The 48,376-nt window shown below is 69.8% G+C and carries 51 protein-coding genes and 10 pseudogenes; 23 read left to right on the forward strand and 38 right to left on the reverse strand.

Annotation, left to right across the window (positions count from 1 at the left end; all coding sequences use genetic code 11):
• The 5 genes from TN53_RS36450 to TN53_RS36470 all read right to left on the reverse strand — a co-directional run.
• Positions 1-962: LLM class flavin-dependent oxidoreductase (locus tag TN53_RS36450; protein ID WP_046263111.1), on the reverse strand; the 962-nt coding region annotated here is incomplete at its 3' end.
• Between the two features lie 17 nt (positions 963-979).
• Complete coding sequence (locus TN53_RS36455) at positions 980-1,618, reverse strand: NAD(P)-dependent oxidoreductase (protein ID WP_046263112.1); 639 nt, start codon at positions 1,616-1,618, stop codon at positions 980-982.
• Between the two features lie 51 nt (positions 1,619-1,669).
• Positions 1,670-2,041, reverse strand: coding sequence for a DoxX family protein (locus tag TN53_RS36460; protein ID WP_046263113.1), 372 nt, complete (start codon positions 2,039-2,041; stop codon positions 1,670-1,672).
• Between the two features lie 78 nt (positions 2,042-2,119).
• The gene (locus TN53_RS36465; RefSeq protein ID WP_046263114.1) at positions 2,120-2,800 is read right to left on the reverse strand and encodes an SDR family NAD(P)-dependent oxidoreductase; all 681 of its coding nucleotides are present in this window, start codon (positions 2,798-2,800) and stop codon (positions 2,120-2,122) included.
• A 27-nt stretch (positions 2,801-2,827) separates the two neighbouring features.
• Positions 2,828-3,766, reverse strand: coding sequence for an NADP-dependent oxidoreductase (locus tag TN53_RS36470; RefSeq protein WP_046263115.1), 939 nt, complete (start codon positions 3,764-3,766; stop codon positions 2,828-2,830).
• Between the two features lie 103 nt (positions 3,767-3,869).
• On the opposite strand from TN53_RS36470, the gene TN53_RS36475 reads away from it, so the two are divergent.
• The 3 genes and pseudogenes from TN53_RS36475 to TN53_RS36480 all read left to right on the forward strand — a co-directional run bounded on the left by TN53_RS36475 (position 3,870) and on the right by TN53_RS36480 (position 6,193).
• Entirely contained in the window at positions 3,870-4,562 is a 693-nt protein-coding gene (locus tag TN53_RS36475) for a TetR/AcrR family transcriptional regulator (protein WP_046263116.1), read from the forward strand.
• A gap of 276 nt (positions 4,563-4,838) precedes the next feature.
• Positions 4,839-4,988: pseudogene (locus TN53_RS48655) on the forward strand (NUDIX domain-containing protein); the annotation flags it as partial.
• A gap of 116 nt (positions 4,989-5,104) precedes the next feature.
• A complete protein-coding gene (locus tag TN53_RS36480) occupies positions 5,105-6,193 on the forward strand; it encodes an SEC-C metal-binding domain-containing protein (protein ID WP_052745375.1) in 1,089 nt (362 codons plus the stop codon).
• A gap of 432 nt (positions 6,194-6,625) precedes the next feature.
• Here the strand turns inward: TN53_RS36480 and TN53_RS47580 are convergent, their stop codons facing one another.
• The 3 genes from TN53_RS47580 to TN53_RS36495 form a co-directional block, all read right to left on the reverse strand.
• The gene (locus TN53_RS47580; protein ID WP_046263117.1) at positions 6,626-7,204 is read right to left on the reverse strand and encodes a hypothetical protein; all 579 of its coding nucleotides are present in this window, start codon (positions 7,202-7,204) and stop codon (positions 6,626-6,628) included.
• 168 nt (positions 7,205-7,372) lie between these two features.
• On the reverse strand, positions 7,373-8,485 hold the full coding sequence (locus tag TN53_RS36490) for a sensor histidine kinase (RefSeq protein ID WP_046263118.1): 1,113 nt from the start codon (positions 8,483-8,485) through the stop codon (positions 7,373-7,375).
• On the reverse strand, positions 8,482-9,237 hold the full coding sequence (locus TN53_RS36495; protein WP_046263119.1) for a response regulator transcription factor: 756 nt from the start codon (positions 9,235-9,237) through the stop codon (positions 8,482-8,484). The genes TN53_RS36490 and TN53_RS36495 overlap by 4 nt, the downstream gene beginning before the upstream one ends.
• Positions 9,238-9,617: 380 nt before the next feature.
• Here TN53_RS36495 and TN53_RS36500 point away from each other — a divergent pair, with 380 nt between their 5' ends.
• Complete coding sequence (locus TN53_RS36500) at positions 9,618-9,818, forward strand: hypothetical protein (RefSeq protein ID WP_046263120.1); 201 nt, start codon at positions 9,618-9,620, stop codon at positions 9,816-9,818.
• A gap of 315 nt (positions 9,819-10,133) precedes the next feature.
• Here the strand turns inward: TN53_RS36500 and TN53_RS36505 are convergent, their stop codons facing one another.
• Positions 10,134-11,480 carry a hypothetical protein gene (locus TN53_RS36505; RefSeq protein WP_046263121.1) on the reverse strand — a complete coding sequence of 449 codons (1,347 nt, stop codon included), beginning with the start codon at positions 11,478-11,480 and terminating at the stop codon, positions 10,134-10,136.
• Between the two features lie 65 nt (positions 11,481-11,545).
• On the opposite strand from TN53_RS36505, the pseudogene TN53_RS36510 reads away from it, so the two are divergent.
• Positions 11,546-12,560: pseudogene (locus TN53_RS36510) on the forward strand (molybdopterin-dependent oxidoreductase).
• A 337-nt stretch (positions 12,561-12,897) separates the two neighbouring features.
• Here the strand turns inward: TN53_RS36510 and TN53_RS36515 are convergent.
• From TN53_RS36515 to TN53_RS36530, 4 genes are all read right to left on the reverse strand, one after another.
• Complete coding sequence (locus tag TN53_RS36515) at positions 12,898-13,731, reverse strand: class I SAM-dependent methyltransferase (protein WP_046263122.1); 834 nt, start codon at positions 13,729-13,731, stop codon at positions 12,898-12,900.
• Positions 13,728-14,345 (reverse strand): TIGR04282 family arsenosugar biosynthesis glycosyltransferase, encoded by a 618-nt coding sequence (locus TN53_RS36520; protein ID WP_046263123.1) that lies wholly within the window; start codon positions 14,343-14,345, stop codon positions 13,728-13,730. The genes TN53_RS36515 and TN53_RS36520 overlap by 4 nt, the downstream gene beginning before the upstream one ends.
• Entirely contained in the window at positions 14,342-15,067 is a 726-nt protein-coding gene (locus tag TN53_RS36525; RefSeq protein WP_095046921.1) for a glycosyltransferase family 2 protein, read from the reverse strand. The genes TN53_RS36520 and TN53_RS36525 overlap by 4 nt, the downstream gene beginning before the upstream one ends.
• Before the next feature lie 462 nt (positions 15,068-15,529).
• Positions 15,530-16,525: an NAD-dependent epimerase/dehydratase family protein gene (locus TN53_RS36530; RefSeq protein ID WP_046263125.1), complete on the reverse strand. Its 996-nt coding sequence runs from the start codon at positions 16,523-16,525 to the stop codon at positions 15,530-15,532.
• A gap of 377 nt (positions 16,526-16,902) precedes the next feature.
• Here TN53_RS36530 and TN53_RS47015 point away from each other — a divergent pair, with 377 nt between their 5' ends.
• The gene (locus TN53_RS47015) at positions 16,903-17,061 is read left to right on the forward strand and encodes a hypothetical protein (RefSeq protein ID WP_234441785.1); all 159 of its coding nucleotides are present in this window, start codon (positions 16,903-16,905) and stop codon (positions 17,059-17,061) included.
• Positions 17,062-17,476: 415 nt separating this feature from the next.
• Here the strand turns inward: TN53_RS47015 and TN53_RS47020 are convergent, their stop codons facing one another.
• Positions 17,477-17,725: a substrate-binding domain-containing protein gene (locus TN53_RS47020; RefSeq protein ID WP_234441788.1), complete on the reverse strand. Its 249-nt coding sequence runs from the start codon at positions 17,723-17,725 to the stop codon at positions 17,477-17,479.
• Between TN53_RS47020 and TN53_RS36540 the strand changes: the two genes are divergently transcribed.
• Both TN53_RS36540 and TN53_RS36545 read left to right on the forward strand, forming a co-directional pair.
• The gene (locus tag TN53_RS36540; protein ID WP_046263127.1) at positions 17,703-17,927 is read left to right on the forward strand and encodes a hypothetical protein; all 225 of its coding nucleotides are present in this window, start codon (positions 17,703-17,705) and stop codon (positions 17,925-17,927) included. The genes TN53_RS47020 and TN53_RS36540 overlap by 23 nt on opposite strands.
• A 239-nt stretch (positions 17,928-18,166) precedes the next feature.
• Positions 18,167-18,775: a hypothetical protein gene (locus TN53_RS36545; RefSeq protein ID WP_046263128.1), complete on the forward strand. Its 609-nt coding sequence runs from the start codon at positions 18,167-18,169 to the stop codon at positions 18,773-18,775.
• Between the two features lie 446 nt (positions 18,776-19,221).
• On the opposite strand, the pseudogene TN53_RS48660 reads toward TN53_RS36545, so the two are convergent.
• Positions 19,222-19,430, reverse strand: a pseudogene (locus tag TN53_RS48660) (SPFH/Band 7/PHB domain protein); the annotation flags it as partial.
• Between the two features lie 5 nt (positions 19,431-19,435).
• On the opposite strand from TN53_RS48660, the gene TN53_RS49230 reads away from it, so the two are divergent.
• Positions 19,436-19,570: a hypothetical protein gene (locus tag TN53_RS49230; protein WP_267886595.1), complete on the forward strand. Its 135-nt coding sequence runs from the start codon at positions 19,436-19,438 to the stop codon at positions 19,568-19,570.
• Between the two features lie 92 nt (positions 19,571-19,662).
• Here the strand turns inward: TN53_RS49230 and TN53_RS36550 are convergent, their stop codons facing one another.
• From TN53_RS36550 to TN53_RS36565, 4 genes and pseudogenes are all read right to left on the reverse strand, one after another.
• Entirely contained in the window at positions 19,663-19,992 is a 330-nt protein-coding gene (locus TN53_RS36550; protein ID WP_046263129.1) for a TfoX/Sxy family protein, read from the reverse strand.
• Positions 19,993-20,028: 36 nt separating this feature from the next.
• Positions 20,029-20,510, reverse strand: a pseudogene (locus tag TN53_RS36555) (hypothetical protein).
• 11 nt (positions 20,511-20,521) lie between these two features.
• Positions 20,522-20,944, reverse strand: a complete 423-nt coding sequence (locus TN53_RS36560; RefSeq protein WP_046263130.1) for an SRPBCC family protein — start codon at positions 20,942-20,944, stop codon at positions 20,522-20,524.
• Positions 20,945-20,974: 30 nt separating this feature from the next.
• On the reverse strand, positions 20,975-21,403 hold the full coding sequence (locus TN53_RS36565; RefSeq protein ID WP_046263131.1) for an SRPBCC family protein: 429 nt from the start codon (positions 21,401-21,403) through the stop codon (positions 20,975-20,977).
• 113 nt (positions 21,404-21,516) lie between these two features.
• Here TN53_RS36565 and TN53_RS36570 point away from each other — a divergent pair, with 113 nt between their 5' ends.
• The 3 genes from TN53_RS36570 (at position 21,517) to TN53_RS36580 (ending at position 22,718) form a co-directional block, all read left to right on the forward strand.
• Positions 21,517-21,831, forward strand: a complete 315-nt coding sequence (locus TN53_RS36570) for an ArsR/SmtB family transcription factor (RefSeq protein ID WP_095046922.1) — start codon at positions 21,517-21,519, stop codon at positions 21,829-21,831.
• 2 nt (positions 21,832-21,833) lie between these two features.
• Positions 21,834-22,283, forward strand: a complete 450-nt coding sequence (locus TN53_RS36575; protein WP_234441786.1) for an SRPBCC family protein — start codon at positions 21,834-21,836, stop codon at positions 22,281-22,283.
• Between the two features lie 213 nt (positions 22,284-22,496).
• Positions 22,497-22,718, forward strand: a complete 222-nt coding sequence (locus tag TN53_RS36580; protein ID WP_159038238.1) for a hypothetical protein — start codon at positions 22,497-22,499, stop codon at positions 22,716-22,718.
• Between the two features lie 96 nt (positions 22,719-22,814).
• Here the strand turns inward: TN53_RS36580 and TN53_RS36585 are convergent.
• The 3 genes and pseudogenes from TN53_RS36585 to TN53_RS36595 form a co-directional block, all read right to left on the reverse strand.
• Positions 22,815-23,060: pseudogene (locus TN53_RS36585) on the reverse strand (MerR family DNA-binding protein); the annotation flags it as partial.
• Between the two features lie 141 nt (positions 23,061-23,201).
• A complete protein-coding gene (locus TN53_RS36590) occupies positions 23,202-23,660 on the reverse strand; it encodes a hypothetical protein (RefSeq protein ID WP_046263134.1) in 459 nt (152 codons plus the stop codon).
• A pseudogene (locus TN53_RS36595) lies at positions 23,660-24,876 on the reverse strand (molybdopterin-dependent oxidoreductase). Before TN53_RS36595 ends, TN53_RS36590 begins: the two are co-directional and overlap by 1 nt.
• 114 nt (positions 24,877-24,990) lie before the next feature.
• On the opposite strand from TN53_RS36595, the gene TN53_RS36600 reads away from it, so the two are divergent.
• Complete coding sequence (locus TN53_RS36600) at positions 24,991-25,659, forward strand: glycoside hydrolase family 27 protein (RefSeq protein ID WP_324609643.1); 669 nt, start codon at positions 24,991-24,993, stop codon at positions 25,657-25,659.
• Positions 25,660-25,672: 13 nt separating this feature from the next.
• Here TN53_RS36600 and TN53_RS48665 read toward each other — a convergent pair.
• A pseudogene (locus tag TN53_RS48665) lies at positions 25,673-25,954 on the reverse strand (DUF3732 domain-containing protein); the annotation flags it as partial.
• 444 nt (positions 25,955-26,398) lie between these two features.
• Entirely contained in the window at positions 26,399-27,016 is a 618-nt protein-coding gene (locus TN53_RS36605; protein ID WP_234441787.1) for a hypothetical protein, read from the reverse strand.
• Between the two features lie 335 nt (positions 27,017-27,351).
• Here TN53_RS36605 and TN53_RS36610 point away from each other — a divergent pair, with 335 nt between their 5' ends.
• The 6 genes from TN53_RS36610 (at position 27,352) to TN53_RS36630 (ending at position 32,744) form a co-directional block, all read left to right on the forward strand.
• A complete protein-coding gene (locus tag TN53_RS36610) occupies positions 27,352-28,602 on the forward strand; it encodes a lactonase family protein (RefSeq protein ID WP_095046926.1) in 1,251 nt (416 codons plus the stop codon).
• A gap of 222 nt (positions 28,603-28,824) precedes the next feature.
• On the forward strand, positions 28,825-30,234 hold the full coding sequence (locus tag TN53_RS36615; RefSeq protein WP_046263135.1) for a DUF1996 domain-containing protein: 1,410 nt from the start codon (positions 28,825-28,827) through the stop codon (positions 30,232-30,234).
• Between the two features lie 498 nt (positions 30,235-30,732).
• Entirely contained in the window at positions 30,733-30,939 is a 207-nt protein-coding gene (locus tag TN53_RS47585; RefSeq protein WP_267886596.1) for a winged helix-turn-helix domain-containing protein, read from the forward strand.
• Positions 30,903-31,097 carry a transposase gene (locus TN53_RS36620; protein WP_052745377.1) on the forward strand — a complete coding sequence of 65 codons (195 nt, stop codon included), beginning with the start codon at positions 30,903-30,905 and terminating at the stop codon, positions 31,095-31,097. The genes TN53_RS47585 and TN53_RS36620 overlap by 37 nt, the downstream gene beginning before the upstream one ends.
• 30 nt (positions 31,098-31,127) lie before the next feature.
• Positions 31,128-31,526 carry a transposase gene (locus TN53_RS36625; RefSeq protein ID WP_052745378.1) on the forward strand — a complete coding sequence of 133 codons (399 nt, stop codon included), beginning with the start codon at positions 31,128-31,130 and terminating at the stop codon, positions 31,524-31,526.
• A gap of 561 nt (positions 31,527-32,087) precedes the next feature.
• Positions 32,088-32,744, forward strand: a complete 657-nt coding sequence (locus tag TN53_RS36630) for a DUF1326 domain-containing protein (RefSeq protein WP_046263136.1) — start codon at positions 32,088-32,090, stop codon at positions 32,742-32,744.
• A 100-nt stretch (positions 32,745-32,844) separates the two neighbouring features.
• Here TN53_RS36630 and TN53_RS36635 read toward each other — a convergent pair whose 3' ends face one another.
• Positions 32,845-34,029: a permease gene (locus TN53_RS36635; protein WP_046263137.1), complete on the reverse strand. Its 1,185-nt coding sequence runs from the start codon at positions 34,027-34,029 to the stop codon at positions 32,845-32,847.
• Positions 34,030-34,242: 213 nt separating this feature from the next.
• Between TN53_RS36635 and TN53_RS36640 the strand changes: the two genes are divergently transcribed.
• Positions 34,243-34,866 (forward strand): DUF1326 domain-containing protein, encoded by a 624-nt coding sequence (locus TN53_RS36640; RefSeq protein ID WP_046263138.1) that lies wholly within the window; start codon positions 34,243-34,245, stop codon positions 34,864-34,866.
• 263 nt (positions 34,867-35,129) lie between these two features.
• Here the strand turns inward: TN53_RS36640 and TN53_RS36645 are convergent, their stop codons facing one another.
• Entirely contained in the window at positions 35,130-35,966 is an 837-nt protein-coding gene (locus TN53_RS36645) for a DUF2182 domain-containing protein (protein ID WP_046263139.1), read from the reverse strand.
• Between the two features lie 135 nt (positions 35,967-36,101).
• On the opposite strand from TN53_RS36645, the gene TN53_RS36650 reads away from it, so the two are divergent.
• On the forward strand, positions 36,102-36,599 hold the full coding sequence (locus tag TN53_RS36650; protein WP_046263140.1) for a MaoC family dehydratase: 498 nt from the start codon (positions 36,102-36,104) through the stop codon (positions 36,597-36,599).
• A 67-nt stretch (positions 36,600-36,666) separates the two neighbouring features.
• On the forward strand, positions 36,667-37,026 hold the full coding sequence (locus tag TN53_RS36655; protein ID WP_046263141.1) for a hypothetical protein: 360 nt from the start codon (positions 36,667-36,669) through the stop codon (positions 37,024-37,026).
• Between the two features lie 58 nt (positions 37,027-37,084).
• On the opposite strand, the gene TN53_RS36660 is transcribed toward TN53_RS36655, so the two are convergent.
• The 11 genes and pseudogenes from TN53_RS36660 to TN53_RS36705 form a co-directional block, all read right to left on the reverse strand.
• Positions 37,085-37,693: an alpha/beta hydrolase gene (locus TN53_RS36660; RefSeq protein WP_052745379.1), complete on the reverse strand. Its 609-nt coding sequence runs from the start codon at positions 37,691-37,693 to the stop codon at positions 37,085-37,087.
• Between the two features lie 46 nt (positions 37,694-37,739).
• The gene (locus tag TN53_RS36665) at positions 37,740-38,507 is read right to left on the reverse strand and encodes an ABC transporter permease subunit (RefSeq protein ID WP_046263142.1); all 768 of its coding nucleotides are present in this window, start codon (positions 38,505-38,507) and stop codon (positions 37,740-37,742) included.
• Positions 38,504-39,421: an ABC transporter ATP-binding protein gene (locus TN53_RS36670; protein WP_046263143.1), complete on the reverse strand. Its 918-nt coding sequence runs from the start codon at positions 39,419-39,421 to the stop codon at positions 38,504-38,506. Before TN53_RS36670 ends, TN53_RS36665 begins: the two co-directional genes overlap by 4 nt.
• A gap of 88 nt (positions 39,422-39,509) precedes the next feature.
• Positions 39,510-40,178 (reverse strand): response regulator, encoded by a 669-nt coding sequence (locus TN53_RS36675; RefSeq protein ID WP_046263144.1) that lies wholly within the window; start codon positions 40,176-40,178, stop codon positions 39,510-39,512.
• The gene (locus TN53_RS36680; protein ID WP_046263145.1) at positions 40,175-41,356 is read right to left on the reverse strand and encodes a sensor histidine kinase; all 1,182 of its coding nucleotides are present in this window, start codon (positions 41,354-41,356) and stop codon (positions 40,175-40,177) included. The genes TN53_RS36675 and TN53_RS36680 overlap by 4 nt, the downstream gene beginning before the upstream one ends.
• 74 nt (positions 41,357-41,430) lie before the next feature.
• Positions 41,431-41,643 (reverse strand): annotated as a pseudogene (locus tag TN53_RS45980) (CBS domain-containing protein); the annotation flags it as partial.
• Positions 41,634-41,906: pseudogene (locus TN53_RS36685) on the reverse strand (hypothetical protein); the annotation flags it as partial. The pseudogenes TN53_RS36685 and TN53_RS45980, both read right to left, overlap by 10 nt.
• 160 nt (positions 41,907-42,066) lie before the next feature.
• The gene (locus TN53_RS36690; protein ID WP_046263147.1) at positions 42,067-43,029 is read right to left on the reverse strand and encodes a sugar phosphate isomerase/epimerase family protein; all 963 of its coding nucleotides are present in this window, start codon (positions 43,027-43,029) and stop codon (positions 42,067-42,069) included.
• Positions 43,030-43,103: 74 nt separating this feature from the next.
• Positions 43,104-44,123 carry a Gfo/Idh/MocA family protein gene (locus tag TN53_RS36695; RefSeq protein WP_046263148.1) on the reverse strand — a complete coding sequence of 340 codons (1,020 nt, stop codon included), beginning with the start codon at positions 44,121-44,123 and terminating at the stop codon, positions 43,104-43,106.
• A gap of 95 nt (positions 44,124-44,218) precedes the next feature.
• Positions 44,219-45,238, reverse strand: a complete 1,020-nt coding sequence (locus TN53_RS36700) for a sugar ABC transporter substrate-binding protein (RefSeq protein WP_046263149.1) — start codon at positions 45,236-45,238, stop codon at positions 44,219-44,221.
• A 120-nt stretch (positions 45,239-45,358) separates the two neighbouring features.
• Positions 45,359-46,141, reverse strand: coding sequence for a TIM barrel protein (locus tag TN53_RS36705; protein ID WP_046263150.1), 783 nt, complete (start codon positions 46,139-46,141; stop codon positions 45,359-45,361).
• A 181-nt stretch (positions 46,142-46,322) separates the two neighbouring features.
• Between TN53_RS36705 and TN53_RS36710 the strand changes: the two genes are divergently transcribed.
• Entirely contained in the window at positions 46,323-47,357 is a 1,035-nt protein-coding gene (locus tag TN53_RS36710) for a LacI family DNA-binding transcriptional regulator (protein WP_046263151.1), read from the forward strand.
• Positions 47,358-47,594: 237 nt separating this feature from the next.
• On the opposite strand, the pseudogene TN53_RS36715 reads toward TN53_RS36710, so the two are convergent.
• Positions 47,595-48,194 (reverse strand): annotated as a pseudogene (locus TN53_RS36715) (transposase); the annotation flags it as partial.
• Positions 48,195-48,376 lie beyond the last annotated feature (182 nt).

A 48,376-nucleotide genomic window follows, 5' to 3' on the forward strand; every position in this document is an offset into this window, starting at 1 on the left:
TGGGGCATGCCGCCGACGTCCATCTGAAGGATCTGGCGGGTGTGGCCGAGCAGTCCGTGCAGGTGGAGGATGCGGTCGGCGATCTCGTCGGGGCTGCCGACGAAGACCATGCCGCCGGGTTCAAGGGCCGCGGCGCGGCCGGCGCGTGAGGGGGCGGGGCGGCCCAGTTCGGCGCTGCCCTCGGCCATCATGCGGTGCTCGTACTCCAGGTAGGTCGACCGGGCCTGGCTGTCGGACTCGGCGACGAATCCGTGTACGGCGACCGCGATGTCGGCCTGCTCGGCGGGGTGGCCGGCCTGGGCCCAGGCGGCGCGGTAGGCGTGCCCGTAGCGCGCCCAGTGTTCGGGGGTGCCGCCGAGGATGCCGAGGAACATCGGCAGTCCCAACTCGACGGCTCGGCCCACCGAGTTGGGGCTGCCGCCGGTGCCCAGCCAGATCTTCAGCGGCTCCTCGGGGCGGGGGAAGGCGGTGACGTTCCGCAGCGGCCGCTTGCGGTGGGGGCCGTGCCAGGTGACGTTCTCGCCGGCGTTGACGGCCATCAGCAGGTCGAGTTTGGAGGCGTACAGCATGTCGTAGTCGTGCTCGTCGTGGTCGAACAGCGGGAACGTGATCGTGGACGATCCGCGTCCGGCGACCAGTTCGATGCGTCCGGGAGCGAGCGAGGCGGCGGTGGCGAGCTGCTGGAAGACCCGGATCGGGTCGTCGGTCGACAGGACGGTGACCGCGGTGCTGAGCTTGATCCGGTGGGTGGAGGCCGCGGCGGCGTTGACCACGGAGGTGGGTGAGGACAGCGGCATCGCCCGCATGTGGTGCTCGCCGACCCCGAAGAAGTCCAGTCCCACCTCGTCGGCGAGCTTGATGGCCTCCAGCACGTCGCGCAGGGCCTGGGCGGTGGGGCCGCGGCTGCCGTCGGGCAGGCGCGGGGTGTTGCCGAAGGAGTAGACGCCGAGTTCGAAGGTCATGGCGGGCCGGTCCTGAGTCAGTTGCTGATGGCGGGCATGGCCCGCCGGTAGCGGGTGTCGGTGAGCTGGGAGACGAGGAACGCGGCGATGTCGGCGCGGCTCATGGCGGAACCGACCTTGTCGTGGCCGAGGAACCCGGAGCGGATGCGGCCGCTGGCAGGCTTGTTGGTCGGGTTGGTGATGCGGGCAATGGTGTAGTCGAGATCCGAGCCGGTGACGGCCTCGGTCATGCCCTTCAGCTCGGCCAGCGCGTTGGGGAACATCAGCCCGGCCATGACGGGCAGCACCTTGTGCTTCCAGTGGGGCTTGTCCTGCGGGTCGGCCAAGGACGGGGTGGCCAGGGCGATGAAGCGAGCCACCTTCTGCGCCTCCATGGCCCGCACGATGGTGCGGGTCCCGTCGGTCACCTGGGTGCCGGTCGTGGACCGCTTCAGGGACGGGCCGAGCGCACTGATCACCGCGTCCGCGCCACTGACGGCCTGCTCGACGGCATCACGGTCGGACAACTGCCCGGTGACGACCGTGAGGTGGGAGTGGGTGCGGGCGAGCTTGGCCGGGGATCGGACCAGGGCGGTGACCTCATGGCCGTCGTCCAGCAGTTGCTGGACGACCAGTCGGCCGATGGCGCCGCTCGCGCCGAAGACAGTGACACGCATCAGGGTGGTTCCTCGCTGTGGCGGTCAGAAGGTGGGGTCAAGAAGGAGGAGTCAGAAGCTGTGGGGGCCGAAGCGTCCCCAGACCACCAGGGCGGCCAGGATCAGCAGGACAGCGTTGAAGGCGATCGCAGAGGGTTCCTTGCGGCGGGCGTGGGTGATCGCGGCCAGCACCATCACCACGACCAGGCCGGTCGCGGCCAGCGGGGTCAGCACGGGGGCGATGTCGGTGGCCGCGGGCAGGATCAGCCCCAGGGCCGCGGCGAACTCCACGATGCCGATGAAGCGGACGGTGCCCTGCGAGAAGTCGGCCGTCCAGGGCAGCTGGCCGGCCAGCTTCTCCTTGGGCTGGGTGGACTTCATGACGCCCGCCATGGCGAACATGGCGGCCAGCACGGCCTGGACTATCCACAAGAAGACGTTCACGTACGGATTCCTTGCCAGAGGGGGACGGGGTGGGGAGGGCGCGGATGCCCCCTCCCGGGAGCGGAGTGAGCCGGCCGTTCAGGCGTTGAAGACAGCCTCGGAGCGGTCACGGTTTTCGTGCAGGTCCCAGTACAGGGGAGCGATCTCTTCGGACGTGGCCGTCGGGAAGCCCTCCGGGCCGCCGTCGCCGATCCACACGTTGATGGCCACGTGGGCGGCGTGCACACCGCTGCCGGCCAGTTCCTTGTTCAGGTTGATGACCCAGTTGCGCAGGGCCGCGCCGGCCGCGTTGACGTTGCCGAGCATGGGGATGGGATCCACCGAACCGCCGCCGGTGGTGAACAGCAGGGTGCCGACACCTGCCTCACGCATCGTGGGCAGCACCGTACGGGCGGCGGCGACGGCGCCGTAGAAGATGTACTCCATCTGGGGCTGCAGATTGTCCACGGTGGCCTCGGAGGGGGCGGCCAGGGTGACGCCGGGCACCGGAGAGTGCGGGGCCGGTGAGTACTCCAGTACGTCGATGCCGCCGAAGCGTGCCTTTGCGGCGTCCAGGGCATCCGTCAGTGAGGCGCGGTCCAGCACGTCGGCGGGGAACGCGGCGGCCGTGATGTCCTCCTGGCCGAGCTGGTCGACCAGCGTCTGAAGCATCTCCTTGGTGCGGGAGATCAGGGCGACGTCGAAGCCGCGGCTGCCGAAGGTGCGGGCGATGGCCAGGCCCATACCGGGGCCGGCGCCGATGATGGCGATAGTGGGCACGGTGGTTTCTCTTCCCTTGGACGTGTGTCAGGAGCAGGAGACGGCGATCTTGCCCGGGGTGCTCGCGGCGAAGGCGGCGAACGCCTCCGTGGCCTGTTCCAGCGGGAAGGTGGCCGTGACCGGCACCCGCAGTGCGCCGGAGGCGACCTGCTCGGCCAGTGAGGTCAGGGTCTTCGGACCGGGGGTGGCCATGATCGTGTGGACGGTGACGTCCTGCCCCTTGACGTCGTCCTGGGTCAGACCGGTGGCGGAGGCGAGCTGTCCGCCCGGCCGCAGCAGAGCGGCCAGCGCCGCGCCGTCGCCCGCCAGGTGCAGCACCGCGTCCACACCGTCAGGGGCGATCGCGCGGACCTGCCCCTCCACGTCACCGGTGAAGTCGACCACGTGCACCTCCGTGCCGGTCAGGCCGGTGACGAAGTCGGTCTGCGCGCCGGGGCGGGCGGTCGCGATCACCTTCGCGCCACGGGCTGCGGCGAGCTGCACCGCCAGCGCACCCACCCCGCCGGAGGCCCCGGAGATCAGCACCGTCTCGCCCTCGGCCAGGGCCACCGCGTCCAGGCTCACCAGGGCAGTGGCCCCGGCCACGCCCAGCGCACCCGCGTCCCCCACCGTCAGGCCCGCGGGGATGCGGGCGACTCCATGTCCGGCGGGCACGGTGACGTACTGGGCCAGCGAACCGGCGCCCAGGTACGGCTTCCCCACGACACCGAAGACCGCGTCGCCGACCGCGAAGCCCTCCGCGCCCTCACCGAGCGCCTCGACCGTGCCCGCGAAGTCCTGGCCGAGGACCAGCGGGAACCGGTGCTCCATAAACGCCTGCGTGTAGCCGGCGGCGGTGGCGAGGTCGATGCCGTTCAACGAGGCGGCGGCCACCTTGACCAGCAGTTCGCCGGCCGCCGGGCGAGGAGTGTCCACCTCGGTCACGGCCGGGGCCGAGGGGACGGATTCGAGCGCGACAGCACGCATGACAACACCCTTTCCAAAGCAAGTGGGCCAGACGTCCCACTTCCACTGCCACCCACCGTACAACAGAAACGGCCCGCCCGTTCCACTTGGGTAGAGTGGGGGCATGACCTCCCCACCTTCCGACCAGACACCGTGCCCGCAGCCCGGCACGGGACTGCGCGCCGACGCCGAACGCAACCGCGACCGCATCCTGGCCGCCGCCCGCCGCCTCTACGCCACCGAAGGACTCGGCGTCTCCATGGCCTCCGTCGCCCGCGAGGCAGGCGTCGGCAAGGCCACGCTCGGCCGGCGCTTCGCGACCCGGGAGGAGCTCATCAACGCGGTCTTCGCCGACCGCATGGACGCCTACGCCGACGCCGTCGCCGAGGCGCTCGGCGACCCCGACCCCTGGCGCGGCTTCACCGGCTACCTCCACGCCGTCTGCGCCATGCAGGCCGCCGACCGCGGCTTCGCCGACGTCCTGACCATGACCTTCCCCACAGCCAAGGCACTGGAAGCCCGCCGCGCCGAGTCGTACAACGCGTTCCTCGAACTCATCACGCGCGCCAAGAACACCGGGCACCTGCGCGAGGACTTCACCCACCAGGACGTCGTCATCCTGCAAATGGCCAACGCCGGCGTCATCGCCGCCACCGGCGACGCCGCCCCCGACACCTGGCGCCGCCTCGTCGGCCACATGCTCCGCTCCTACGCCGCACCCGGCGCACCGATCCCCCCGCTGCCCGAAGCACCGGCGCCCAGGGCTCTCTACCGCGCCATGGTCCGCCTCTCACAAGCGGGCCCGGGCACCACCTAGTGCTGGGTTCCTCTTTCGCTGGGTATATGTCTTGGTGGCGGGGTAGTGGATGGTGCTCGGGGGCGGGTGCTGGGCGATGGTGTTACGGGCACGATCGGGGCGTGACGAGGACGAACGGGCCGTCGTTCGCCGGTTGTCGCGGGCACGGAAGGCTCCGCGCGATGTAGTGATGCGGGCCCGGATGATCGAGCTGAGCTCATCCACCTCACGGCCGCCACGCAGTGGATCTCCAGCGGAGCCCCGCTCTACCGGCTGCGCAAGCCGGATGTTCCGGCGATGCACCTGGTCAGCTACTTCGTCGTCCTCGACGACGTCCGCGGGCAGTTGCTGCTCGTCGCGCACCGCAAGGCGGGCCTGTGGCTACCGGCCGGCGGACACGTCAAGCCAGGCGAGGAAGCATGGACCACGGTGGTCCGCGAATGCCGTGAGGAACTGGGCAGCGGCCACCGCGGCGGCACCGGCTCAGGGGCGCGATCCCTACCCCTTCTGAGGCATCGGTCGACCCGCCACGCCGGCTCCGCCCGCGCCGATAGTGTGGCCGTATGTCCCGCAAGCGCCGCCCCGCACGCCGTCAGCCCGCCCCCATCCAGCGGGCCGACGCCCAGCAGGCCGAAGAACTGGAAGCCCTGGCCCGCAAGTACCCCCAGGACCAGGAAGAACTCCTCACCGAGGCCGCGGAGTTCTACAGCCGCGCGGGCCAGCACGAGAAGGCGCTCGCGCTCTACCAGCAGGTCCTGGACGCCGACTGCGAAGAACCCCATCTCGTCCAGGCGTTCCGCGTCAGCGCCCTGTGGGATGCCGCACGCACTGACGAGGCCCGTGCCGCAGCCACGGACCTGCGTCGCCGGCACCCCGCCGATACCGGCCCCTGGAACATCGTCGCGGAGATGTTCGAGGCCGCGGACGAACTCCACGACGCCGCCGACTGGTTCACCGCGGCAGTGACCCATCTTCTCGGCCCCACCACTCCCCTCACCGTCGACGCCGTCCGCGAGGCGATGGACGCCACCGGCATCGAGATGCTCGTCATCGGCCGCCACCGGGTACGGCGTCGCCTCGGCCAGCCGCACGACGACCTCGACCAACTCGCTCACGCCCTCTACGACGACCGCCCCGCCCGGCTCCGCGCGACCAGCACCCTGGATGACCTTCACAACCCAGAGCTAGGGGCCGCCGCGGACAGTGACCCCCAGGCCCTGATCGCCTCGATCGAGAAACTCTCCCAGGAAGTCGAAGCCCGCCGGGCCGCCTTGTCCCGGCCCCGCATGACCTGCGCACTCTTCTGGAACCCTGACGAGTTCGCCCAGCTGCTGGACGCCTGGCCCGAGCTGGCCGACCATTACGGCACCGAGTACGGCGAACACGTCCGCCACATCGAGCAGATGCTGCAACGGCTATCTAGCGAAGGCGAAGTACACCTCGGCATCGCACACGGCACCATCACCGACTTCGAATCCTTCACCCGCCAGGAGAAGCTGCCTCCGCAGGACGGGGACACCCGGGCGCACTATGCCGCCGACCTCGCAGCCCGGGGCCAGGCCACCCCGTGGCCTCCGCCCCGCAACTCCCCCTGCTGGTGCGGCTCCACACGCAAGTACAAGAAATGCTGTGGCAACCCCGCCCTCACCTGACCAAGATCCACACGGGGTCATTCACCAAACTCGCGACAGAACCAGCGTGGCATGGCCGCCGTCATTCCTCCCCCTGTGCCGCGGGCCGGTGCTTGGCGCGTGCTCCACGCAGTGTTCGGATTCGATCCCCTCGAGCTGGGTTTCCCGAGGCGCCCGTCTTGGTACCGCCGCTACCAGGCCGAGGGCGTCGAAGGCCTGCGCACTCGCTCCAAGGCGCCCAAACACTGCCCCAACAACGCAGACGAGCGCACGGCGTTCTGGGACACCTACGGGCCCCGCGCGGCCACGTCCGCCGACATGTGGAGAGCCCTCGTCTACGAGGCATGGCATCTGGGAGCGATCCGGTTGGAGCGGCACAGCCTCCACAACTCCTCTGGTGTCGACACGTACACCTCCATGGCCGCCGTTCTGGTCCACCCGGCCGTGGCCACGTCACGGATGGTAGATGTCCCATATCTTCGACCTGGTGGGCGAAGGGCTCCGGCCCGCTTCGCACTGCGCGGGATCCTGCGGCGGGAGCAGCCGGTACGCGCCGATCTGCTCCGTCCCGAACTGCACGTCCGCCTTCCCGGCGGTGGCCAGGTCCCGTGTCTTGCGCGGCTGTTCCCGGTCGCTCAGTGGTGCGCCCTCGTACGCCGCCACGAGGACCCGGGTGCAGGCCCCGTCCTGTCCGGTGGGAAGAGCGGCGGGGAAACCGACCGTACGGGTCCTGCTGCCGTCCGCTGACAATCGGTAGCGCATGACGGACGCCGTCCCCGTCCCCGTCGCGGTGGCCGTGAGGGTCCAGAACTCGACCTGCACGGCGAGCGGTCGGCACAGCGGCCGTTCATCGCCCGCGTGCTGGGCGCGGACGACGACCGACGCGCCCTCGTACGACGGGCCGACCCCCTCGGTCGTCCCGTGGAAGGCGACCGCTTTCCGCAGCCAGGCCGCCTGTTCCCGTCCCGACCAGTCACCGTCGTCGCGGCAGCCGCCGGTCTGCGCGCCGACGGACGCTTTCGAGGAGCACACTCCCGGAGTGCGACCGCCTGAACGACGACCGGGCCGACTACCCCGCCAAGCACCGCCTAATGGCGTGAACGTGAAGTTGCTGACCGATCCGGATGGCCGACCGCCATGGATCTCAGCCCGGATGCCCTTCCGGTAGTCGGCGGATTCGCTTGGCTCCGGAGCCCTCGATCACGCCTCGGCCAGGGGAAGTGTCACTTCGAAGCGGCAGCCGCCGGGAACGTTGCGCACGGCGGCCTGGCCCCGATGAGCCTCCACGATGCCCCGGACGATGGCCAGGCCGAGGCCCGCACCGGCGGGAGGAGTACGGGCATGGGTACCGCGCCACCCAGTGTCGAAGACACGCGGCAGATCCTCCTCGGGGATGCCGCCGCAGCCGTCCGTGACGGACAGGACGACCCCCTCGGCGCGATGCTCGGCGGTCACCGCGACCGTCCCGTCGGCGGGTGTCCGGCGGATCGCGTTGACCAGCAGATTGCCCAGCACGCGGCTCATCTCCTTGCCGTCCACCTCGACCGGCACCGGCTCGACGCGGTCGCCGACCAGCCACACCCCGTGCTCGCGGGCGAGGGCGTCCGCTCCCGCGAGGGCGTCGCCGACGAGGTCGTACACCGACATGCGGGACGGAGACAGGGCGAGCGCCCCGGCGTGGATGCGGGAGAGCTCGAACAGGTCCCCGACCATGTCGTTGAGGCGTTCGACCTCGGTGCGCATCTGGCGGAGGTAGCGGTGGGGGTCGGCGGCGACGCCGTCCTCCAGGGCCTCGGACATCGCGCGCAGGCCGGCCAGCGGGGTGCGCAGGTCGTGCGAGATCCAGGCGACGAGTTCGCGTCTCGATGTCTCCAGGGCGCGCTCGCGGTCGCGGGACTCGGCCAGCTTCGCACTGGTGGCGGCCAACTCACGGCTGAGTGCGGCCAGTTCCGCGGTCGCCGGGCCGTCGGGAGCCGCGAAATGGCCACCGTCACCGAAGGAACGGGCGGCCGCGGTGAGCGCCCGGCTGCGGGCGACGACCCATCGGCCGAGCAGCAGCGCGGTGGCCAGGGAAACGACGGCCGCCATCGCCACGACGGTGGTGACGACAGACAGGTCGTGCGTGGACAGGAACATCGCCTGCGCCACGGCCAGCGTGCCCGCGAGCATGGCGGTCACGGCCACGGCGGCTACTACGGTGAGGGACGCGGTCAGCGAGCGTCGCCGGATCAGCCACAGCACACACGCCCCGAGCAGCCCGGCCGCGACGGCGCCGAGGAAGGCGAAGAGGGCGATGAGGAGGGTATCGCTCACGGTCGGACCGCCTCCTCGCAGGGCGTGGCATCGAAGCGGTAGCCCACTCCCCACACCGTCTGGATCAGCCGGGGCCGGGCCGGGTCGTCCTCCACCTTGCCCCGCAGCCGGCGGACGTGGACGGTGACGGTGGACAGGTCGCCGAAGTCCCAGCCCCACACCTCGCGCATCAGCTCTTCGCGGCTGTAGGCGCGGCCGTGGTTGCGCAGGAGGAAGGCGAGGAGGTCGAACTCGCGGAGTGTGAGGCTGAGCTCGATGCCGTTCTTGGTGGCGCGGCGGGCTGCCGGCTCGACTGTGACGCCTGCCGCGTGCACAGGGTGAGCCTCGACGGCCGGCCGGGTCCGGCGCAGTACCGATTCGACCCGCAGGACCAGCTCACGGGGGCTGAAAGGCTTCGTGACGTAGTCGTCGGCGCCCACTTCCAGGCCCAGGATCCGGTCGCTCTCATCGCCGCGGGCGGTGAGCATGATGACCGGCACGGGGCCGCGGGCACGTATCCGGCGGCACACCTCCAAGCCGTCCATGCCGGGCAGCATCAGGTCGAGCACCACCAGATCCGGCCAGTGCGCGGCGGCCCGGACGAGCGCGAAGTGCCCGTCCCCGGCCACGTCTACTTGGAACCCGGCGCGGTCCAGATAGCCGGAGACGACCTCGGCGACAGTGGGGTCGTCGTCCACGACGAGGACACGGGTCTTACCTCCCTGCCCACGGGGAGCATGTCCGGAGTCTGGGAATTCGTGCGGCTGCTGCATGCCCGCCAGCTTCCCACCGGCTTCATTGCCGTGCGGCAGGGCCGCCCCGACGTCCGCGTTTCGTAAGACCTTGACGCCCGTTTCGCCCTTTCTTGAGTCTGGCCATTCTCGCGACCAACGCTCCCGCCGTATGGCGTGGCCGTGTACCTCGGCGGCGCCTCAGCTCGGAAGGCGCCGGCGTCGCGAGCGCCCCTCCGTGGCTCCAGTCGCACGTTCTGGCAGGCCCCTGGCGTCGCCGACGGCAAGAGGAGCGTGGGCCGGAATTCTTACCAGACCCTGACGCAACGGCCGACCAGCTGCCTGGCCCACGCTTCACCACCGACCCTGGTCCTGTCGCCACCGATCCGCAGTGGCGGTCGCAGACCCGCGAGGAGCCAGACATGAGCAGGCCCAAGCCGCGCACCAACCAGATGGCGAAGCCAAGCAGCCCTCTGCAGGTCATAGGCGCCGGATTCCTCGCGACCACGGCGGGTGGAACGACGGTGGCCGTCGCCTCGGTCGATCACTCCGTCGTCATGCCGGGCAAGACGCCAACCGATGCGCTCGCTTCTCAGGGCTCTGTCGCCCATGACGACCGGTGAGGGGCTGACAGCGCACAACACGGGCAACGGGACGGCGACGTCCCCGAACGCTGACCAAAGAAGCCGACACCCGAGCTTCATGATCACCCAGGCTGCCGCTTGCAGACGGACGATGCATAGGCCGCTGCGACGGCGGGGTGGTGGTGGTGGTCGGGTGCGCATCCGCCCCGATCCCGCCCTCTGCAGGATGTCGTACCGGTGCGGCACCCTGGGTGCGGGTAGGGGTGGCGCTGACGGCGAGCGCCGGGAAGGTCCCTCCGGAGAAGCGGTGACCGGTGACGCTCCTCCGCGGAGGCTTGAGCCGGGTCTCCATGGTCACCATCCCGTCAGCAGCAGGTGGTTGAGGAGCAGGGCGAGGGCGGCCTGTGCGGTGAGCCAGGCGCGGGGTCGGGTCAGGAACGCGCAGGCCGGGAGCAGCCACATCGCGAACGGCAGCCAGATGCGTTCTGTTTCCGCTTTGCTCATGCCGGAGAGGTCGGCGGCGAGGAGCGCGAGCAGGGCGGCGAGGACGAGCAGAGCGAGGCGGGGTTCGGCCGTGGTGCGGCGCAGGCACGTGCGAATGCCCTGGCGTATGGGAGTCGCGCCGGCTCGTCGCAGTCCGGCCACCGTCGCCGGGCCCACGACGAGCACCGTGCACGCGAGGTTCGCCCACACCCAGTAGCCGTAAGGGCGGATACCGCCGGCACCTTGGTAGTAGCGGGTGACCAGCAGGTGGTACGCCTCCCACCAGTTGAAGCCCGCGAACGTGAAGACGGCCGGGACGACGACGAATCCGGCGAGGACGTACGGGAGCGGGAGCAGTCGTCGGGAGCCGAGCAGCAGGACGCCGGCGGCGATCACCGCGAACAGTGTCAGCCCGTACGAGAGATACACGGTAAGGCCGAAGAGGAACCCGGAGGCGAGACCTGCCGAACGTGGCCGGTGTCCCGTTACGGCCAGGGCGAGGAAGGCAACGGCCCAGGCGGCGACCGCCGCGAAGTACCCGTCCGCTGAGGTGCCCATCCACACGGCGGCCGGGGCCAGGACCAGAAAGGGCGCGGCCCGGCGGGCGAGCGCCTCCCCGGACAGCACTCGTACGGTGACGAGGACCGCCACCGCCGCTGTCGCCCCTACGGTGATGCACCAGACACCCGCCCAGGCCCCGCCGCCCAACCCGAACCGGTCAAGGAGGACGAAGGTGAGGGTGGCCGCGGGGGGATGCCCGGCGACGTGCGCGGGCCAGGCGTCGGGTGAGTGGATCAGGATGTGGTGAGTGAAGTCCCGCAGGGCGGCCGGGATGTCGTGGAAGCGGTTGACGGGGTCGATGACCTGCAGGTACTCGTACTTGGTCGTCAGCCGCCGGGCGATTCCGCGCTGCCACCCGTCGACCAGGGCGAGCGAGAACGTCCACGCCATGGCGGTGCCCCAGGCAGTGCACAGCAGCGCGCGCCAGGGCAGCCGGGCGGCGAGAAACGGCCCGCACCCGACCACAGCGAGGGCCACCATGATCGCGGCGGGGGTACCGGGGCCGAAATGCGGCTCCCAATGCCCGTACAGCGGCGGCCAGCTGACATGAAGACTTCCGTAACGGTGTTCCAGGACGGTGCCGATCACAGCCGCCGTCGTGACGAGCAGCGCTGCGGCCAGGGCCGCGGACAGGTCGCGCAGAAGATCGCGGTTCACACCGGCACGCTAGGCCGGGGAGGGCCGGATGAGACTCCGGTGAGCCTGGACGTCAGCATTTCGTCATGAGTTGCGGGCCCCGTCCTCGGCCCGTACCGGCCTACGGTCGGGACAGCGCGACCATCGACTCCCCGATTCTCCCGGTTTCTCCCGGTTTCTGGCGCAGCCCGCTGCGCAGCCCCTGGTTCACTTCCGTGCTCGGTATCGTGCTGCTCGTCGGGCTCATGGTGCTCTTCACCTCTGCTGGTCGGGGGCGAGCTGTTCGAGTTCACCACGGGCGTGCTGAACGTCCAGCTCGACCACCTCTTCCCCGGCTCCTTCTATCCGCTGCCCTTCTACGGGCCTGGGTGTTCTTCACGGTGTTCGTGACACACGCGGCACTGCGGGTGCCGGCGGCGACACGCAATCTGCGCCACCTGCGCGACGAGGAGAACCAGCTCGTCTCCCCGAACCCCGCCCCGTCCACCGTCTCGCGCCGCGGCGCCTTCGTCAGCGGCGGCTCCCTGCTCTTGGTGGCCACGACGGCGGGTCGGAGCTTCGACGGACCGCTGTGGGCAACGGCTCTGCTCGCGCCGCACGGCGGCCCTGAACCGGGTTCGGGACCCGGCGGCTTCCAGATCAACAAGACGGCCGCCTCGCGTGGGATCAGCATGACGGAGACGAGTGACGAGGCGTGGCGGCTGGTCATCGAGGGGCAGGGACGGACGGTCCGGCTGAGCGGGCAGAGCTGCTGCAACTCCCGCTGTTCAGTGCCGCGTTGCCCATCGCGTGCGTGCAAGGCTGGTCGACCTCCGACCAGTTGTGGCGGAGCGTACGCCTGCGGGACCTGACGGCGCTCGTCGGGTACGAGACCGGCACGGCGCCCGACGTACCTGGTGGAGTCGCTCCAGCGGCAGGGGCGTTCCGCCGGGCCGCCTTGCGCGACAACCAGGTGCGCGACCCGCGTTCCCTGCTCGCCCTGTTCGTCAACGGCGAGCCCCTGACCCCGGACCACGGCTACCCGGCGCGGATCATGTTCCTGCGGCGCCCGGCGTGCTCGACACCAAGTGGGTGGCACGGATGACGCTCGGAGAACTGTGACACGACGACGTGTGACACGACGGCTCGTGGTGCGCCCGCGTGTGGGCAGCCCGCTTCAACTCCTGCTTCTCGCCTATTCGTTCGCGCTGGCAGGGTATGCGGGTGTGCGACTGCTCGCGGACGACTGGCCCTCGGTCGTGCTGTGGTTCGTGGGCGCGGCGCTGGTGCACGACCTGGTGCTCTCGCCCCTGTGCGCAGGAGCGGACCGGATCGTCGCGCGGGGGCTGGGCGTGGTCGGCCGCCGGGAGTGGACAGTCTTCGTGCGCGTCCCGGCGGCGTTCTCCGGCCCTCTGCTGCTGATCTGGTTTCCGCTGATCAGCGGGCAGGTGGCGGACCATTACAGCTCCGCCACCACCTTGTCCGGCGACGGATTCCTGTCCCGCTGGCTTTTGATCACCGCGGTGCTGTTCGGCGGCTCGGCGGTGATGTTCCTGCTGCGGTCACCGCGGTTGCGCAGGGCGACGAAGGAGCGGCCGCCGGTCGTCCACTGACGCTCCGGGCGCCAGCCGGCGTGTGTCGCGAGCCGGAGCAGGGCCGGTGTGCCGAGGCGTGCCCACGGGAAGGGCGGGCCGGCCGTGCCGTGAGCGCTGGCGGTGATGCTCACGACGTGGACGGTGACGCGTTCGTCGACCTCACTGTCCGGGACCGCCTCGGCGATCAACAGGCCGTTTTGGCCGAGGAGTTGGGACATCCGCCGGAGGAGGGCGGTCGGGTCGCCTCCGATGCCGATGTTGCCGTCGATGAGGAGGATCGTGTCCCAGCGCCCTTCGGCCGGGAGCGGCTCGAAGACGGAGCGTTGCAGAGCCTGACCGCCGAGCCGCACGGTGCGGGCGACGGCGGCTTCGCTCACGTCGACGCCGAGCGCCGGCCGGCCCCGGGCCGCGAGTTCGGCGACAAGCCGCCCCGGACCGCACCCCACATCGAGTACAGCGCCTTCACAGTGCTCCAGAACACTCATGTCCGCCGCGTCGGCCCCGGCACACCAGCGTTCCACCTCCAGCGGCAGCAGCCAGCCGTCGGCGCGACGAAGGAAGAGCGGACCACGGCCGGTGACCAGGGCCTCGGAGTAGGGATCGGCAGCCCAGGGGCGCGGGGCGCTGACGGATGCGACAGGCGCGAGGCGATCCACGGCGACCGCCCTCGGCGCCGTGATCTCATGTGCGGTGCTCATCGACCGACAGCCGCCCCGAGACGCTCCAGTTCAGCGGCGAAGCGGCTCCCTGGCGCAGCCGCGGCGACCGCCTCCGCGTCGCCGACGGTGTCCACGTCTCGCAGGCGGGGCAGCTCGCATACGCGTAGGCCCGCGACGGCGAGCCGTTCACGCTGCACCGCACCCGTCGTGGGAGTCGACATCGGCACACCCAACAGCAGCTCGGGGTCCGGGCGGGCGAGGCCCAACGCCCAGAAGCCGCCGTCCTCGGCCGGCCCGAAATACGCGTCGCAGTCGGCGAAGTCGACGGTGAGCAGCGCGGGCGTCACCTGGGGGGTGTCCATGCCGATGAGCAGCGCGGGTCCGTCGCAGCCGGCGAAGGCGGCGGCCAGCCGCTCGTCCAGGCCTCCGGCGCACTGCGGGACGACGTCGAAGCCGGGCGGCAGCCAGGGGCCCGGAGCGCCGTCGAGTACCAGCACACGGCGCCGGGCGCGTGTGGCCGCCACCGTACGCAGGGTGTCCACGAGCGCCGCCTCGGCGAGCGTCGCCGCCTCCCCAGGCGTGAACGGCGGCGTGAGTCGTGTCTTGACCCGTCCTGGCCGCGGTTCCTTGGCGATGACGAGGAGAGTGGTCACTGAGCGGTTCCTCCTGGGAGTACGGCGAATGAGTCGGCATCTGCCCCGTCCGGGGGCACCGGTGGTTCGGCCAGGACCGTGCTCATGTCCTGTACCGCTTGCCAGGTTCCGCGCCAGGTACCGGTGACCTTGGAGACACCGGTGCGCGGCAGGTAGGGCACGTCGTGCTCGACCACACGCCAGCCGGCGTCGGCCGCGTGCACGACCATTTGCAGTGGGTAGCCGCTGCGGCGGTCCGTGAGTTCCAGGGCGAGCAACTGTTCCCGGCGGCCGGCGCGGAGTGGGCCGAGGTCGTGCAGGCGCAGCCCCGTGCGGCGACGCAGCATCCGTGCCACCACGAGGTTGCCCAACCGGGCGTGCGCGGGCCAGGCACCCCGGCCCTGCGGACGGCGTCGCCCGAGCACCAGGTCGGCCTCACCGTCGCGCACCTCGCGTACGAAGGGCACGAGCAGGGACGGGTCGAGGGAGGCGTCGCAGTCACAGAAGCACACGATGTCCGCGGTGGCCGCGGTCAGCCCGGCGTGACAGGCGGCGCCGAAGCCGCGGCGCGTTTCTCGGACGACGGTCGCGCCGAGGTCGTGGGCCAGTTCCGGCGAGCCGTCCGTGGATCCGTTGTCCACCACCAGCGCGCGCCAGGTGGGCGGGATACGGGCGAGGACCCAGGGCAGGGCCTCGGCCTCGTTCAGACAAGGGAGCACCACGTCGACAGTCGCCGCGGTCATCTCCGCTTCCGATTGCGTTGCGGGAGAAGTCGTCACGGCTTTCACCCTACGAAGACCAAAGGCATGCAAGGGACTTCGACTCCTTACGAAACGCGGACGTCGAGGGAGGGAGCAGAGCACCGAAGTGCGCTCGGCAGGAGTCCGGTTGCGTGCGTGAGCGACACGCACCTCCGATGCCGAACCGGCTCTGTCGCACGCGGTGTCACCGGGATACCCGACACAAAGACCTGACGTGCGAATGCTGCTCGTCTCCCTCATTCGTCGGCGCTGTCGCGGTCATCGCGATGCTCGCGGGGCGGCGGCCGTGGTGCAGGCGACGACCTTGTCGGCCCACACCGTGTTGACTCCAGCCGTCGCGACGGCAGCCGGTAATTCCCCGGCGACCGCGCTTTTGCTCGACCGCCGGGCCGTCGGCGGGGCACCGTCCGCCTCCCACTCCGCCGCGACAGGACCGGTCGAGTGCTACTCCTCGCGCAGCCCCGCTCTCGCGAACTCCCGCATACCCTCCTCGAAGCCGACCTCGGCCTTCCAACCCAGCTCGGCCCGCAACCGCGACGAGTCCGCCGTGATGTGCCGTACGTCCCCGAGGCGGTACTCCCCCGTCACCACGGGTTCGGGTCCGCCGTACGCGGACGCCAGCGCCCGCGCCATCTCGCCGACCGTGTGGGGCTCCCCGCTGCCGGTGTTGTACGGCGCCAGCGCTCCGGGCGGGGACTCGGCCTCCAGCGCCGCCACATTGGCCGCCGCCACATCCCGTACGTGGACGAAGTCCCGCCGCTGCCCGCCGTCCTCGAAGACACGCGGTGCTTCACCCCGGGCGAGCGCGGACCGGAAGAAGGACGCGACTCCCGCGTACGGGGTGTCGCGTGGCATGCCCGGCCCGTACACGTTGTGGTAGCGCAGCGAAATCGCCGAGCCGCCCGTCGACCGGGCCCAGGCCGCAGCCAGATGCTCCTGGGCGAGCTTGGTCGTCGCGTACACGTTCCGGGGATCGACCGGAGCGTCCTCGCCGACCAGCCCCGGCGTCAGCGCCTCCTCGCACATCGGGCACCGGGGCTCGAAACGCCTTGCGTCCAGATCGGCCACGGCCCGAGGGCCCGGTCGTACCGCCCCGTGCCGCTCACACCCGTACGAACCCTCGCCGTACACGACCATCGACCCGGCCAGCACGAGCCGCCCCACCCCCGCGTCCGCCATGGCGGACAGCAGCACCGCGGTACCGAGGTCGTTGCGCGACACGTACTCGACCGCGTCGGCGAACCCCTTCCCGAGCCCCACCATCGCCGCCTGATGGCACACGGCGTCCACACCCGGCAGAGCGGCCGCGACCGCCTGCGCGTCGCGTACGTCCAGGCCGTCACGCAGGTCGAACACGACCGCCTCGTGCCCCCGTGCGGCCAGCGCTTCGACGACATGACACCCGATGAACCCGGCTCCGCCGGTGACCAGTACTCGCATACGCGAACGCTAGGAGCACGAGCACCCCGCACGGCAGCGCCGCGCCCATCACGTCACGGGTCCGTAAGACCTCGCCAGATGCAGCAGCCCACGGCACGTCATTTCGGGGCCAACTCAGTCGGGAAGGCACCTCCGCCGTCCTGCTCATGATGTCTGCGATGAAGTGCCGCGGGGTGAAGGGCGCGAGTCACCGCTCCGGGCCCCCCCACGGCGAACTTGGCCGGCTCGTAGGCGCTCTGGTCGAAGCCCTCGATCAGACCGGGAGTCGACGTTATCGCGACCACGCTCGCCCGCCCTCGCTCCACCACGCGGGGCACCAACGAGGTCGGCATCGCCACCCCGCCGTCAGCCATGTCGCAGGGTGCATCGACCTGGCGGTGACTCCGGACGAGAAGTTCCTGTACGTGCAGAACGGGACCTCCGGCACCGTCGACAGCTTCCGCATCGGCAGGAACGGCTCCCTCACCAAGGTCACCACGGCCACCGGACTGCCCCCCTTCGCCGAGTCCGGCATGGAGGGAAAAGCCGCGGTGTAACGAAGCTGCCGCCGCGGCCCGGCGCCCCGGAGACTCCTCTCCGGGGCGCCGAACCCGTTCCCACGTAGCAAGGAGTGCTCGACGACGGTCACCGATCCGGGTAGCCGCTGAGGCGTGCGGACCGAACGCGCCCAGCCGGCTGGGGTGCCGGCCCCTCGACGTCGGCGGCGCCACTTGGGACTTGTACCAGGAGGGCGACACCGGGCCTCATCCCCTCCGGTTTCACCAACGCGCAACCGGGACTCCGAATCCATCATGGCGAGTTGCAGCCGATGAGTGTCATGCGCCTGCCCGAGTAGCCCGGCCCGTCGGCCACTCCGTGCCCCCACCCTCCCTCGGCTGATCCGGCGTTCACCCCCTGACTGTGTTCGACGGCTCGCTCCGTCACCGGCGGAGGTCCGCTGCTGGTCCCGCACTACGAGCTCGGTGGTGACCTCGACCTGTGCAGTCTCCGGTTGCTGTCCGGACAGCAGCAGCGGCACCATACGGGCAGCGCCCACAGGAGCGGAGTGCGCACGGTCGTCAGACGCGCAGTCACCCAGTCCACGAAGGGCAGATCGCCGAAGCCGACCGCGCTGACATCGTCCGGAAGGCGCAGCCCGAGCGACGCGGCCGCCCGATTGATGCCCAGCCTCTGATGGTTGCTGTCCGCGAAGACCGCCATCGTGCGTCGGCGACGCCAGCGCCCGCAGCTGACGATGAGGCTCACCTACAAAACCCCTACGGCACCGAACTTCGCCGTCGACGGCTTCCAGGGACAGCAGCACAACGCCATCACCGACCACAACGACCTCATCAACGTGATGACCGACCAGCTCATGAAACAGGCGGTCTCCTGCATCAACTCAGGGCGTCGCTGCGGCTGACCGACCGGGCCGCCACTCCCCATCCCCACGACCTCAAGCCATTGGCTGGAGACGCCATCCGTCCACATGGCTCTTGAAGGTCTTCTGCTCTGGCCTCGCCGCAAGATCGGCGAGGCCAGTGTCGCGTCGGAGGGGAATCACCCCGGCGGACGGTTTCCAGCGTTCCACAGCACCACGCAACATCTTACGAAGCCCTTACGCAGCCGTCTCAAGTGACGTAACGCGCCTACGATCACAGCGTGTCGACCATCCGAAACATCACCCTCGTCACTGTCGCGCCCCTTGTGCTGGCTGCGGCGGGCGCCGCGCACCCGCATGGCCTGTCCAGGGCGACGGCCACGGACTGGACCCAGTTGCACATCGCACTGCTGCCGGTCTTCCCGCTCCTTACGCTCGGCCTCCTCGTCCCTCTGTGGCACCGCCCCCGACCAGATCTCGTGGGCTTCGCCACGGCGGTGGCCTGGACGAGTGCGTTCACCTACGCGGCCTTCTACACCGGTCTCGACGCGGTGGCCGGTATCGCGGCGGGAACCGCGGTCGAGCACGCTGCCGGGACAGCGAACATAGGGCCGATCAAGTACCCGCTCTACGACGCGGGTGAGGCGCTCGGGGAGGTCGGTGCCTACGCCCTCATCGTCGCCGTCGTGGCCACGGCCGTCGCGCTCTTCCCGAAACACGGCGTGCGAGTTGTTCCCGGCACGGTGGTTCTCCTGGTGGCCGGCTGGTCCTTCACAGACAGCCACATCTTCTGGCCCCGCGGCGTATGGACGATGCTCGGTTTCGCACTGGGCTTCGCTCTGCTCGCCGCCGGGACAAGAAGGAGCGAATCCGTTCCGCACCGCGCCTGAGCAGGACGGAACTTCCCCCCCGCCCCATCGACTCTTCCTGTCGAGCTGCCCGGCTGGTCTACTCGGGTACGGTCGCTACCGCCTCCGAGCGACAGAGAAGCTCACACAAGGTTCGTCGGCGAGGGTGCCGACCTGCCCGGCCGCCACCCGATCTGGATGCGCGCCTTGCGTGGGTCGCTCGATCAAAACGTGCCAATAGCCGACACAGCCCGCTGATCAGGGCAGACCTTCATGAGCGCCTGGAATCGGAGCAGCAGGCCAACCCGAAAGCGTCGCCGTCTCGGCCCCGGCGCTACTCGCCCGACTCGGGCGGCTGGTCGTAGTCACCATTCGGATATCTCCGCGTGGTGCACTCAAACAGCGCAGGACGAGCGCCGATTGCCAGATGGTCAGGCGCTCGGAGGCTTCCGGTGCGCGAGTTGCTCCAGCAGAGACACCGCCCGCCGTCAGCGAGGCGGGTGAGACGGAAGGGCATCGGGCATGGCGCCCTCGGCGGCGTCGGCGAGGGCCGCGGCAGCGGCTTCTTCCGCCTGAGCCTTGTCGTTGGCGGCCTGGGCAACCATGTCGTCCGAGGGCTTCTCGCGGGTGGCCGCGGCTGGGACAGCACCTCGGTGAAGGCGCGGGACACGCCCTGGAGTGCGGAGATGATCTCGCTTGCGCATGACCGCGCGAGACAAGCTCACGGCCGTCGGCGTCGACCCCGACGCCGCCCCCGCCGCCGTCAGCGCGGCTCGCACAGTGGCGGACAGCGTCCTCGGCTACGTGCTGCTGATCGCGGAGCGAACGGCAGGGTAAGCCCTGGATGCGCGCGTCGGCGGTGGCGCCCGGCAGGCGGCTCAGCTCGACCGGTCCACGACCAGGGGCATCTGCCCGCCCACCGTTGCAGGTCATTTGGGCGGCAGGCCCGCTGCGAAGGCGTACCCCCGATCGGTCCAGGCATGGAGGTCGGAGTCTTCGGAGAGCGCGAACGCGGCGACGACGACCCACCCGCGCATGGGGCGGCCGGTGAAGTCGAAGGCCCGTGCCCCGGGCCGGGCCAAAGCAGCGTCGGTGGCATCGGGCCCGACCCGCACCATCAGCTCGTCCCCGATCACTCCCACGGCCATGTTCCCCTCGTGCAGGAACGCCAGGCCGCCGAACATGCGCTTCTCACTGATCGCCGGATCGGCACCCAGCCGGGCGCGGATCCGCTCCGCCAGTCCTTCGTCATACGCCATCACACACCTCGAATCGTGAGGGGCAAGGGATCGGGGTCATCGCTGGGCCCGCAACCTGCGTTCCAGGTCGCGCAGGTCCTTGCCGAGGGAGGAGCTGACCTTCCTTGCCATGAGGGGCGCGGCGAGGCGGTAGTACCGGCTGGGGTCGCCCTGTACGCGGATGCGCGCGAGCGTGCCCTCCGGGTGCGGGCCGAAGGTGTAGGTGACGGGCATCGGCATCGGTCCGGCTACGGACATCATGTCCAGCAGCCGCCCGGGTTCGTGGGCGGCGACGCGGAGCACGTAGTCGAGCGCTTGCCGAGGAAGTACGCGGTACGGGTCACCTCCGCGCCGATGCCGAACCCGCCGCCGTCAGCCTCCCGGGTCAGGGGCGCCTCGCGATGCCCAGGGTCCTCCCCCATGGCCCTGAACGGGCACGGGAGGTGCCCCCAGGCATCGTGGCGCCAGTCCATGGCGTACGCCGCCACCCGGCCGGGCGGGCGCGGGATCACCCGCTCCGCTGTCACGTCGATCGTCATCGGATACCTGATCAGAGGGTGAAGAAGGGCCGGGGCGTGCCCGTCTCGGTGTACTCCTTGAGCCGGTCCATCAGCAGGCCCCAGGTCTCGGCGGTGTGCGGAAGGTCGGTGTCGTCGGCGGCGAAGCCGGCATGCCGGAAGTCCACTCGTGTGCCGGTCCCGTCGGGGGCGTCGGTCAGCCGCCAGGTGATGACGGTCCCGGACCAGTGGGGCGGGAAGGCGCCGATCGACGTCCACACGATCTCCTCCTTGTCCGCGCGGTCCCGGCGGAGCCGGAAGGGCTCGGGAATCTCCGGGAAGTCGAAGAGGAGGACCTCGCCCTCGCGGTCGACGCCCGTGGTCCACCAGCCCGTGAGGCCGTCGTGGGTGTCCAGCGCGTCGTGGACCTTGGTGCGGTCGGCGTCGACGTCGGTCTGGAAGGTGATCTCGGACATTGCTGCTCCTTCTGCAGGTGGGGGGAGAGCTCAGAGGGTGAAGTACGGGGCCGGGGTGCGGGTCTCGACGTACTCCTTCAGGCGGGTGAACATGCCGGCCCAGCCCATCGTGACCTCGCGGAACATGTCGTCGATCTCGGCGAATCCGGTGTGGTCGAACCGGACCACCGTGCCGCCCTCGGGACCGGCCTCCAGCGCGTAGACGATCTCAGTGTCGATCCACTGCGGCGGCCCCGCGACCACGGTCTGCGCCAGGCGCTTGCCCGCCGCGGCCTCGTCGATGCGGAACTCCCAGGTCATCGGCGCACCAGGGAACGACAGCCGGTGCAGGGCGCCGACGCCCTCGCCGATCTCGGCTCCGGTGGTGAACCAGCCGGCCACGCCTTCGGGGGTGGAGAGGGCGCGGTACACGGTCTCCGGGTCGGCGGCGATGCGGATCTGCAGGGCGATGTCAGCCATGGAACGTCCTTCTCGTCGGGGATCCGACGCGAGTGCCGGATCTTTCGCTTTAGCTCACACTAAAATGACTCTGGGCGACTTGGCAAATTGCAGTGGGGGCTAAAATGACCTGCATGGATGCGGTACGGGCGGTCGCCGAGCCCAGGCGGCGCGAGATTCTGCGACTGGTCTGGGACGCGGAACTGTCGGCGGGCGAGATCGCCGAGCGGTTCGACGTCACCTTCGGCGCGGTCTCCCAGCACCTCAAGGTGCTCAGGGACTCCGGGCTGGTTACGCTGCGCCAGGACGGCAAGAAACGGTTCTACCGAGCGGACCGTGAGGCCATGGGCCCGCTGGCCGACTACCTGCAGTCCATGTGGGCCACCAAGCTCGACGCCCTCGCCGAACTGGCCGAGGCCGCCGAACGGGCGGAGGGAACGGACGCGTGAGCGTGAGCGGCGAAGTGAGCGGCGGCGTGGTCACGGTCGAGCGGCACATCGCCGCCCGCCCCGAGATCGTCTTCTCCTTCTTCACCGACCGGGACAAGTGGCTGTCCTGGATGGGCCAGGAGGGCGAGTTCGTGTTCGCGCCCGGCGGCACGTATCGGACCAACGTCACCGGCGAGAACGTGGCCGAAGGCCGGTTCGTCGAACTGGACCCGCCCAAACGACTGGTGTTCACCTGGGGCTGGGCCGAGGGCGCGATGCCCGTGCCCCCCGGCTCCACCACCGTGGAGATCACCCTGGAGCCCACCCCGGACGGCACCCTGCTGCGCCTGGTCCACCGCGGCCTGCCCTCGCCCGAGGCATGCGCCGCCCATGAGGAGGGCTGGAAGCACTACGTGCAGCGCCTCACCGTACGAGCCGAAGGCCGCGACCCGGGCCCCGACCATTGGATGTGACCCGCCCGCCCGCGATGGCCGGTGTTCCGCCCGCGCGTGACCTGATCCGTCTTGCCGGGGTCCGTATCACGTCAGAGCGCCTCGCCGACCACTCGGGCTGACGTCACGCAACCGTAGGCACCCGCCCCGGCCCATACCGCGCCGCCCGATCACCCCGCTTCTCGACATCCTCCCTCCGCCTTCCACAGCGTCCACCCGCGGCCACATCACGCCGTGGCACCGCGTACGCAGTCGGCGAGCGTGATCGTCGGTGCCTACGTCGTTCACTACGGCTGGTACGAGATCGGCCTCCACAACAACCCGACCGACCAGGACCCGGTCATCGGCGCCGCCGGCACGATGCAACGCGCGGGTCGGCACACTGGACGCCATCGCGCCCTCGTCGCCCCGCTGCTGATCGAGGGCGTAGTCCTACGCCCTCGCACCCGGAGCTGAAGGCCGCCGCTCCCGACAGTGCACGCCCGCAAGGCGGGAAGCACACGACAAGAGCCGCGTGGGTGCCGTGGCGCGGCTCAGGGCCGGCCCCCGACTTCAGAGCGTTGACGTCCGCTGGAGACGTTCGGCCAGCGCTGCTGCGAACTTCTCGGCCCGGACGAACTGGGTGCGCAGATCGGCGACCTGTTGCCGGGCGACCTCCTCGAAGCCGCGGACCCGCTCCAGCAGTTCCTCACGCTTTTCGGGCGGCAGTTCATCGCCCGAGTCCAGGCGGCCGGTGGCTTCCAGCAGAGCGCGCATCTCGTCGAGGGTGAAGCCGAGCGGCTTCATGCGGCAGATGATCGGCCAGACCGCCCCGGTCGACGCCGACGAACGCGTTCACGTCCACATCACCGACGCGCACGCCACCGTCGGCGCCCCCTTCCCCTGGGCACGGCTCGGCACCCCGGCCCTGCACCGCTACGGGGGCTGGGAGAGCGCCGGTCACTGGGCGTCCGGCGGCCGAAGCTTCGCCGCCCTGCGCAGCCGCAGCGCAAGCAGCAGCGCCGAGCCGCCGAACAAGGCGGCGGTGATCAGCAGCCAACGGGCGAGAAAGCCGTCCGCAGACAGCCCCGTCGCGAGCCGGTAACGGCGGTCCACCATCCCGCTGATCAGCGGGAACCACACGAGCAGAAGCAGACCGGACAGCGCGGCCGGGACCCGGACGTACATCACCCGACCCCGGCGGCCGACCGCGCCGAGACCGCGTACGAGCGCCCGGTCCGCCCCCGCGTACAGGGGCAGCAGCACAAGGTCGTGCAGCAGCGCCGCCCCCACGATCCACAGCGCCACGCCGAACCAGTCGTCCGCGAGCAGCCGTACGCCCGCGTAGCCGGCGAGGGCGAACGAGCAGGCGAGCAGCAGCAGTTGCAGAGGGCTGCCGATCGGAACACGCGGAAGCATCACAGATCTCCGAACGTCATACGGGCCACCCACTTGGTGTTCAGCACGCCGGGTGCGGCGGGCACGATCACGCGGGCGGGATAGCCGTGGTCGAGGGACAGCTCTTCGCCGTTGACGTACAGAGCGAGCAGGGAACGCGGGTCGGCGACCTGGTTGGCGCGCAGGGCCGCGTGGCGGAAGGCCCCGTGCCCCCCGTGCCTCTGGAGGGACTCGACGAGGACGTCCGGCGGGTCGTCCTCGTACCCGACGAGTGCGGCGAGGTCACGCAGCCGCACCCCACGCCACCACTGGTCCGACGTCGACCAGCCCTCGACGCAGGCGATGGGCAACGCCGAGCTGTGCAGCGGGAGTCCGGCAAGCTGTGCGCGGCTGAGGCGGACGGTGCCGGTCCGTCCCACTACGACGAGCCGCCAGGCGTCCCTGCCCGTCTCCGCCGCGTCGATCCCGGCGTACGCCGCGGTCTTGTTGATCTGGAAGCCGTTCGGACCGCCGCCGGGCTCGGCCCCGCCGTGCGGGGCGAGGAGGGCGGTGCGGCGCAGGACGTCGAAGTTCTGCCCCACCGTCGTGGCGAACAGCAGCAGCGAGCCGCCCCCGACGAACCACACGTTTCGGCCGGGCGCGGCGACACCAGGTCGTTCCGTTCCTCCCGCGCGTGCCGCAGATTGCGCAACGCGATGGGCGTCTTCAACAGCGCGTGGGCCACGAAGGCCGCGAAGAACACCCAGGCGCCGTAGAAGTGCAGCGGGTAGAAGGAGCCCGGGAAGACGTAGTTCAGCTGGACGTTGAACACACCGGTCACGAACTCGAACAGCCCGCCGCCGACGAGCAGCAGCAGGGAGATCCGCTCCAGGGCGTGGACGAGGGAGCGGGCCGGTGGCAGCACGAACAGTCTGGGCACCACCGACCACAGCTTGGCCAGCAGAACGGGGATCAGGGTGATGCCCAAGGTGACGTGGACGCCCTGGTTGAGGCGGTACAGCCAGTGGGGGTCCGTCGGCCAGGCGAAGAGGTAGAAGCCGAGGATTCCCTTGTCCGGCGTCTTGTCGTTCACCGGTGACAGGCCCGGGTTGTAGGCGGCGTACGAGACCAGGCCCGTCACGAACAGCACCGTGATGCCGACGAGCAGGACGACGCCGAGGACGGACGTGAACCAGGGGCCGCGCAGGGGGCTGCGCCAGAAGCCGGGGGTGGTCGGGAGCCGTGGATCGTCTCGCATGGTCCGACCGTAGGCCGGGGAACCCCTGGTGGAGGGCGTGCGACTCATGACGAAACGCTGACGTCCGGCCCGGACGGCGGTGCGTGGACGTCCGGCCGGCCCAGCGTTCCGGGTGTGACCCCCAATCTGGTCGCGGATCCCGTGAGGTTCCCAAACGGCATGAAGGCAGTCGCCGACTACGTGCACGGCAAGGGGCTGATGCTCGGCATCTACTCGTCGGCCGGACTGACCACCTGCGCCGGTTACCCCGCCGGCCTCGGCAACGAGCAGCGGGACGCCAACGTGTGGGCGTCCTGGGGCATCGACTGTCTCAAGTACGACAACTGCGGTGACCACCAGGGCCACAGCGGGCAGGATCGCTGCACCGCCATGCGCGACGCTCTCGCCAGGACAGGCCGCCCCATCCTGTTCGCCCTCTGCAACTGGGGCAACGACCAAGTCGGCAACTGGGGCCCGCTCACCGGCAACTCGTGGCGCACCACCGGCGACATCCAGGCCAACTGGAACTCCGTGATGAGCATCCTGGACGCCCAGCTCGGCTGGGCGGGCTTCTCCCACCCCGGTGCCTGGAACGACCCGGACATGCTGGAGGTGGGCAACGGCCTCTCCGACACCGAGTCACGAGCCCACAGTCGACGGGAATCAGCGCTCTGCGTCGGTCGTCCTGGGACGCCAGTTTTCGACGATGGCGTCCTGGAACCACTTTTCGGGCAGGTTGGCGTTGTCGCACACGATTCTGCAGGCCTCCGCCGGCTTCCTCAGCGACGTCGTGCAGCAGCTTGAAGTAGCTGGTGTCGGCCGCCCAGTCGGCGTCTTCCACAGTGGTGGCGTCGCGGATCTTCTCGGGGAAGAACGCCTGGGTGGGCTGATCCAGCATCAGGAAACGCGGCACGGGCCTGCGCTCGCGCAGGAAATATGTGTGCAGGGCCAGGCGGGCGACGAGGTGGTAGCCGATCCAGTTCCTCGCGCTGTCGATGCGGGTCAGGGGCAGCTGGCCCCCGGGGCGGCGAACGACGACGTTGAGCTGGGAGAGACTGATGCGGACCTCGTCGGCTGTTGCGGCTTGTCCGAGGCTCAGTGTTCACCGACTCCGCGATGCGGGCCTGAGTCTGATGGCCGGATCGCATGATCGTCGGTGAGGTCCGGCCGGACAGGGGCGATCGGCCCCTGCTTAGGGAGGCGGGGCTCTCGCGGGGACCGGTGCTGACCACGTGGCAGCGCGTGAAGGCTGCCTCACTCAAGACCGAGGCGAACTACACAACGCTTCGGGGATCCAGCCAATTCATGGCACCTCCGAGATCCCCACGTTCGAGGCATCGATCTGCGTTCGGCGCTGCTGACGCCATGCACCACGAACCTGCACAGCCGTCGATTGGGACCCGTTTCGGACGGCATGCACGGTTGTCCCCCTCCCGGGCGCGTTGAGGGAGAGCGACGAAGCCGACTCCGTGCAGTGGTCGGGGAACCGCAGGGCGGCCGCGGGGCGCAGCGATGCAGGTGAGAGCATCTTTTGCGGCTTCTTTCAGGCGACGATTCGATGGTGGCAGTCACCCTCCAGTCCCGTGATCGCCCGCTTGGCGGCGGGGAGGGATGCCGGCTTCGCCGGTGGGGCGCTCTTCCCGGTCCCCCAGGCGAGCAGCGCGAAGCCCAGGGCGAAGCCGAGCATCGTCCATACGCCGCATGGCCAGAAGATGTGGCTGTCGACGAAGGACCAGCCGGCTGCGAGGAGCACCACCGTTCCGGGAACGATTCGGGTGCCGCACTTCGGGAACAGCGCGACCGCCGTGGCCGTGATGGCGCCGATGAGGGCGTAGGCGCCGGCCTGCCCGAGCGCCTCACCCGTGTCATAGAGCGGGCGCTTGACCGGCCCGATGCTCGCTGTCTCGCCGACGTGCTCAACCGCGGTCCCGGCCGCGATACCCGCGACCGCGTCGAGCCCTGTGCAGTAGGCCGCGTAGACGAAGGCGCACGCCCAGGCCATCACGGTGGCGATGCCCGCGAGACCGAGTCGGGGCCGATGCCACAGGGGGACCAGGAGGCCGACCGTGAGCAGCGGAAAGACCTGCAACAGCGCGATGTGCAACTGCGTCCAGTCCGAGGCCGTCGACCTGGACGGCCCGTGTGGATGCGCCAAGCCCACTGCGGCCAGCGCAAGGGGGCGGCAGTGACGAGGGCAATACTTCGGATGGTCAACACGCCTGCGAGCGTAGGCGCGTGAGGTCATCCGATACGGCCGTGTAAGGGCTCCGTAAGACTCTTTCCCCGCTCGTCCGTGCTCTGCCAAGAGGTCAAGGGCACTCGCTGGGTCCGTTGCCTGCTTTCCGCAGGAAGTTCTGTCACTCCGCCACCAGGAGTCTCTTACGAGAGTCTGACGCGACCCACGTTCCTCATCGGCACACCGTTCCCACTGTCCACTCTGGTGCCGTCCACAGCCGTGGACGGCACGACGCAGGCACAGACGAACGGGACGTGAACATGCACAGCAGCCGCAAGGAGCACCGTCGCACGAGCCGGCCCGCCGGCACACGCGGCGGTCACCGGACGAAGTCCAGGACACGGCGCATCGTGATCGGCGGCGGGGCCCTCGCCTCCGCGGCAGCGGTCACCGTGGCCGTGACCGTGGCCTCGGCCGGCCAGTACTCCGGGAGCACCGCCGGGGCCGACCGCGCCGTCTTCGTCCAGGGCAACGAACCGGACGGCAACACCATCCATGTGTTCGCGCGGGCCGACGACGGCAAGTTGAGTCCCTCGGGGACCTACACGACCGGCGGCAAGGGCGGTGACCAGGTCGACGCGCCCACTGACTCGCTCGCCTCCCAGGGCTCACTCGTCTACGACGACGCGTCGGGCATGCTGCTGGCCGTCAACGCGGGCAGCGGCACGGTGACCTCCTTCCGCGTCGAAGGGCAACAGCTCAAGGACCGGCACGTCGTTGACTCCGGCGGCAAGTTCCCGGCCAGTATCACGGTGCACGGCAAGGTCGCGTACGTCATGAACGCGGACGGCGAGGGCAGCATCCAGGGCTTCAAGATCACCAGGAAGGGACTCAAGCCGCTGCATGGGTCCTACCGTTCCCTGGGCCTGGACAACGAGGACATCCCGCTCTTCTCCAGCTCGCCCGGCGAGGTCGAGTTCGCCCCGGACGGCCGCAGCCTGGTCGTCACCACCAAGTCCAGCAACACCGTCGAGGTCTTCCCGATGAAACACAACGGCCTGCCGGCTGTCACCGAACCCGTCGTCAACAAATCGGCCGGCGGCGTCCCGTTCGCGATCAGTTTCGACAGGACCGGGAAGCGGATGCTGGTCGCCGAGGCCGAGAAGTCCACCGTCACGACGTACCAGGTGAAGCACGACGGCAAACTGAAGGTTCTGCAACAGCCCCTGGCCAGCGGCCAGGAGACCCTGTGCTGGCTGGAACGTGCGGGCGACTACTTCTACGGCGGCAACACCGGCAACTCCACCGTCACCGGCTACCGCATGAACAAGCACGGCAAGCTGGCCCTGACCAACGAGGTGGGTATCGCCACCCCGCCCTCAGCCAGCTCGCAGGGCGTGATCGACCTCGCCGTGACCGAGGACGAGAAATTCGTCTACGTCCAGAACGCCGTCTCCGGCACCGTTGACGGCTTCCGCGTCGAGGCCAACGGCGCCCTCACCAAGGTCACGACGGCCGGCGGCCTGCCCGCCTTCGACGAGTCCGGCATGGAAGGCATCGCCGCCGTCTGACGGGCACGACCGTCACAGCGAGCCCAGCGACGATCGTCCGGCGTCCGCGGGCCCGCAGCCTCAGTGGCGGATTTCCTTACGCATCGCTGACGCATCCGGGAAGCAGCTGCTGCTGATCGCCACTCAGATCACTCTGGTGCTGGTCCCGGGTGAGATCGAGAAAAGTTCGCGGAACCGCGACATGTCTGCCTGGTTGTACCGATCTCAAGAAATGGAGTGCTCATGCGAGCAGATCACCGGCGTGGCAAGGGCCGACGCAACAGCATCATCGTGGCCTTGGCTCTGCTGGCGGGTGGAGGCGGGCTGGTGGCCGTCAACGCCGCGGCGAACGCCACGAACACCGTCCCCAAAGCAACCACCCTCTCCGCCCCCTCCCAGACCGTCAGCTGCCCAGACGTCCAGGATCGGCTGCCGGCGATCCCCTCGCAGGCGAAGGCGGAGGTCGACCGGAATCTCGCACTACTCGAGGCGCAGATCACCGAGGCGAACACCAGGATCGCCGGCACCCAGGGTCAGGGCGGCCCGAACTTCATCAACAACGCCATCCTGGGCCCGCTCAAGGACAAGCGGGTCGCCACCCTGGACCGCATAGCCATCGCGATCGGCCGCGTCGCCGACAAGCCCACCGGCCTGGAAGCCCTCGCACCCTGCAGTCTCTCGAAGGCCGTCACCAGCCCGACGGCATCCGCCTCCGCCACCCCAGGCGCCAACGGCTCGCCACAGAACGGCGGCGTCGCCCGGGTCGACGGTCCCCTCACCTCCGACTTCGTCGACATCACCAAGGTGGCCCCCAACATCAGGCAGGCGCCCGCCCAAGCCGGGGCCTCCACCGGGACCTTCGCCTCTCGCTGCGGCACCAACCAGCGGGGACAGCACAACTCGGACAACGACATCGTCGCCCCGGGCGTCCTCAACGGAGCCCACCACGTCCACGACTACATCGGCAACAAGGACGTGAGCGCCGCCTCCACCAACGAGTCGCTCATCCGCCAGGACACCACCTGCACCAACGGCGACCAGTCGGCCTACTACTGGCCAGTCCTGCGCGACCTGACCAAGACGGGCCCCGACGCGGACTCCGCCCTCGGCGGAGGAAAGGAGGGCAACGTCGGCGCCATTCTGGTCCCGCGCTCCGTCTCCGTCACGTACAAGGGCAGCCTCACCGGGAAGGTCGTGGCGATGCCGCAGTTCCTGCGGATCATCACCGGCGACGCCAAGGCGGCCACCAACGGCGTCGCCAACGCCAACTCCCGCTGGACCTGCACCGGTTTCGAGAACAAGGTCGAGCTGACGGACATGTACCCGCTGTGCCCGAAGGGCAGCAAGGTGGTGCGCAAGTTCCGCTTCCAGAGCTGCTGGGACGGCAGGAACATCGACAGCGCCAACCACCGCAGCCACGTCGCCTTCACCGACCCTGACACCGGCGTCTGCCCGGCCGGTTTCGTGGCCATCCCGCAACTGACCATGCGACTGGTCTACAAGGTGCCCTCCGGCCCCAACTACGCCGTTGACGGCTTCATAGGGCAGGGTCACAAGGCGGTCACCGACCACGACGACTTCATCGAGGTCATGAGCCCCCGGCTGATGGACCAAGCCGTCACCTGCATCAACTCCGGCAGGCGCTGCGGCTGAACAGCCACCGGGAGCAGGACTCCAGCCCTCAGACGTGCCGCATACCTGGAGTCCTGTTCATCGGGGGTGAGAGCTCTCGAGGTGACGGCCGGCGGCCAAGCCGATCGTCAGCGCCGGGAGCCGCCGAACCCTTCCAGGGCAAGCTGTCGCTGTCCGTCACGACCAGCACGATGCGTCCAGTTTGGAGTCGGCCATGAACAACCATCACCAGACCAGCGCCCACCAGGCGACATCCCGTTCCCCACTGGCCCTGATCGGTGCGGCGTTCCTGGCCACGTCCACATCCGCGGTGACGCCAGGAGCGGCCAGGGCAGCACACTCAGAGGTCACCTCACCCGGTGCGCCCTTGGCGGCAGATGCGGGTGCACTCGAGGTCGGCGAAGGCCAGGGATCGGGTCACGTCCGTGATGCGTCAACGGTCTGGACCGCCCCGGCCCTGCGCGACTGGCTCCGCGCTGGCCACGCCCCGCCAGGTCGAGTTCATCCTCGCCCCGGCCCCTGCGCGACTGGCTCCGCGACGAGCGGGGCGTGGAGATCTCCGCGTACTGGCTGTGGGAACTGCTGCGCCGTGACGGGTTCCGCTGGAAACGCGCCCGCGACAGCATCCGGCACCAGGCCGATCCCGTCCTCCAGCAGGCCGCCCGGGCCGAGCTGGAGGACTTGCGGCCTTGCGGCAGGCCGCCGACGCCGGACAACGCGACCTGATCTTCCTGGACGAGTCCGGGTTCGCTCCGACGATGCCCACCGGCTACACCTGGTCGAGGATCGGGCAACGGGTGGTGGTCCCACGCGAGGACACCAGAAACCGTCGGGTCAACGTGCTCGGCGCCCACGTCGTCGGCAGCGCCACCGACCTTCTCTGACAGCACACCAGCGGCAAGATCGATGCCGGCGTGCTGCTGGAGTTCGTCTGCGTGCGGCTGGCGGGCCTGGGCGGCGGCGCGGCCGTGCTGGACCTGGCCGCCGACGGCCTCGGCGCCGATGTCATGCTCCCCTGGGAGCGCCGCAAGCCGTGCAGGGTCGTGCTCGACAACGCCTCGGCGCACGTGGCCAAGGCGTTCAAGGGGCGCCGACGCCAGCTGGCGAAGATCGGGGTGGAACTGTTCTATCTGCCGCCATACAGCCCGGAGTTGAACGACATCGAGCTGGTCTGGCGCCAGGCGAAGTACCAGGACTACCTACAGCGCGCCCAGACCAGCACCGAGGCCATCGGCGCCGCCGTCGACCCGGGCGATGCAGCGGCAACGCGACCGGATCCGACAGGCAACACCAGCTTCATCCAAGCTGCTTAGCTCGACTACGTCACTGGTGGTGTGGTGACGTCAGATAGTGCTGTCGAAGGCGCTCCCTTTCCGTAGTCGTTGCCGTTGGGGGTGCGGATGATGGAGTGGACATGCATCTGGGTGGGCCACCGGACGTGCCGCCGTACGCGTCGCGCAGCGGACCCGGGGCCTGGCAGTCGGCGTCGACCCGGACGACGGAGCTGTGGACGCGGACGTAGAAGGCGAAGTCGTCGGCGATGCCGCCCGCCCCGTTACGTACGTGTCGTCGAGGTGCTTGCGGACCTCCGACATCCACACCTTCGCCGCGTCGGCCTTCACCCGCCCCACGAACGCCCTACGATGCCCAGCAGTCTCTTCTTCTGCCCGGCTGTGAGCTTGTTCCCACGCAGGCCCTCCGCCTGGACCGCGTTGTCGGAGAAGGCGCCCGCCTCGACGTCGGGGTTTCCCTACCGGTACGTGAGGTGCAAGCTGGAAGGGAGGCCGCCTCGCCATCCCGGGTGCGGGCTCGGGATACGCGGTCTCGCGACTCCGAGTGAGCTCCTCCACGGGGCTCGGCAGGAGGGAAGCGAGATGACAGAGCAGGTCACCACCGGTACGCGCTGGCACCTGGCCGGTGATTGGTTCGATGTGTGCAAGTGCGCCATACCGTGCCCCTGCACGTTCGCGCAGCCCCCGACCTACGGCGACTGCGAAGGCGTGCTGGTGTGGCACATTCGGGAAGGCAGCTTCGGCGACGTGCGGCTCGGCGGTCTCAACGTCCTGATGCTCGGCGTCTTCGTGGGCAACGTCTGGGCCGGCACGCACACCGACGCGTACGCCGCGGTCTTCCTCGACGAACGCGCCGACGAGCAGCAGCGCGGTGCACTCGGAGCCATCTTCGGCGGTGAGGCGGGCGGATGGCCTGCGCAGTTCGGGGCCATGTTCCACCCCGAGGTGCGCGGCATGGACTTCGCCCCCATCCACGTCGAGATCGACGAGGACCTCGCCACCTGGCGAGCCGAGATTCCCGGCAAGGTCACGGCCACCGCCGAGGCACTCACCGGCCCGACGACGCCGGATGGCGCACGCGTCCAGGTCCACAACGCCCCGGGCGCCGAGGTCGGGCCCGGCCAGGTCGCCACCTGGGGACGGGCCACCGTCGACCGCGCCGACGCATTCGGCTTCTCCTGGGAACGCTCGGGGAAGTCGAGCAAACACTTCCCGTTCGACTGGAGCGGTCCTGTCTGAAGAGCTGGTCGGCCCGGCAGGAGCCCTGCCCGGCGGCGCGCCCGGCACGACGAAGTATCCGCCCCGGGTCTCTTCTCATGCCGAGGGGAGAGAGGTGGGCTCAGTGGTTGTGTCCATGGCGGGTATGGGAGTGCGCGTGCCCCTGTTCGCCGGCTTCGGGTGAGCCGCCCATCATCCGCAGCATGGCCGGGCCGCCGGTGCGCCAGAACCGTGCGAGCAGACTCGCGGCCAGCAGCAGGAAGACGATGTTGAGCCAGGTCGTGTAGTTCCAGGTGATCCCCTCCTCGGGGATCGTGGCATCGGCCGGGTCGGGAATCAGTCCCAGCCCGCCGAAGGCGAATTCGACGGCGTATCCGGCCACGGCCATCGCGGCGAAGAAGGTGACCAGCAGGAAGACGGCCATCCGGGCACCGTAGTACTTCCGGTAGATGTTCAGGATCGGCAGGATCAGCAGGTCCGCGAAGATGAAGGCGATCACGCCGCCGAAGCTGATACCGCCCTTCCACAGCACCACGGCCAGCGGCACGTTGCCGATCGAGCAGACGAACGTGGCGACCGCCACCAGCGGGCCGATGAGAGGTCCGATGAGCTTGGCAGCGAGCGGATGCTCCTCCAGGAAGAACGCGCGCCAGAAGTCGTCCGGCACCCAGGCGGCGATCGCCCCGGCGATCAGCAGCCCGACCACCAGATCCCGCACAATCGCGGCCCACTCCATGACGAAGATGTGCGACACGGACGTGAAGCCGTCACGGGAAAACAGGCGTCGGGCGAAGCCGCCCTTCGCCTGCACCGACATGTCCATCGCTGCGTGGCCCTCCATCGATCCCGCGATCCCGTGCTCGGCCTGCTCCCGTGCCCGGTTCAGCAGCCCCTCGCGCAGGAAGAGGCGGAACAGCACAGCGAGTACGACAATCATGACCGGCCCGCCTGCGAACTCGGCGGCCGTGAACTGCCAGCCCATCAACAGCGCGAGGATCACGCCGAGCTCCACCACCATGTTGGTGGAAGCGATCTCGAACGCCATCGCCGCCGTGAAGTTCGCGCCCTTGCGGAACAACGAACGGGCCAGCGCCACAGCCGCGTACGAGCAGGACGACGAGGCCGCCCCGAGTCCGGCCGACAGGGCGAGTGTGCGCGGCCGGTCGTCGCCCAGCAGCCGCACGACCGTCGACCGGCGCACCACCGCCTGCACCACGGCCGACAGGGCGAAACCGAGGATCAGCGCCCAGGTGACCTCCCAGGTCATCGACCCGGCGATGGACAACGCGTGGCCGATCGCTTCCACAGTTTCCTACCCCTTCGCCGCATGGTTCAGATCACCGGGCCCTGTACCCGCCATGGGGTATCTCGAACGACGCACGGCGGGAGATCCTCGGGCTCGATCCGGCACATCCGGACCTCTTGTCACGAAACGCCGTTTACATGCCGATTTGACAGGTCTAGCGTGAAAGTACAGGACGACGCTCGCCGCCATCACCAACGGAAGAGGGCAGCAGTCATGTCGTGGACGATATCCGGCACCTATGTGGCCGGTTGCTCTTGTGCGGTGTTGTGCAGCTGTCCGTACGACGGCCAGCCGCGGGACGCCGAGGGCGGGACCGAGTGCCTGGGCACCGCCGTGTTCCATGTGGCGAACGGGAATCTGGACGACCTGGACCTGTCCGACGTGGACTTCGCCTTCTACAACCACTTCCCCTCCAATCTGTCTTCCGGAAACTGGAAGGTCGGGCTGGTCGTGGACAGCGCGGCCAAAGATGAGCAGGCCGAGGCCCTGGAGCGCATCCTGTCCGGCCGGGAAGGCGGACCGTTCGGCCAGCTGTCGCAGTTCTACGGCGAGTACCTGGGCATGGAGCGGGCGAGGGTCTCCCTCACTGGCGGGGACAGTCCCGGCCTCACGGTCGAGGGCCGGACGGAACTCTCCTACCAGCCGCTCACCGGGCCCGACGGCAGCTCGACAAAGATCAAGAACGCCATGTTCGGGTTCGCGCCCGAATTCGAAGTCGGCACCACCACCGGCCGTTCCAATGCCTTCGGGCTGAGCTACGACGCGTCGTACGGCGAGACCGCCGACTACGTCTTCAGCAGCGAGGAGACCGAAGAGGCCGGCCAGGGGCGGGTCTGAGCAAGTACACACATGAACGCCGGCGAGGCACCGCGAACCTGGCGACGGTGCTCTCGGCGGCCTCGTTGTCGAGGTGCGTGCCGATCGCCCTCCTGGTCGGCTCCCTGCTCTCCCTGGTCAACCAGGGCACGGTGATCGCGTCGCCGCGACCTGGTGGCGGGTTCTGTTCAATCACCTGGTTCCGTTCTGCGTATCCAGCGCGGGCTTCTACGGCTGCCGACGGGCCGCCTGGCGGACAGCACGGGCCTCGGGGGCCAGGTGAGTCACATGCGGTCCATCGACGGCATCGACCCTTGCAGCCCCGGCAGCAGCCAGTCCTGGAACGGCGCGAGCACGGCCAGCACGAGAAACGCGACACCCACGATCCGGCCGAGCAGCGGGCCACGGGACCACAGTTTCTCCACGAAGATCACCACGGCCAGTCCGGCCATCGCCGCCACGTTCATCACGCCCAGCGGGATCAGGACCACCATCAGTCCCGCGCAGCAGCCGACACAGTAGGCGCCGTGATGGACACCCACCCGAAGGTCGCGGGCCGGCTGCCGGAACCCGGCGTAGCGCACCAGGTGGCTCATGGGGTCGCGGCAGTGCCGCAGACAGACGTACTTGAGGGGACCGAGCTGGTACAGGCCCGCGAGCAGGAACGCCGCCGCCCCTGTCCAGCGCCCGGCGGTCGGATGGTCTTCCACCAGGCCGCCGGTGAGGGCCAGGGCCGCGTAGGCGAGCAGTCCGAAGACGGTCCACACCAGCAGATACCCGCCCACGAACTCGACGGTGCGCCAGGTCCGCGTCCAGCCGGAGGACTGCCGGCCGATCCCGCGCACCCACGTGATGGCCACCGGCGCCATGGACGGCAGCATCATGGCCGCCATCATCGTCACCCACAGCAGCAGGAACAGCGGCAGCGCCATCCCCATCGTGCCGGGCTCGACCCCCATGTCCCGGGCCTGCCCGATCGTCAGCGCCCAGGCGGGCACCGCGATCAGGACGACCAGGAACCAGGCGGCCGCGAGATCCCGAGCCGGCAGCAGGCCTCCGCCCGCTCCGGTCGGCGTGGGCGACCGGGCGGATGTGAAGGCGAAAGTCCGGCTGTGACGCATCGGCGTGTACTCCTGTTGATGATTCCAGGACAGCACGCATTCCACTGCGGCGCGACCTCACACAGCGTGGCGGTGCTCGCATTGACCACCGAGCCCTGGTGGCCGCCCGCAGGGCGCACAGCTATCGTGCCGCCAATGACGACCACCACCACGTTGAGCGACGCCGACTTCAACGCCCCGATCCAGGAACGCTACTTCGAGGACTACGTGCCGGGTTCGGTGTACGTCTACGGCAGCATCACGGTGAGCGAGCAGGACATCCTCCAGTTCGCCGGGGACTTCGACCCGCAGGACATCCACAAGAGCCCCGAGGCTGCCGCAGACGGCCCCTTCAAAGGACTCATCGCCAGCGGCTGGCACACCGCGGCACTCATGATGCGGATGTACGCCGACCACTACGTCAGCAAGGTCGCGAGCCTGGCCTCCCCCGGCGTCGACGAGCTGCGTTGGGTCCGGCCGGTCCGTCCAGGGGACTGCCTGTCGATCCGTACGACGGTGCAACAGGCCCGCGTCTCCCGCTCGAAGCCGGACCGCGGGCTGGTCCACACTCGCATCGAGGTACTCAACCAGCGAGACGAGCCCGTACTCACGATGACCGCGATGAACATCCTGCTGCGGCGTCTCCAGCAGTAGCAGGGACGGGGACCACCGAGCCGAGGCGTCCCCGGCACGGCCCGCAGACGGCATTCCGGCTTCCTGGATGTCGATCCAGGTCAGCCACGACCGTGCCCGCACCACCGTGTCGGCACCATTCGACAGCCCTCACGTGCTCGCGATGGCGCAGGGCGTGGCCGCCGGCGTGCTCCGGGAGAAGAGGAAGAGACACCAGTCGAAGCTGATGCCGACGGTGCTGATCGTCGATGTGAGCGGTAGCGATCTGCCGGATCTCAGACGCTGGCCAGAGATCCTCGATGCCCTCTGGGAACCCGACGACGCTTTCCTCTCCGTCGGCGCCATGACCGTCAGCACCCGCAGCCGGGAGCTGGAGCGGATGACGACCTTGATCTCGGAGTGCGGGGTGTTCATGGATATGGTCCAACGGGTGCTGCGCGGCCGGTAGGACATCAACTGATCCGGTCGACCTTGCCGCCCGGCCATACGGTCGAGGGCTATTCCGACTATGGCGGAAATCGATGCCGGAGCGGGTGCACGAAGCCGCTGTAGCTCGCCGCCGCCCGGAAGAACGCGGGGTGGCGGGCGGAGCAGGAGAGGGCGCCGAACCCGCCCTGCGACTCCCCTGCGGCCGCACGACGGGTACCGGCCCCGTAGTGGGCCTCCAACAGGGGCCGCACCTCCTTCAGATGGAAGCTCTCCACGGCGGGCGGTCCGCCCCGCCCGCCGTTGAACCAGTCGGTGCAGAAGCCGAACAGCGGCATCTCAGGCATCACGACCAGCACGTCACGCAGTTGAGGCAGGCCCTGGATCCTCGAGTCGTAGTCCTCGGTCCACGCCTTGTAGTTGCCGTCACCGCCGACCAATAGGTAAAGCGTCGGCCGGCTCTCACCCGTCCGCCGGTCCTGCCAGCCGTCCGGCGTGAGCAGCGGGACCTTGCCCGGTGCGCCCCAGGGAAGGTGAGTCGACGGTGAGGTCGACCAGACGCTCGCCGACCTGTTCTTCAGCGGTGATCTCGCTCCGTCGGCAGCGGCTGCGTCGGCCTCGGCGCGGGACACCCCTACCAGCAGCAGGAGGTCCACGATCAGCGGGACGACCAGGAGGCGTAAGCGCATGGGGCTGCACGGCACGGTGAAGTCTCCTTTCGTACGAGGCCTGTTGTCATGTGTCCCGCCTGTGCAGCACCGCACCCGCGAGCAGGAGCAGCGCCGCCGTGCCACCGGCGACCAGCAGGAGGGACGGCCAGGGACCAACGCTCCCGACCGTGTCCGCCGTGGCGTCCGAGGTCTGCGTGAGTTTCTGCAGGACGGCCGTCGGCGAGGCCCCGGCGATCCAGCGTCGGGCGCCGCCGAAGAGCGGACCGAGGAGGGAGGGCAGGAGCAGCAGACCGATGACGGTGCTGACGGCGCCTGCGGAGTGCCGCACGAGGGTGCCGACGGCCAGGCCGAGCAGTGCGGCCACGGCGAAGGAGGCGGCGATGCCGAACAGGGCGGGCCACGGCTCCCCTTGGCCATATCGGTCGTCCTCCAGCATCGCGTCGCCGACGAGGCAGGCGAGGGTGCAGGAGGGCAGGGCGACGGCATACGTCACTCCCGCCATCAGCGTCGCCTTCGCGGCCAGTACCGTGCCCCGGCGCGGGTTGGCGGCGAAGGTCGTGCGGATGCTGGCGGTGCCGTACTCGCCGGTGATCAGCAGCGCACCGACCACGGCGGCAAGCAGTTGGGCGATCACGGAGAGGCTGAGGCTGGCGCCGAGCACGGTGTCGTCCGGCTGCAGGCTCCTCGTGGCCGCGACGAACACCGCGCCCAGCACCGGCACGGCGGCGGTCGCCACCGTCGTCCAGATCAGGGAGCGCACGCTGCTGAACTTGATCCACTCGTAGGCGAGTGCCTGTGGAAAGCCGGCCCGCGCGTGCGTGAGGGTCGTCATCGCACGGCCTCCTGCCGGGTCCGGTATTCCGCCGCGTCCTGCGACAGGGCCGTGTAGACGTCCTCCAACGAGGAGTGCACGGGGGTGAGTTCGTGGACGGCGAGGCCGTGGTGCCGGGCCAGGTCGCCGATCACGGCCGCGTCGAGGCCGTCCACCCGCCAGCCACCCGGGGCGTGCGGGCGTACGGTCGCCCCCTCGGCCAGCAGAAGCTCGCGCAGTTTCTCCGCCTCTGGGGAGCGGACGACCGTATGGGCGCGGGAGTTGGTGTCGATGAAGTCGCGCACGGTCGTGTCCGCCAGCAGCCTGCCGCGGCCGATCACGATCAGATGGTCGGCGGTCAGCTCCATCTCGCTCATCAGGTGACTGGAGAGGAAGACCGTACGGCCTTGTGCGGCAAGGGACTTCAGGAGAGTGCGGATCCAGCGGATCCCCTCGGTGTCGAGACCGTTGACCGGCTCGTCCAGGATCAGCACCTCCGGGTCGCCGAGCAGTGCGGCGGCGATGCCGAGACGTTGGGCCATACCGAGCGAGAACCCCTTGACGCGCTGTCCGGCGGCTTCGCCGAGACCGGTCAGGTCCAGGACGTGGTCGACGCGGCGGCGGGGGAGACCGTTGCTCGCCGCGAGGCCGACCAGGTGCCGGTACGCCGTACGGCCGCCGTGCACGCCCTTGGCGTCCAGCAGACAGCCGACCGTCCGCAGCGGAGCCGCGAGCCGGGCGTACGGTCGGCCGCCGACGGTCACCGTGCCCGCGCTCGGCGCGTCCAGGCCCAGGATCAGCCGCATGGTGGTGGACTTGCCGGCGCCGTTCGGTCCGAGGAAGCCGGTCACCCGGCCCGGCCGCACGGTGAATGACAGCCCGTCCACGGCGGTCTTGCCGCCGTACCGTTTGGTGAGTTCCGTCGCTTCGATCACGCCCTCGACGTTAGGGAGCGACGAGGGTTCGGGCATCCGACCGCGGGAGTCGGTCGCTACTGCGGCGGGAGTAGGCAGAGCGACGCCATTACACCTCTCCCGCCCTGACCAGCCCCGTCTCGTACGCCAGCACCACCAACTGGGCCCGGTCCCGCGCGCCCAGTTTGATCATCGCGCGGCTGACATGGGTCTTCGCGGTGAGCGGGCTCATGAGCAGCTCGCGGCCGATCTCCTCGTTGCTCAGCCCGGCCGCGACCAGCCCCATCACCTCGCGCTCCCGCTCGGTGAGCACGGCCAGCCGCTCGGCGCCGTCCGTCTCCGGGCCCTTGAGACGGGCGAACTCCTCGACGACGGAGCGGGTGACGGCCGGGGCGAGAAGGCTCTGTCCGGCCGCGACCGTACGGATCGCCGCACGCAGGTCGTCCGGCTCGATGTCCTTGAGCAGAAATCCCGCCGCGCCATGGCGCAGGGCCTCGAAGACGTAGGCGTCGACCTGGTAGGTGGTCAGCACGAGTACGCGTACGGCGTCCAACTCGCCGTCGGCGGCGATGCGACGGGTGGCCTCGATGCCGTCAATGCCGGGCATGCGGATGTCCATGAGGACCACGTCGGGCCGGGTCAGCCGTACCGCCTCCACGGCCTGCGCCCCGTCCGCCGCCTCCGCGACCACCACCAGGTCGTCGGTCAGGTCCAGCAGGGCCCGGAAACCCGCGCGCACCACCGTCTGGTCGTCCGCGAGCACTACGCGCACGGTCACGATCCCTCTCCTCCGCCGTCGTTGACCGGTAATTCGGCCCGCACTCTGAAGCCGCCGACAGGTACCGGCCCATACTCGATCCTCCCCCCGGCCGCCACCGCGCGCTCCCGCATACCGATCAACCCGAAGCCGCCCACCGCCATCTCGCCAGGCCGTCCGTCGTCGACGACCTCCACCACGAGCATCCCGTCCTGCCGACGGACGAAGACCGCCGCGCGCCGGGCACCGGAGTGCTTGACGACGTTCGTGAGCGCCTCCTGCACGATCCGGTAGGCAGCCAGTCCCACCACCGGCGGCACGTCCTCAGCCACTCCCTCCTGCCGGAGCGTGATCTCGGTGCCACCGCCCGCGAACCGGCCCGTCAGTTCGGCGAGTCGGCCGATGCCGGGCGCGGGCTCCACCGGGTCGCCACTCGCAGGGTCGCGCAACACCCCGACGGCGGCCCGCAGCTCCCGTACCGCGTCCTTGCCCGAGTCGCGTACTTGCCGCATCGCCTGCCGGGCCATCTCCGGCTGGGCCTCGAACGCGTCCAGGGCCACGCCCGCCTGCACGGTCATCGCCGTGACGGTGTGCGCGACGACATCGTGCAGCTCCCGGGCGATCCGCACCCGCTCCTCACGCACCCGCCGCGCCGCCTCCCGCTCCCGCTCCTCCTCCGCCCAGGCTGCTCGCGCCGCGTACTCGTCCAGCAACTGCCGTCGCATACGCACCACTTCACCGAGCAGCAGCGGCACCAGCGGCCACAGCATCTCCAGCACCGGCAGACCCTGCGGGTTCACCACCTCGCTGCCGACCCACAGTGCCACCCCTCCCGAGGCGAGGGAGGCGATCAGCCCGGTCCACAGGGTGCGTCGCCGGTCGCCCCGCACCGCCACCGTGTACAGGGCCACGAGTGTCGGCAGGTTCAGCAGTTCCCCGATGTGCCCGTACAGCGCCCAGCCCGCGCACGCCGCGCCGGTCACCACCGCCACCGGCACCGGCCACCGCCGGCGCCACACCAGGGCGAGCAGCGAGATCACGAGCAACAGCCAGGTGAACCAGTCCGCTTGGCGGTACTCGGGTTCGTTCGCTGCCGCGTCCAGTCCGGTGAACCACCCGACGACGCCCACCACGAGCAGATCCACGGTGCCCGGCGACAGCGTCCGGAACCGGGCGGAGAGACGGTCGAAGGTCGTCACGTCCCCACCGTAGGAGCGGCAGTCCCGGGGCGCATACGCCGACGGGAGTACCGCTCCTCGGTCTGTCCGCCGTCTCAGGCCGTCTGCGGATGCAGCAGCCGCGCCAGCAGGTCGTCCAGCGTGACCAGTCCGGTGAGCCGGCCCGTGTCGTCGCGGACGACGGCCAGGGAGGCGCGGCGGCGGCGCAGCAGCTCGATCGCCTCACCGACGGTGTCCTGCGCGGTCAGCTCGGGCACCGGCCGCGCGAGATCCCGCGCGGTGACGACCCGGCCCCGGGCGCGTGCGAGAGCATGGGCAGTCCGCCGGGCTGGTCGACGACCTCGCCGACGATCCGCGCCGCCAGTTCCCGCTCCACCAGCAGCCCGGCGGCCTGCGCCGGCTTGGTCACCACCTCGCGCAGCTCGTCCGCCGTCATCGGCCCGAGCAGCAGCCCGGCGCCGGATACCGCGTCGGCCAGGCCCCGGTGCTCGGAGCAGCGGGCGTAGAAGTCGGCCCGTACGGTGATCAGGACGCGCAGTCGGCTGCTCGGGTACCGCGCGGCGAGCAGCAGGCCGGTGGCGAGCAAGTACACGAATCGGTACTCAGCAGAGTACGAACGGGACGCGATCGAGCTCGTGGGTAGTCGGGCCGGACGGTGACCGAGACGGCCCGGGAGCTCGAGATCAGCTCGGAGTCGTTGCGGGGCCGGGTTGACCCAAGCTGAGGACGGCTCAGATCTCCTGGGGCTTGTAGGAGCTGGGGTCGCGCAGGATGACGCGGCGCAGCAGGTCGACAGTTTTGGTGACGCCCTCGACGGGGGACACAAGAACGTCCTCGTGCTCGATGCTCAGGACATCGTCGTAGCCGGCTCGGCGCAGGGCGAGGCAGAAAGCGCGCCAGAACGCGTCGTCGTGGCCATAGCCGAGGGTGACGTAGTTCCAGGAGCGTTCCTTGGCGGCCATGACCGGCAGCGTCTCCAGCCTGCTGGTCAGGGCCTGGCGGGAAGGTTCCAGCCGGGTGTCCTTGGCGTGCACGTGGTAGATCGCCTCACCCAGGGCCTCGATGGCGGCCAGCGGGTCGGCGCCCATCCACATCAGGTGACTGGGGTCGAAGTTGGCACCGACCACGGGCCCGACCTCCTCACGCAGGCGCAGGAGGGTGGGGACGTTGTAGACCGCCTGGTGGGCATGCATCTCCAGAGCGAGCTTGGGTACGCCCCGGTCACGGGAGTGGGCGACGAGGTCTCGCCAGTACGGGAGTACGACCTCGGTCCATTGCCACTCGAGGATCTGTGTCGTCTCCGGCGGCCAGGAGACCGTGATCCAGTTGGGGTTGGCGTCGCCCGGCCCGCCCGGCAGCCCGGACATCATCACCACGCGGTCGACGCCGAGGAGCGGGGCCAGAGCGATCGTCCTGCGCGCGACCTGGTCGTGCTCGCGGCCGCTGGGCCCGGGGTGCAGAGGGTTGCCTGAGCAGGTGAGGGCGCTGATCGTGAGCCCTCGGTCGGCGACCTTGGCCAGCAGTTCACGGCGCGCGCCGTCGCTGTCGAGAAGCCGGTCGATGTCGATGTGCGGGGCGGTGGACCAGGCGCCGGTGGCGAACTCCACGTGGTCCAGGCCGAGTTCGGCGGCCAGGTCCAGAGTCTCGTCGAGCGTGAGGAGCCCGACGCTGTCGGTGTTCAGACCGATCTTCAAGATGCGTCCCGTCTGCGGTGTGGTCGGGCGGGGAGCGGTCGTTCCCCGCTGGTTCGGTGTGCCGGCGGTGGGGGTCAGATGTAGAGGGCTGGGCGGTCGGCGAGTTCCACCTCGACGCGTCGGCCCTCGGTCTGGGCGCGGATGCCCGCCTCGCAGACCGCAGCCACGGCGTAGCCGTCCCAGGCGCTGGGGCCGGTGACCTCGCCGCGCCGGGTGGCGTCGATCCATACCTGGACCTCGCGGTCGTACGCTTCCTCGAACCGCTCGACGAAGCCGGGGGTGACCGTGCCGCCCCAGCGTCCGCCGGTGCTGACGAGCATGTCGTGCCGGTCGCCGATGCGGGCGATGCCGTGCTCGCACACCGCCTCGGCCTGGACCTGGTAGCCGTAGCGGGCGTTGACGTATATCTCGACGTCGACCAGGGCGCCGCCGTCGGTTTCGAAGACGACGAACTGCGGATCGGCCAGCCCTTCGGGCGCGTTGCCGGAGGGCCGCGGCCGCAGCACCGTGACGGACGTGATCTCCTGGCCGAGCAGCCAGCGGGTGATGTCCATCTCGTGGGTCACGGAGTCGTTGATGAGCATGGCGCTGGTGAAGTCCGGCGGGCAGGACGGGTTGCGGTGCCGGTTGTGCAGCATCAGCGGCCGGCCCAGTTCCCCGCTGTCCAGCAGCGCTTTGAGCTTGATGTACTCGCGGTCGTAACGGCGCATGAAGCCCACCTGCACCCGGCGGTGCCCGAGCCGCTGCTCGGCCTCCAGCACGCGCAGGGCGGAGGCGGCGTCGGGGGTGAGGGGCTTCTCGCACAGGACGGGCAGGTCGTGCTCGAACGCGGTGAGCAGTGCAGCCTCGTGGGCGACGCCCGGGGAGGCGAGCAGCACCGCGTCGACGTCGGGTGAGGCCATCGCTTCCGCGACGTCGCCGTAGGCCGCGCATCCTTCGACGTCGGCGGCGACCGTCTTGGCGCGATCGATGTCGACGTCGACGACGGCGGTCACATGGGCGCCGCTGGTCACCTCGCTGATCCGGCGTACGTGGTCGGCTCCCATACGGCCGGCGCCGATCACGGCGACTCCGAGGGAGGTGCGGTAGGTCATCTGGTTCCTTGACTTGAGGGTGGGCGATGGCGGTGACGGTCAGCAGTGGGCCGGCCGAACCCACATGGGTCCGGCCGTGACCCGGGTCGCAGGCGTCACCGTGTTCCCTTGGCCGCGAACGTGGCGACGGCGGCGACATTGGACTTGTCGACGAAGGCCGGGCCGGTCAGCACGGGTGCCACGCCACCGCCGCTGTAGTTGCCGTTGTTCTTGTAGAGCCAGAGGGAGTCGACCGCCAGGTAGCCCTGCAGGTAGGGCTGCTGGTCGACGGCGAACTGGATGCTGCCGCCCTGGATCGCCTTCACGAGCTCCTTGTTGAGGTCGAAGGTGGCGACCTTGGCCTTGCTGCCGCCGTCGGACACCGCCTGCGTGGCGGTCAGCGCGACCGGGGCGGCGAGGGTGACGACGTAGTCGATGGAAGGGTCCTGCTTGAGCTTGGCGGTGATGGTCGACCGCACGGACGGCATGTCGGCGCCGTTGACGAACAGGTTTTCCGTCGTGCCCGAGAAGCCCTTCTTGACGCCCGCGCAGCGTGCCTCGAGGGCGACCTGGCCCTGTTCCTGAATGACACAGGCGACCTTCTTGGCACCGAGGGAACTCAGCTTCTTGCCGACCGCCTCGCCCGCGACGGTCTCGTCCTGGCCGAAGTACTGGAGCAGGCCCTGCTTCTGCCAGTCGTCCACACCGGAGTTGAAGCCGACCACGGGGATACCGGCCTGCACAGCCTTGGCCACGGTGTCCTTCATGGCGTCGGGCTTGGCGAGGGTCACGGCGATGCCGTCGACCTTCTGATCGATCGCGTTCTGCACCAGGTTGGCCTGGTTGCCCGCGTTCGGGTCGGACGTGTAGATCAGCTTGATGTTGTCCTTCGCGGCTGCGGCCTGGGCGCCCTTGCGGATGGTGTCCCAGAACGTGTCACCGGGGACGGCGTGGGTGATCATCGCGATGGTCATGCGGGGCGTGGTGGCCTTGCCGGCAGATGCGCCACCGGCGCTCTCCTCCGACTTCTTGCCGCCCGAGTTGCTGGAGCAGCCGGCGAGTGCCAGGACTGTACTGGCGGCCACGGCCACCAAGACGGTGAATCTGCGGGAGCGGGAGGAAAGCGAGCGGTTCATTTCGGCACCTCACTGTGCTGACTTGCGGGAAGGGGTGATCCACCGGCGGGACGCGAACACATCCCGTTGCGGGTCGGGCGGGGAGCTATGGGGTGGCCTGCTGTGTGACTCGGGGTGGGATCAGAGGGTGAACGCGGCGCGGAACCGCTCCATGGCGGTGTGACTGTCGCCGGAGGGCCATGCCTCCAGGGCGACCGTGCCGTCGTAGCCGAGGTCGGTGAGGGCGCGGGCGACGGCCGGATAGTTGATCTCTCCGGTGCCGGGTTCGCAGCGGCCGGGCACGTCGGCGACCTGGATCTCTCCGATCAGGCCGGCGCCGTGCGCGCGGCGGATCAGTTCGATGAGGTTTCCCTCGCCGATCTGGGCGTGGTACAGGTCCAGATTCATCCGCAGACCGGGCCGATCGACTGCCGCGACCAGGGCGTAGGTGTCGGCGGCCCGCGCGAACGGGACGCCGGGGTGGTCGACGGCGGTGTTGAGGTTCTCCAAGGTGAAGGTGACGCCCGCGCTCTCACCCAGTTCGGCCAGGCGGGTGAGCGTGCGGTGGGCGGTGATCCACATGTCGCCGGTGGCCTCGTCGGTCACCGGCACCACGGGCAGGCCCTCGCTGTCCAGGCCGGTGCCGTGCAGGTTGAGCCGGGGGCAGCCGAGATGCTCGGCCGCCTTGATCGACTCCTCGGCTGTGCGCAGGAGTTCGGCTGCGCCGTCCGGGTCGGTCAGGGTGCCGCGGATGTAGCCGGTCATCGAGGAGAACTCGGCGGGGGTCTGGGCCAGTGCGTTCAGGTCGTGCCGGGTCCAGTCCCAGATCTCCACCTGGAAGCCGGCCTCGTGGATGCGCCGGGCCCGCTCCTCGATCGGCAGGTCGCGGTAGACCATCTCGGCACAGACCGCCAACGTGTACATCGCAGCTCCAGACTTATAACGTTCTAAGAGAACAGGAGCAGTACGCCAGGCGCCGGGAAGCCTGTCAAGGGTTTGTGCGGACATTTGATTTATAACGTTGTAACAACGCTGATCAGCGCGTGTCCTGCTTGGCCCGGTCTACGATCACCTCGGAGAAGACCCTCGAGCAGGAAGGCCGACGGTGCCATCGCGCTCTGCCGTACCGGACGGAAAGCGGCCGACGCTCAGCGACCTCGCGGCGCGGGCAGGTGTCTCCGTGCCGCTTGCCTCCATGGTCATGCGCGGTGCCAAGGGGCCCAGCGCGGCAAGTCGCGAGCGGGTGCTGCGGGCTGCGCAGGAGATCGGCTACCGGCCGGACAGCAGGGCCCGCCTCCTGCGCAGCAGCCGCTCGCACCTGGTGGGAGTGCAGTTCGACCTGCGACAGCCCTTTCACGCCGACATGGTTGAGGCGCTTTACGCCGCGGCGGGGGTGGCCGGCTATCAGATCGCGCTCAGCGCCGTCACTGCGAGCCGCAGCGAACAGGAGGCGGTGGAGATGCTGCTCGCCGACCGCTGCGAAGCGCTGATCCTGCTCAGCCCCCATGCCCCGGCGGCCCGGCTGGCAGAACTCGCGGCGCAGCTTCCCGTCGTCTCCGTGGCCCGCCGGCTGCGTCCGCTCGCCGACGGTGTCGACGTCGTCCGCGCGGCCGACGACGAGGGCGCCCGCCAGGCGGTCGACCACCTCGTGGCACTGGGCCACCGCGACATCGCCCACATCGACGGGGGCAGGGCGCCGGGCGCGGCCGACCGGCGCCGCGGCTACAAGTCGGCCATGCAGCACCACGGCCTCACCGACCGCGTCCGCCTCGTGCCGGGCGGGCTGACCGAGGACCACGGCGCGGCAGCCGCACGAACACTCCTGGCCGAGGCAGCCCGCCCCACCGCCGTCCTCGCCTTCAACGACCACTGCGCCATCGGCGTCCTCGACACCTTCCTGCGCGCCCGTATCCCTGTGCCCGACGAGATCTCGGTCGTCGGATTCGACGACAGCCACCTCGCCCGCCTCGCCCACGTCCAACTCACCACGGTCGGGCAAGAAGCCCGCCAGCTGGCGCGCCGGGCCGTGAGCCGGGCCGTCGCCCGGCTGGAGGGTGGGGCGGCGGACGACGAACGAGAAGTCGTCGTCACACCACACCTCGTCATACGAAGCACCACCAAAGCACCTTGCCGCTCCTGACCCGCGCTGCTCCAGTCCCGGCCCGATCTGGTCGACGTGCCACCGCGGCCCCAAAGGACCCCCCGCGGCCGTCCGCCGAGGAACCCGCCTCCATCCAGGCGGACGCGCGAGCCAAGGAGGCAGGCAAGCGGACGAACGCGAGCCGCCGCCTTGGATCGCGCTGTTCAGACACCGCACCACCTGGGGCATGGAACGGATTGACATGAAGCGGATCGGTCGGCCGCCTGAGCTTGGCGTCTATCCTCGCTGAGCTCGGTGCTCCTTGATCGATTCGGCGCGTTTGGCCGTCTTGCCGACGTCGTGGTGCCTGGCCCGGTGCTTGTTCTTCGAGCCGGCAGGCCGTCCCGGTCCTGGCCGGGACGGTTTCGGTGCGGCTGCCGGACGGGCCATGGTCACGCGGACGTTGCCAAACCCGCGCCGCCCCCGGGCCAGGGTGAGGCGGCGGGGTTCGGTGCGGCGTTCCCAGGGGCGGCGCAGGTCCTCGGTGATGGGACGGGCGAGACGGAGCTGGGTGTGGGCGGCGATGACGAGCCAGGTCCACAGGTCGGCGGTGCCCACGTGGCGGATCTTCGGTGCGGTCCAGCCGAGGGTCTGCTTCCTCAGCCGAAAGGTGTGCTCCAGGTCGAAACGACGCAGGAACGACTGCCACCAGCGGCCGATGTCCGCAGGTGTGGCACTGTCTGCCGAGGACCACAGCCAGACGGGTTCCGGGTCGCGTTCGCCCGGCAGGTGCTCGACCATCAGCCGGATCAACGTGCCGTGGAGGATGGGTAGTTCCTCGTGGGCGTGCTCCAGCCAGGGGCCGCGGTGGGTGAGTCCGGGGTGCATCCGGTCCCAGATGGTTGGTAGCCGCGGCACCGGTCACGGCTCACCGCCCCGACGAAGCCGCCTGTTGCGCGCTGGGCCGGTACGCCAGGCATGTCAGGCCAGGGCCCGGCCGGTGCCCGCGACGACCTCGGGACGCAGCAGGTCGGCGAGGGTCTCGGCGGGCAACAGGCCCTTCTCCAGGACGAGTTCGG

Origin of the sequence: Streptomyces sp. WM6386, assembly GCF_000972385.1 — a bacterium.
Classification (GTDB): Bacteria; Actinomycetota; Actinomycetes; order Streptomycetales; family Streptomycetaceae; genus Streptomyces.

Coding starts and splice junctions, on each gene's coding strand:
- TN53_RS36455 (WP_046263112.1), bottom strand. CDS start 1,618: ATGCGTGTCACTGTCTTCGGCGCGAGCGGCGCCATCGGCCGACTGGTC.
- TN53_RS36470 (WP_046263115.1), bottom strand. CDS start 3,766: ATGCGTGCTGTCGCGCTCGAATCCGTCCCCTCGGCCCCGGCCGTGACC.
- TN53_RS36475 (WP_046263116.1), top strand. CDS start 3,870: ATGACCTCCCCACCTTCCGACCAGACACCGTGCCCGCAGCCCGGCACG.
- TN53_RS36480 (WP_052745375.1), top strand. CDS start 5,105: ATGTCCCGCAAGCGCCGCCCCGCACGCCGTCAGCCCGCCCCCATCCAG.
- TN53_RS36495 (WP_046263119.1), bottom strand. CDS start 9,237: ATGCAGCAGCCGCACGAATTCCCAGACTCCGGACATGCTCCCCGTGGG.
- TN53_RS36500 (WP_046263120.1), top strand. CDS start 9,618: ATGAGCAGGCCCAAGCCGCGCACCAACCAGATGGCGAAGCCAAGCAGC.
- TN53_RS36515 (WP_046263122.1), bottom strand. CDS start 13,731: ATGAGCACCGCACATGAGATCACGGCGCCGAGGGCGGTCGCCGTGGAT.
- TN53_RS36525 (WP_095046921.1), bottom strand. CDS start 15,067: ATGACCGCGGCGACTGTCGACGTGGTGCTCCCTTGTCTGAACGAGGCC.
- TN53_RS36530 (WP_046263125.1), bottom strand. CDS start 16,525: ATGCGAGTACTGGTCACCGGCGGAGCCGGGTTCATCGGGTGTCATGTC.
- TN53_RS47020 (WP_234441788.1), bottom strand. CDS start 17,725: ATGGCGGTCTTCGCGGACAGCAACCATCAGAGGCTGGGCATCAATCGG.
- TN53_RS49230 (WP_267886595.1), top strand. CDS start 19,436: ATGACCGCGCGAGACAAGCTCACGGCCGTCGGCGTCGACCCCGACGCC.
- TN53_RS36550 (WP_046263129.1), bottom strand. CDS start 19,992: ATGGCGTATGACGAAGGACTGGCGGAGCGGATCCGCGCCCGGCTGGGT.
- TN53_RS36560 (WP_046263130.1), bottom strand. CDS start 20,944: ATGTCCGAGATCACCTTCCAGACCGACGTCGACGCCGACCGCACCAAG.
- TN53_RS36565 (WP_046263131.1), bottom strand. CDS start 21,403: ATGGCTGACATCGCCCTGCAGATCCGCATCGCCGCCGACCCGGAGACC.
- TN53_RS36570 (WP_095046922.1), top strand. CDS start 21,517: ATGGATGCGGTACGGGCGGTCGCCGAGCCCAGGCGGCGCGAGATTCTG.
- TN53_RS36590 (WP_046263134.1), bottom strand. CDS start 23,660: ATGCTTCCGCGTGTTCCGATCGGCAGCCCTCTGCAACTGCTGCTGCTC.
- TN53_RS36610 (WP_095046926.1), top strand. CDS start 27,352: ATGCACAGCAGCCGCAAGGAGCACCGTCGCACGAGCCGGCCCGCCGGC.
- TN53_RS36615 (WP_046263135.1), top strand. CDS start 28,825: ATGCGAGCAGATCACCGGCGTGGCAAGGGCCGACGCAACAGCATCATC.
- TN53_RS36630 (WP_046263136.1), top strand. CDS start 32,088: ATGACAGAGCAGGTCACCACCGGTACGCGCTGGCACCTGGCCGGTGAT.
- TN53_RS36640 (WP_046263138.1), top strand. CDS start 34,243: ATGTCGTGGACGATATCCGGCACCTATGTGGCCGGTTGCTCTTGTGCG.
- TN53_RS36645 (WP_046263139.1), bottom strand. CDS start 35,966: ATGCGTCACAGCCGGACTTTCGCCTTCACATCCGCCCGGTCGCCCACG.
- TN53_RS36650 (WP_046263140.1), top strand. CDS start 36,102: ATGACGACCACCACCACGTTGAGCGACGCCGACTTCAACGCCCCGATC.
- TN53_RS36655 (WP_046263141.1), top strand. CDS start 36,667: ATGTCGATCCAGGTCAGCCACGACCGTGCCCGCACCACCGTGTCGGCA.
- TN53_RS36660 (WP_052745379.1), bottom strand. CDS start 37,693: ATGCGCTTACGCCTCCTGGTCGTCCCGCTGATCGTGGACCTCCTGCTG.
- TN53_RS36665 (WP_046263142.1), bottom strand. CDS start 38,507: ATGACGACCCTCACGCACGCGCGGGCCGGCTTTCCACAGGCACTCGCC.
- TN53_RS36695 (WP_046263148.1), bottom strand. CDS start 44,123: ATGACCTACCGCACCTCCCTCGGAGTCGCCGTGATCGGCGCCGGCCGT.
- TN53_RS36700 (WP_046263149.1), bottom strand. CDS start 45,238: ATGAACCGCTCGCTTTCCTCCCGCTCCCGCAGATTCACCGTCTTGGTG.
- TN53_RS36705 (WP_046263150.1), bottom strand. CDS start 46,141: ATGTACACGTTGGCGGTCTGTGCCGAGATGGTCTACCGCGACCTGCCG.